The organism is Arthrobacter crystallopoietes, from assembly GCF_002849715.1.
GTDB lineage: Bacteria > Actinomycetota > Actinomycetes > Actinomycetales > Micrococcaceae > Crystallibacter > Crystallibacter crystallopoietes.
In genome coordinates this window covers 57,056-113,908 of sequence record NZ_CP018865.1, presented here as the reverse complement: position 1 = coordinate 113,908, position 56,853 = coordinate 57,056, and the positions used below count along the sequence as shown (strand labels likewise).

Annotated in this window: 54 protein-coding genes and 2 pseudogenes (1 of these 56 running past the window's edge); 13 read left to right on the top strand and 43 right to left on the bottom strand. The window is 62.9% G+C overall.

The window, feature by feature from the left end; genetic code table 11:
* Positions 1–469: 469 nt before the first annotated feature.
* On the bottom strand, positions 470–1,426 hold the full coding sequence (locus AC20117_RS22555) for a flavin reductase (protein WP_074703627.1): 957 nt from the start codon (positions 1,424–1,426) through the stop codon (positions 470–472).
* Between the two features lie 167 nt (positions 1,427–1,593).
* Entirely contained in the window at positions 1,594–3,078 is a 1,485-nt protein-coding gene (locus AC20117_RS22550; RefSeq protein WP_074703626.1) for a nicotinate phosphoribosyltransferase, read from the bottom strand.
* Between the two features lie 675 nt (positions 3,079–3,753).
* On the opposite strand from AC20117_RS22550, the gene AC20117_RS23485 reads away from it, so the two are divergent.
* Positions 3,754–3,972, top strand: coding sequence for a hypothetical protein (locus tag AC20117_RS23485; protein ID WP_139186853.1), 219 nt, complete (start codon positions 3,754–3,756; stop codon positions 3,970–3,972).
* Between the two features lie 523 nt (positions 3,973–4,495).
* Here the strand turns inward: AC20117_RS23485 and AC20117_RS22545 are convergent.
* From AC20117_RS22545 to AC20117_RS22435, 25 genes are all read right to left on the bottom strand, one after another.
* A complete protein-coding gene (locus AC20117_RS22545; protein WP_074703625.1) occupies positions 4,496–4,684 on the bottom strand; it encodes a tautomerase family protein in 189 nt (62 codons plus the stop codon).
* Positions 4,685–4,757: 73 nt separating this feature from the next.
* Positions 4,758–4,946: a tautomerase family protein gene (locus AC20117_RS22540; protein ID WP_074703624.1), complete on the bottom strand. Its 189-nt coding sequence runs from the start codon at positions 4,944–4,946 to the stop codon at positions 4,758–4,760.
* 84 nt (positions 4,947–5,030) lie between these two features.
* Positions 5,031–6,329: a metal-dependent hydrolase family protein gene (locus tag AC20117_RS22535; protein WP_236777687.1), complete on the bottom strand. Its 1,299-nt coding sequence runs from the start codon at positions 6,327–6,329 to the stop codon at positions 5,031–5,033.
* Positions 6,329–6,478, bottom strand: a complete 150-nt coding sequence (locus tag AC20117_RS23480) for a hypothetical protein (protein WP_158300511.1) — start codon at positions 6,476–6,478, stop codon at positions 6,329–6,331. Before AC20117_RS23480 ends, AC20117_RS22535 begins: the two co-directional genes overlap by 1 nt.
* Positions 6,479–6,492: 14 nt before the next feature.
* Positions 6,493–7,485 carry a ribose-phosphate diphosphokinase gene (locus AC20117_RS22530; RefSeq protein WP_074703622.1) on the bottom strand — a complete coding sequence of 331 codons (993 nt, stop codon included), beginning with the start codon at positions 7,483–7,485 and terminating at the stop codon, positions 6,493–6,495.
* A gap of 184 nt (positions 7,486–7,669) precedes the next feature.
* Positions 7,670–8,605: a ribokinase gene (locus AC20117_RS22525; RefSeq protein ID WP_074703621.1), complete on the bottom strand. Its 936-nt coding sequence runs from the start codon at positions 8,603–8,605 to the stop codon at positions 7,670–7,672.
* Positions 8,602–9,630: a LacI family DNA-binding transcriptional regulator gene (locus AC20117_RS22520; RefSeq protein ID WP_211482358.1), complete on the bottom strand. Its 1,029-nt coding sequence runs from the start codon at positions 9,628–9,630 to the stop codon at positions 8,602–8,604. Before AC20117_RS22520 ends, AC20117_RS22525 begins: the two co-directional genes overlap by 4 nt.
* A gap of 10 nt (positions 9,631–9,640) precedes the next feature.
* Positions 9,641–10,444, bottom strand: coding sequence for a glutamine amidotransferase (locus AC20117_RS22515; protein WP_074703620.1), 804 nt, complete (start codon positions 10,442–10,444; stop codon positions 9,641–9,643).
* A gap of 15 nt (positions 10,445–10,459) precedes the next feature.
* Complete coding sequence (locus AC20117_RS22510; RefSeq protein ID WP_211482357.1) at positions 10,460–11,134, bottom strand: HAD family hydrolase; 675 nt, start codon at positions 11,132–11,134, stop codon at positions 10,460–10,462.
* A 19-nt stretch (positions 11,135–11,153) separates the two neighbouring features.
* Positions 11,154–12,641: an aldehyde dehydrogenase gene (locus AC20117_RS22505; protein ID WP_074703619.1), complete on the bottom strand. Its 1,488-nt coding sequence runs from the start codon at positions 12,639–12,641 to the stop codon at positions 11,154–11,156.
* A 137-nt stretch (positions 12,642–12,778) separates the two neighbouring features.
* Positions 12,779–13,120 carry an NIPSNAP family protein gene (locus AC20117_RS22500; RefSeq protein WP_074703618.1) on the bottom strand — a complete coding sequence of 114 codons (342 nt, stop codon included), beginning with the start codon at positions 13,118–13,120 and terminating at the stop codon, positions 12,779–12,781.
* Positions 13,121–13,246: 126 nt separating this feature from the next.
* Positions 13,247–14,341, bottom strand: a complete 1,095-nt coding sequence (locus tag AC20117_RS22495) for an LLM class flavin-dependent oxidoreductase (protein WP_074703617.1) — start codon at positions 14,339–14,341, stop codon at positions 13,247–13,249.
* Positions 14,342–15,374: 1,033 nt separating this feature from the next.
* The gene (locus tag AC20117_RS23475; RefSeq protein ID WP_158300510.1) at positions 15,375–15,548 is read right to left on the bottom strand and encodes a hypothetical protein; all 174 of its coding nucleotides are present in this window, start codon (positions 15,546–15,548) and stop codon (positions 15,375–15,377) included.
* A gap of 420 nt (positions 15,549–15,968) precedes the next feature.
* Positions 15,969–16,955: a nucleoside hydrolase gene (locus AC20117_RS22490; RefSeq protein ID WP_074703616.1), complete on the bottom strand. Its 987-nt coding sequence runs from the start codon at positions 16,953–16,955 to the stop codon at positions 15,969–15,971.
* A 1,102-nt stretch (positions 16,956–18,057) separates the two neighbouring features.
* Positions 18,058–18,492 (bottom strand): DUF4913 domain-containing protein, encoded by a 435-nt coding sequence (locus AC20117_RS22485; RefSeq protein WP_074703615.1) that lies wholly within the window; start codon positions 18,490–18,492, stop codon positions 18,058–18,060.
* An 11-nt stretch (positions 18,493–18,503) separates the two neighbouring features.
* On the bottom strand, positions 18,504–20,273 hold the full coding sequence (locus AC20117_RS22480) for a type IV secretory system conjugative DNA transfer family protein (RefSeq protein WP_074703614.1): 1,770 nt from the start codon (positions 20,271–20,273) through the stop codon (positions 18,504–18,506).
* Positions 20,270–21,892: a helicase HerA domain-containing protein gene (locus tag AC20117_RS22475; RefSeq protein WP_074703613.1), complete on the bottom strand. Its 1,623-nt coding sequence runs from the start codon at positions 21,890–21,892 to the stop codon at positions 20,270–20,272. The genes AC20117_RS22480 and AC20117_RS22475 overlap by 4 nt, the downstream gene beginning before the upstream one ends.
* Positions 21,892–23,400, bottom strand: a complete 1,509-nt coding sequence (locus tag AC20117_RS22470; protein ID WP_074703612.1) for an SCO6880 family protein — start codon at positions 23,398–23,400, stop codon at positions 21,892–21,894. Before AC20117_RS22470 ends, AC20117_RS22475 begins: the two co-directional genes overlap by 1 nt.
* Positions 23,387–24,676, bottom strand: a complete 1,290-nt coding sequence (locus tag AC20117_RS22465; protein ID WP_236777685.1) for a TrbL/VirB6 family protein — start codon at positions 24,674–24,676, stop codon at positions 23,387–23,389. The genes AC20117_RS22470 and AC20117_RS22465 overlap by 14 nt, the downstream gene beginning before the upstream one ends.
* A gap of 1 nt (position 24,677) precedes the next feature.
* Positions 24,678–25,418 (bottom strand): DUF8175 domain-containg protein, encoded by a 741-nt coding sequence (locus AC20117_RS22460; RefSeq protein WP_074703611.1) that lies wholly within the window; start codon positions 25,416–25,418, stop codon positions 24,678–24,680.
* A gap of 25 nt (positions 25,419–25,443) precedes the next feature.
* Positions 25,444–25,716: a TrbC/VirB2 family protein gene (locus tag AC20117_RS22455; protein WP_074703610.1), complete on the bottom strand. Its 273-nt coding sequence runs from the start codon at positions 25,714–25,716 to the stop codon at positions 25,444–25,446.
* A gap of 19 nt (positions 25,717–25,735) precedes the next feature.
* Entirely contained in the window at positions 25,736–26,356 is a 621-nt protein-coding gene (locus AC20117_RS22450; protein WP_074703609.1) for a DUF6668 family protein, read from the bottom strand.
* 107 nt (positions 26,357–26,463) lie between these two features.
* Entirely contained in the window at positions 26,464–27,891 is a 1,428-nt protein-coding gene (locus tag AC20117_RS22445) for a MinD/ParA family ATP-binding protein (protein WP_074703608.1), read from the bottom strand.
* Positions 27,892–27,937: 46 nt separating this feature from the next.
* Positions 27,938–28,450 (bottom strand): hypothetical protein, encoded by a 513-nt coding sequence (locus AC20117_RS22440; RefSeq protein ID WP_074703607.1) that lies wholly within the window; start codon positions 28,448–28,450, stop codon positions 27,938–27,940.
* On the bottom strand, positions 28,447–29,499 hold the full coding sequence (locus AC20117_RS22435; RefSeq protein ID WP_074703606.1) for a CHAP domain-containing protein: 1,053 nt from the start codon (positions 29,497–29,499) through the stop codon (positions 28,447–28,449). Before AC20117_RS22435 ends, AC20117_RS22440 begins: the two co-directional genes overlap by 4 nt.
* A gap of 147 nt (positions 29,500–29,646) precedes the next feature.
* Between AC20117_RS22435 and AC20117_RS22430 the strand changes: the two genes are divergently transcribed.
* A complete protein-coding gene (locus AC20117_RS22430) occupies positions 29,647–29,973 on the top strand; it encodes an ArsR/SmtB family transcription factor (RefSeq protein WP_074703605.1) in 327 nt (108 codons plus the stop codon).
* Positions 29,974–30,244: 271 nt separating this feature from the next.
* Here AC20117_RS22430 and AC20117_RS22425 read toward each other — a convergent pair whose 3' ends face one another.
* The 3 genes from AC20117_RS22425 to AC20117_RS22415 all read right to left on the bottom strand — a co-directional run bounded on the left by AC20117_RS22425 (position 30,245) and on the right by AC20117_RS22415 (position 32,475).
* Positions 30,245–30,700 (bottom strand): hypothetical protein, encoded by a 456-nt coding sequence (locus AC20117_RS22425; RefSeq protein WP_074703604.1) that lies wholly within the window; start codon positions 30,698–30,700, stop codon positions 30,245–30,247.
* 150 nt (positions 30,701–30,850) lie between these two features.
* Positions 30,851–31,480: a phosphatase PAP2 family protein gene (locus tag AC20117_RS22420; protein WP_074703603.1), complete on the bottom strand. Its 630-nt coding sequence runs from the start codon at positions 31,478–31,480 to the stop codon at positions 30,851–30,853.
* Entirely contained in the window at positions 31,477–32,475 is a 999-nt protein-coding gene (locus tag AC20117_RS22415; RefSeq protein ID WP_074703602.1) for a hypothetical protein, read from the bottom strand. Before AC20117_RS22415 ends, AC20117_RS22420 begins: the two co-directional genes overlap by 4 nt.
* Before the next feature lie 588 nt (positions 32,476–33,063).
* Between AC20117_RS22415 and AC20117_RS22410 the strand changes: the two genes are divergently transcribed.
* The 7 genes from AC20117_RS22410 to AC20117_RS22365 all read left to right on the top strand — a co-directional run bounded on the left by AC20117_RS22410 (position 33,064) and on the right by AC20117_RS22365 (position 40,836).
* Entirely contained in the window at positions 33,064–33,450 is a 387-nt protein-coding gene (locus AC20117_RS22410; RefSeq protein WP_236777681.1) for a hypothetical protein, read from the top strand.
* 159 nt (positions 33,451–33,609) lie between these two features.
* Positions 33,610–35,499 carry a hypothetical protein gene (locus tag AC20117_RS22405; protein ID WP_083340050.1) on the top strand — a complete coding sequence of 630 codons (1,890 nt, stop codon included), beginning with the start codon at positions 33,610–33,612 and terminating at the stop codon, positions 35,497–35,499.
* A gap of 1,097 nt (positions 35,500–36,596) precedes the next feature.
* The gene (locus AC20117_RS23470) at positions 36,597–36,818 is read left to right on the top strand and encodes a hypothetical protein (protein WP_139186852.1); all 222 of its coding nucleotides are present in this window, start codon (positions 36,597–36,599) and stop codon (positions 36,816–36,818) included.
* A gap of 483 nt (positions 36,819–37,301) precedes the next feature.
* Positions 37,302–38,225, top strand: coding sequence for a ParA family protein (locus AC20117_RS22380; protein WP_205834790.1), 924 nt, complete (start codon positions 37,302–37,304; stop codon positions 38,223–38,225).
* Positions 38,222–38,602, top strand: coding sequence for a ParB family protein (locus AC20117_RS22375; RefSeq protein ID WP_074703598.1), 381 nt, complete (start codon positions 38,222–38,224; stop codon positions 38,600–38,602). Before AC20117_RS22380 ends, AC20117_RS22375 begins: the two co-directional genes overlap by 4 nt.
* Positions 38,603–39,146: 544 nt before the next feature.
* Positions 39,147–40,349 carry an IS110 family RNA-guided transposase gene (locus AC20117_RS22370; RefSeq protein ID WP_170838002.1) on the top strand — a complete coding sequence of 401 codons (1,203 nt, stop codon included), beginning with the start codon at positions 39,147–39,149 and terminating at the stop codon, positions 40,347–40,349.
* A 133-nt stretch (positions 40,350–40,482) separates the two neighbouring features.
* Positions 40,483–40,836: a helix-turn-helix transcriptional regulator gene (locus tag AC20117_RS22365; protein WP_024475961.1), complete on the top strand. Its 354-nt coding sequence runs from the start codon at positions 40,483–40,485 to the stop codon at positions 40,834–40,836.
* Here AC20117_RS22365 and AC20117_RS22360 read toward each other — a convergent pair.
* Positions 40,833–41,135: a P-II family nitrogen regulator gene (locus tag AC20117_RS22360; RefSeq protein ID WP_019481131.1), complete on the bottom strand. Its 303-nt coding sequence runs from the start codon at positions 41,133–41,135 to the stop codon at positions 40,833–40,835. The genes AC20117_RS22365 and AC20117_RS22360 overlap by 4 nt on opposite strands.
* Positions 41,136–41,139: 4 nt before the next feature.
* Complete coding sequence (locus AC20117_RS22355) at positions 41,140–42,084, bottom strand: sodium-dependent bicarbonate transport family permease (RefSeq protein WP_019481130.1); 945 nt, start codon at positions 42,082–42,084, stop codon at positions 41,140–41,142.
* Positions 42,085–42,343: 259 nt separating this feature from the next.
* Here AC20117_RS22355 and AC20117_RS22350 point away from each other — a divergent pair, with 259 nt between their 5' ends.
* Positions 42,344–43,219, top strand: coding sequence for a DUF6671 family protein (locus tag AC20117_RS22350; RefSeq protein WP_019481129.1), 876 nt, complete (start codon positions 42,344–42,346; stop codon positions 43,217–43,219).
* A gap of 255 nt (positions 43,220–43,474) precedes the next feature.
* On the opposite strand, the pseudogene AC20117_RS22345 reads toward AC20117_RS22350, so the two are convergent.
* Positions 43,475–43,792: pseudogene (locus AC20117_RS22345) on the bottom strand (MFS transporter); the annotation flags it as partial.
* 57 nt (positions 43,793–43,849) lie between these two features.
* Here AC20117_RS22345 and AC20117_RS22340 point away from each other — a divergent pair.
* Positions 43,850–45,004, top strand: a complete 1,155-nt coding sequence (locus AC20117_RS22340) for a calcium/sodium antiporter (protein ID WP_074703596.1) — start codon at positions 43,850–43,852, stop codon at positions 45,002–45,004.
* 246 nt (positions 45,005–45,250) lie between these two features.
* On the top strand, positions 45,251–46,621 hold the full coding sequence (gene nhaA / locus AC20117_RS22335; RefSeq protein ID WP_074703595.1) for a Na+/H+ antiporter NhaA: 1,371 nt from the start codon (positions 45,251–45,253) through the stop codon (positions 46,619–46,621).
* Positions 46,622–46,838: 217 nt separating this feature from the next.
* On the opposite strand, the gene AC20117_RS22330 is transcribed toward nhaA, so the two are convergent.
* From AC20117_RS22330 to AC20117_RS22295, 8 genes and pseudogenes are all read right to left on the bottom strand, one after another.
* On the bottom strand, positions 46,839–47,873 hold the full coding sequence (locus AC20117_RS22330; protein ID WP_074703594.1) for a CNNM domain-containing protein: 1,035 nt from the start codon (positions 47,871–47,873) through the stop codon (positions 46,839–46,841).
* A complete protein-coding gene (locus AC20117_RS22325; protein WP_074703593.1) occupies positions 47,870–49,288 on the bottom strand; it encodes a hemolysin family protein in 1,419 nt (472 codons plus the stop codon). The genes AC20117_RS22330 and AC20117_RS22325 overlap by 4 nt, the downstream gene beginning before the upstream one ends.
* A gap of 641 nt (positions 49,289–49,929) precedes the next feature.
* On the bottom strand, positions 49,930–51,012 hold the full coding sequence (locus tag AC20117_RS22320; RefSeq protein WP_074703592.1) for a TerC family protein: 1,083 nt from the start codon (positions 51,010–51,012) through the stop codon (positions 49,930–49,932).
* Positions 51,013–51,178: 166 nt separating this feature from the next.
* Positions 51,179–51,595 (bottom strand): hypothetical protein, encoded by a 417-nt coding sequence (locus AC20117_RS22315; protein ID WP_236777679.1) that lies wholly within the window; start codon positions 51,593–51,595, stop codon positions 51,179–51,181.
* Positions 51,596–51,680: 85 nt separating this feature from the next.
* Complete coding sequence (gene trxA, locus AC20117_RS22310) at positions 51,681–52,052, bottom strand: thioredoxin (RefSeq protein WP_074703591.1); 372 nt, start codon at positions 52,050–52,052, stop codon at positions 51,681–51,683.
* Positions 52,053–52,091: 39 nt separating this feature from the next.
* A complete protein-coding gene (locus AC20117_RS22305; RefSeq protein WP_074703590.1) occupies positions 52,092–52,976 on the bottom strand; it encodes a sulfite exporter TauE/SafE family protein in 885 nt (294 codons plus the stop codon).
* A gap of 40 nt (positions 52,977–53,016) precedes the next feature.
* Positions 53,017–53,314 (bottom strand): annotated as a pseudogene (locus tag AC20117_RS22300) (rhodanese-like domain-containing protein).
* Between the two features lie 74 nt (positions 53,315–53,388).
* Positions 53,389–53,925: a rhodanese-like domain-containing protein gene (locus tag AC20117_RS22295; protein WP_083340055.1), complete on the bottom strand. Its 537-nt coding sequence runs from the start codon at positions 53,923–53,925 to the stop codon at positions 53,389–53,391.
* Between the two features lie 186 nt (positions 53,926–54,111).
* Here AC20117_RS22295 and AC20117_RS22290 point away from each other — a divergent pair, with 186 nt between their 5' ends.
* Complete coding sequence (locus AC20117_RS22290; RefSeq protein WP_074700760.1) at positions 54,112–54,369, top strand: metal-sensitive transcriptional regulator; 258 nt, start codon at positions 54,112–54,114, stop codon at positions 54,367–54,369.
* A gap of 99 nt (positions 54,370–54,468) precedes the next feature.
* Here AC20117_RS22290 and AC20117_RS22285 read toward each other — a convergent pair whose 3' ends face one another.
* Both AC20117_RS22285 and AC20117_RS22280 read right to left on the bottom strand, forming a co-directional pair.
* Complete coding sequence (locus tag AC20117_RS22285; RefSeq protein ID WP_074703588.1) at positions 54,469–55,743, bottom strand: MFS transporter; 1,275 nt, start codon at positions 55,741–55,743, stop codon at positions 54,469–54,471.
* A gap of 88 nt (positions 55,744–55,831) precedes the next feature.
* Positions 55,832–56,853, bottom strand: partial view of an MBL fold metallo-hydrolase gene (locus AC20117_RS22280; RefSeq protein ID WP_074703587.1) — the 3' portion only. It continues 388 nt past the right edge of the window; 1,022 of the gene's 1,410 nt are visible here — the last part of the coding sequence; its start codon lies off the right edge, out of view; it ends in the stop codon at positions 55,832–55,834.

Genomic DNA, 56,853 nt, shown 5'->3' with positions numbered 1-56,853 from the left:
TAAAGCTGGCTTCAGCGGCAGTTGCAGGGCCCGTGTTGTCCTAGGACTCGGGCACAGGGCCGCGTTGGTGGCGCATGTCCTGACACCGGGACCTGGCAGTTGCCGACCTTGCCTTGCGTGTCCGAGTACTGCCGGGCAACACACGGAGGCGGTGCTGTCCTTCCTGACCCCGGTGTCGTCGGCGACTCATGCCCCGGGTTCGACCGCCTCCATCGACAGGCGGCCAAGCGCGAAGGCAGACCGGCTCGACCTTCCGTGGCGGAGGAGGAGACGAATTGCTGCAGCTGTTGGTGGTCCATTCCCAGCCGCCCGGCCATCGGCGCATCGACTTGCTCAGGCCCTCCCGCTTCAGCCTTACAGCTACAGGCGCCCTCCTCGACACATTCCGTCGGCCCGGCATCAGCCCCGTCCTCGCCTCCATGTCCGCGGACCAGCGCCGCGGGCGCGGATTCCCGCGTGTGGGATCCATTCAGAGCTCCTTGAGTGCGGCACCATCGTAGAACTGCCCGGACATGTAAACGTAAAGCATCGGGTCGAGGTCCGAGACCTCCAGGTGGGTGACCCGTGCGATGAACACCGTGTGTGTCTTAGCCTGGAAGCGCTCCTTGATCTCTGCCTCGATCGACGCGGCTGAACCGCGGATGAGCGGGGACCCAGCCGGTCCCGTATGCCAATCGAGTCCGGCGAACTTGTCATCTGCTTTGGAAGCGAACTTGTCGACGGCGGCGCGTTGGGTATTGGCGATGATGTTGATGCCGAGGTGTTCGGACTCGAACAGCGCAGGATAGGTGGAGGACGTCTTCTGTACGCACACGAGGACGAGGGGCGGATCCAATGACACGGGCGTGTAGGCGCTGAGTGTCAGCCCGCGCGGCCGGCCTTCGGAATCGGTGGTTGTCACCACGGTCACTCCGGTCACGAACTTGCGGTTGAACTCTTTGAGTGCCTCGATGCTGGGCCCCTCTTCGGGTTCGCCGGAGCCGGCCTGCGCGCGGGCCGGTTCGAATGCGGACCGCAACCTGGGCGCCCCCAGGTCGGACAGCATGTCTTCACTGAGGTCCCAGGTGACACGCTCACGGATGATCCGTCCTTCACGCAGGACTCCTTGGACGGCGCCACAGGTCTGCAAACTGCGTCCGGTCGCGGGAACATCGCCGAGGGGGTTCAGGAATGTGCCGGTTGCGGACCAGAAAATCGCAAAGTCGTCGTCGTCTACGACGATCTTATCGACGGTCGTCCGCAGGTCGGGGATCGCGGCCCGCATTTCGCGGACCTCCACTTTCAGCTCAGCGAGGCCCGAGGTGTGTCCTGAATCCGCGTTTTCGAGCGCATAGTCCGGATGAACGATGTCATCCAGGGCGTCCGCGTTGCCATGATTCCAGGCAGCGTCCCAGACGGAGCACACAAGTTCCTTGAAGTCCGACATTTTCCACTCCTTACTCTGTCCCAGAGAAGGCGGTGGACACGATGTTTCTCGATTTGTGGACACGCCGTTTCTCCATTTGTAGGTGTCGTTGCTGGTAAGTCTCCTGCCACGACCTCCGAACATTACTGGTTGTTTGGAGGTCGGGCAGGAGACTTGCCCCCAGCGGGCTAGGCCGAGACGCCGGTGAGGGCCCTCTCTTCTTCGGTCTGCTCACTGGTGGTCAGCATTGGTGCGATCACTTCGTTGTAATAGGACTCGGGCACCTCTGCTTCGCTGTTGGCGATGAGTTCGGTAAAGTCCCACTTCTTGAGCAGGTGGCCGTTGCGGAATACCGGCTTGAGCAGATTCTCCTCTGGAGAAACCGAGTCGCGCCGAACGGTTTGGTACTCGCCGTCCACTTTGACCAACGCCAGGCGCCCTGCCTTCGAGACCTTGAAGCCGGCACCTGTGGGCGTCTTGGCGATGTCGCGCCATTCTCCATTGATCCGGACTGCGTTGGCCTTCTGGCCGAAGTTCATCGTGTCCCGATCGCAGTGCTGTAGCAGGCCGCCGCCCATCCCGAAGAGGACGTTCTCGGCCGAGAAACCGCGGCGCTCCATCTCGGTTAAGATGCTCCGCAGGCTCTCGAACGTTATGCCGTCGCCCTGAACCACGCGAATGCAGGGAGGCAAGACCTTGAACCCCTTGGAGTTTGTCTCGAAGCCGAAGGCGTCCATCAGCCACTGGGTCGTATCAGCGGTCACCTGTACCGGGTCGCCCGAGTCCGGCCGCGCTGCCACCATGCCCGGGAAGTTCCGGATCTCCTCGCGGAGGTCTCCGCCGATGATGTTCTTGACGCAGTTCTCGTGGTCGTAGGTGTCGGTGAGCAGCAGCACGACCCCCTTGTCGCGGTGCACGTTGAGCATGTTGCGCAGTGCGTCGACCTCGTGGTCCCGGCCCCAGGCCGTGAAGCTGGCGTGCTCAGAGTTCGGGCCGGAGTTCGATGGTGCGACGGCGTTGTAGTACTTCTTTGCCCCGATGATGCCCGGCGTGGTGTCGCTCTGGCTGAAGTTCACCAGGTGCGCCAGCCCGCCCAGCGCCGCGGACTGCTGTGAGCTGACCCCGCGTGCGCCGTAATCGTGCAGCATGTGGCGCAGCAGTTCGGGATGATCGGAGGTGCGATCTAGTGCTGTCCTGATGATCTGCTTGGCCAGCCAACTGATCGTGCCGACTGTCGTCGGATACCACACCGCGCGGAGAAGCGCGGTCTCGAAGAAACTGGTGGCCCAGTAGTACTTGGGGTCCGTGTTGGTCAGCTGGACCAACACGTTGCGTGCGGGAAGCACAGTGCCTTCAGCGACGGCCTCGATCTCGACCGGAAGGTATCCTCCGTGGTCATTGAGGATGCCGAGCCAGTTTTCCCGGTTGAAGTGCATACCCTGCTCGCGGATCGCGTGCTCCGCGTAATCGATGTCCTCAAGGGTGATCGGGCGCATCAGGTACTCCCGCAGGAAGGCCTGTAGCCCGACAAACATCGTGACCGGGTACTCGCCGCCACGGGACTCAATGTAGCTCGAGATGTACTCGGTGCCGGGAGGATACAGCGGGTAGTGGCAGTGCTTGTAACTGTCGGTGTTGTAGATGAGGTTGTCGAATTCTCCACTAAGAGCCATGCGAACAGCCTTCCTTGTTGAGGGGATTGTGTTGGAACCGGGCTCCCACCCCGGTGTTAATGCAGAGCTCCTGCACCTTGCTCGCCCGACTCGCCCAAGCGTCCGCAAACAACGGATTCCGCCTGGGCCGTTAGCGGCTGCATCGGCTCCACAGTGTGCTCTAAGACACAAATCATTATCGATTCAAGTTTAGATGTCAATAGTTTGACTGGAGGCAGTTTTTACCGCGATTTCACAACGAATTTACATACCGAAACGTGGGTAGAAACGATTCGAAATTTCTATTTCATGGGTTGGTAGCCGCGGGAGGACGCCAGTAAGCAAGGGTTCCGGGCGCGCGGGAGACGCCGGTCCCCTACCCCGGAGCGACCGGCGGTCCGAGGCGGCCCTTGGAGCTCCTGGCGCAGGCGCTGCCGCGCCTTGGCGGCCGCCTGGTTCGACTAGGTGACCAGATGGAACCTGTCGACGGAGGCCGCAGTCCAGGGCAGCCATAACGCCTTGCGGAGCGCCGCCGATGGGTTGATCACAACCGTCTCGACCCCTCGGGCCTCCAAGTAAGCGGGCCGACTAAGAGCCGTTTCCCACGCCCTCGGCTGTCGCGGCCGTCCACGATGCCAAGCACGCGGTCCGTGTTCAAGTCCACGGTCGTGGTCATCAACGGCTCGATCCGCATCCATGGGTACGACTCGTCGGCGGACAGAACAGGGAGCGGTACTCGTCGATCCCGAGCGCTTTGGGGCCAGTGCATCCACGTCCGGCAGCGTTGCTGCCGGACGTGCAGGAGCTGACCGGGCCAGCCGCCACGAGACCCCCGTCCCGTGCGCGGCGGTCGCCGCAGCCGCGGCCCAAGCCGACCACGGCATCGACGAGCACGCACGGCAGCCGCGCCGTTGAACGCGCGCGGAGAGGGGCACCTGGTCATGGCCTCGGTGAACGACCCGCGGCCTCAGGCCGGCTCGTCCCAGAACCACCGTTACTTGCGGCAGAAGACCGCGGCGGGACCGGAGACCGGGATGTCGTGAAGAGGCCCGAAGCGTCGGTCCTTGGCCCGTGCCGAGACGACGCCCGCAGGACGGGACGGAAGCCGTTCGGACTCCGCAACTGCCTGAGGGAACGCCCCAGTGCCGTAAGGACGCGGGTATCCTGACAGGTTGAAGATCAACGCTGGCAGTATCCGGGATGCCCCGCCGCAGACTCGGTCAAAGGCTCGTGGCTCCTGACAGTGACGGATGCTTAGACACCACCCGTCCAGCAGAACCGCGAGTCCCAGCTGCGGTACACGCCAAATTCCCAACGGGCTGCAGGAAGTCCATTCCAGGACCGGTCCTACGCGCTGGCCGTCGAATGTTATGGTCGGCCAAGTCGCAGGACTTGCTGGTGGATCATTCCCGGCGGCTAGTCCAATATCCGGCTTCTGTCAGCCCAGGAGTTTTCCGCCGTGCCCCCATCGTGACGGCGCAACACCGTGCAGGATGACTGCGGTGTCGTTTGCCGCATCCTCACCGACCACGGAGGCAACCGCCTGTGTTAGGGCATCGACCATCTGTGGTCTGAACGTCTCGTCGTCAAAACGGGTATCAAAGAATGTCGCTTCAATATGAGGCATGATTCGTAATCTCCTTGTTCTTGTAGTTCGGGGCGGTGATTGATCAGGCGATCCGTGCCGTCAGTGGCTTCTGTCAGCCCAGGAGTTTTCCGCCGTACCCCCATCGTGACGGCGCAACACCGTGCAGGATGACTGTGGTGTCGTTTCCCGCATTCTCACCGAGCACGGAGACAACCGCCTGTGTTAGGGCTTCCACCATCTGTGGTCTGAACGTCTCATCGTCAAAACGGGTATCAAAGAATGTCGCTTCAATATGAGCCATGATTCGTAATCTCCTTGTTTTTGTAGTTCGGGGCGGTGGTTCATCGAGCGTTTCCGTGCCGCCCCGACGGGTGTTGGTATTGGATCAGGGCCTGGCAGGGCGAGTGGCAACCTCGGAGTGAAGGTCGAGAATCTCCGAAGTGGCGCGCAGAAACGCGCTGAGGTCGCGTCCAGCCCGCACGACGTGTCTGATGTTGGACTGCTGACCCAGGCGGCTGACATCGCTGAGGACGTTTCCGTCCACGATGACGACATCTCCTACGGCACCTGCCCGCAGTGCGCCAAGATCTGGTCGGCCTAGCAACGAGGCTGCGGTCGTAGTAGCAGTGGCGAGAGCTTCGTCGGCCGACATGCCATGCTCCACGTAAAGTTCGAGTTCCCGTGCGTGCGCACCGAACGGGCACAGGGTCCCCGAGGAGTCCGTACCCATGACCACCTTGACCCCGGCCTCACGCGCCAGTGCGAACGACTTGAGGGTGCGGTCGTGGGCCTCCCGGAGGTCGGCCACCCCCTGAGCGCTCAGACCGCGGCCCGTTCCCTCGCGCTGGCACCAGTCATTGAAGGACATAGTGGGCACAAGGAAGGTTCCCCGCTCGGCCATCTCGGCTGCGGTGTCTTCATCCAGATACGAGCCGTGCTCTATGGAATCGACGCCTGCCGCGAGGCTGCGCCGGATGCCTTCCGTGGACAGTGCATGGGCCGCGACCCGGAGATCCAAATCGTGCGCGGTCTCGACGATGGCAGTCAGCTCCGCGACACTGTAATTGGGCCAATGTGGCTGTTCGCCTTTCGACATTCCTCCACTGGCCATGACCTTGATGAAGTCCGCGCCTTCTTTGGCCTGGAGGCGCACCAGCTTGCGGCACTCTTCCACACCGTCCGCAGTGTCCCACTGCTCCCGCAGGGTGTACGGCGGGTAGAACAGATCACCATGACCGTTGGTCATGGTGATCCACCACGGCGCGACCAGGAGCCGTGGTCCAACGACCAGACCAGCATCGATGAAATCGCGCAGCTCGATCTCACCGACACCCCGATGTCCCATGACCCGCAGTGTCGTGAATCCGGCGGCGAGGGCCCGATGGGCATTCCGCTGTCCGTGCAGCAGCTTTCCGGGCTTGCTCACCTGGCCACGGAACATGTCGCTCGGAAGCACGTTGTGGTGATCCGAGTTCGTCGTCAGATGAACGTGGGCATCGATCAGTCCTGGGATGACAGTGCACCCGGTCGCGTCGAGGCGAGGAGTCCCCGGCGGTACGATGCCTTCTCCGGCTGGACCTGCGTGGACCACAACCCCGGCCCGGATGTAGACCAGCCCGTGCTGATGATGCTCGTGCGGCCCTGACCAGACCAGCCCGCCTTCGACGGCAATATCACCGGCCATCACACCGAGCCCGCCTTCACGGCCGCTGCGCCTCGGTGAGCCCGGCGGATGTCCTTGGTCCACGCCGCCGCTATGCCGTACCGCCGCGCGGACCCCGACTCGACGAGTTCACCGCCGGTCAGCATCCGAAAGGTCTCCAGATCTGTCATTTCTGCAATCCTCCTCAGAAGGTATGGTTCTTGCCACCGAAGACCGCACTCACCGAGTCATCGGTGAAGATCCGGCGGATCGAATCCGCGAGCAGCGGCGCACAGGACAACACATCGATATTGGAGGGGGCGCCGGCGCGCAGAGGGATGGTGTCCGTAACGACGACCCGCTCGAACGGTGACGTCGCGAGGTTTTCGAATGCGCGGCCGCTGAAAACGCCATGGGTTGCCGCGGCGAACACTCGTCGTGCACCTGCGCGGTTGAGTGCTTCGCCTGCTGCGCATAGCGTCCCCGCAGTGTCGATGATGTCGTCGATGACTATCGCGGTCTTCCCGCGGACGTCACCGATAACCGTATTGATCTCGGCTACCTGCTGTTGCGGGCGTTCCTTATCCAGAATCGCCAGGCCGGCACCGATCTGGCTGGCAAACTGCTTGTTAAGCTTCACACGGCCCGCATCCGGGGCAACGATGACGAGATCATCGTCCAGGCCAGCGAAATAGTCACCGAGGATCCCCAGGGCCGTCATATGGTCGACCGGGATGCTGAAGAAGCCCTGCAGCTGGCCGGCATGCAGGTCCATCGTCAACACGCGGTCCACCCCCGTCACTTCCAGAGCACGCGCCACCATTCGCGCCGAGATGGGCTCCCGCGGAGCGGACTTCTTGTCCTGGCGCGAGTACCCATACCAAGGTGTCACCGCGATCACGCGGTGAGCACTCGCACCAACGGCAGCATCAACCATCACCATCAATTCGATAAGTGCATCGTTCGCGTTCATGCCGGTCTCGGGGTTTGCGCACATGGGTTGGATGATGAACACGTCCGCACCACGGATCGATTCGTCGAACCTGCTGTACACCTCCCCGCTGGAGAAGGTCTTGAGAGTCACTTTGCCGAGCTCGATATCCAGCAGGTCGGCAATGGCACCTGCCAGACGCTGGTTCGACCGGCCGGAGAAGACCATGAGCCGCTTGTGGGACCCCAACTCTAGTGAGGCGCTCATGCCTTGACCACTCCCCGGAGTCCTGCACATCCGTCCAACCGGGCCGTTCCGTCCGTGGACCGATCAGCGACTTGCCGGGCCGTCTGCAGCCCCACTTTCGCACCATTCCTGCACAAATACATGGTAGAAACCTTTCTAATCCTTGTTCCGACACTTCAACGTGTTGAAGAGGAGAGGCGGCGCTTTATCCGTGTGCGGCCAGTGCGGCTTCGATCTCCGATGATCGGGGCATGCCTGTGCGCGCTCCGGTCGACTCGACCGACAACGTCGCGGCCGCCACGCCGCGGCGGGCCGCGCTAATAACGGGTTCCCCCGCTGCCAGGCTGGCGGCGAACACACCGTTGAAGGTGTCGCCGGCGCCCGTCGTGTCTGCTACTCGGCGTGCGGAACCAGCCGGCACCCGGGTGCTGGACCCGTCAGGATCACACACCAGTACGCCGTCCCCGCCCATGGTCACGACAACAGGCGCCCTGGAATGGGCTGCGACCTTCGCCGCCATGACCTCGGCCGGCGGATTGCCGGACTCTCCGAGCAGGCGGTAGAAGTCTCGCAGTTCACTTGAGTTCGGCGTGATGATCGGCGCCAGATCGAGGAGTTCGCGCAGGCTGGGTTCAACTGGCGCCGGATTCAGCACACACAGGCACCCCTGCTTTGTTGCGGCCTCGACGGCCGCAGTGACTGCCGCAGCCGAGATCTCCGTGCTGACCAGAACACAGCCAGCCCACCCACGCGCTCGTGCCATTGCGGCACTGACATCCTGGGGTGTCATCGACGTGTTGGCACCTGCCGCTACTGCGATCTGATTCTCACCGGAGGAATCTACGACGATAACTGCCGCCCCGGTAGCGCATCCGGGCTTGACCGCGACATCGGTGAGGTCGATCCCTTCGGCGCGCAGCTCGGCCAGTGCACCAGTCCCGAGATCGTCATCTCCGACGGCGCCGACGTACCGGACGTCCGCGCCGGAGCGCACCGCTGCAACAGCCGAATTGCCGCCCTTCCCGCCGCCGTGACGCCGCAGGTCGGACCCCACAACGGTTTCGCCAGGCCCGGGCAGCCTGGGCGCTGCGACCACCAGGTCGACATTCAGCGCCCCGATGACCAAGAGCCGGCCCTTCATACCGCGTCCCCCGGAGTGCAGACCGACTCTCTCAGCTGCAAGGTCGTCGGCAATTCGGTGATTGTGTCCGCCTGGGAGCCGTCCAGCAGATCGAACAGGAGGGACGCGGCCTGCAACCCCATCTCGTGCGCCGGCTGGCGCACGGTGGTCAGCCGCGGCGTGAGGAATACCGAGAGCGGCAGGTCATCGAACCCGATGATGCTTACATCGGCGGGCACCTGCAACCCCATCTCACGGCAACATTCCATCGCTCCGACAGCCAGCAGGTCATTGGCACAGATCAAAGCTGTGGGGCGAGGGTCCGCGGAGAGAAGCTGGGCCGCCAACTTCTGTCCGGACTCATGTTCGTAGTCCCCGGCAAGGACCGGGATCGAGTCCGGGTCGATACCCGCTCCGGCGAAGGCCTCGCGATAACCGGCCAGGCGTTCTCTCGCCGTCCACAGGGCGGGTGGACCGCTGATCACCGCGACCCGGCGGTGTCCCTGGGCCAGGACGTGGGCAGCGACCTCGCGTGCCCCTTTGCGGGCAGTGGAGACGACTGCAGGAAGCCCTGATCCAGGGATCTGTTCGTCGACCAGTACGACGGGTCCGGACCGGGCGATCTCATAGATGGCGGCAGGAATTGAACCGGTCCCGGACAGGTAGATGACCCCGTCGACGCGTTGGCTGCGCAACAGCTCGGCCTGCCTCTCCTCGGGCAGCTCCGCGGCTGTGGGTACCACCAGGGCGACCAGGACGTCCCTGGACGAGGCCGCCTCCTGCACCCCTTTGGTGACCATGGCGAAGAACTGGTTGGTCAGGTCTGGTACGACCATCCCGATCGTCGACGGGCCGCGACGCTTGAGTTTGCGTGCCGACTCGTTGGGCGCATACTCCAGGAGCCGCACGGCGTCGAGAACACGCCTTCGACGCGCGGGCGCGACCGGTCCGGTGTCGTTGAGCACATAACTGACTGTGCTCAACGACACTTGGGCGTGCGCTGCGACGTCCTTCATCGTGGGGCGCCGCTGATTCAACTGTGTCACGTTACTCCGTCTAAACCCTCGATGCCTGTTCCGCAAGCGCCCGTGCTGCCGGCACCTGTGCGGCCCAGGACAGCATGGACGTCCACATCCCGGCATAGTGCGGCCAATCCAGAAACTCCCGGGGTGCCCAATGCGGAGCCAGGTCGGAAGCGAATGCTGCCGTCCGGCCTCGACCGTACTCACCGACCACCAGCATCGGATCCTCACCTACCCGTGCAACGACAGTGGCGTCCGGCTTTGCAATGAGCCGGTTGTAGCCAAGCAGCTGCGGCCACTCGGACGGTGTCCCCCCGAGGACCGGGTGCTCCGGCTCGCAGACTTCCACCTCAACCCCCTCCGACCTCTCGACGCGGTCGTCGTACGGCAACATCGTCACCGGCAAAGGGCCGGCGAGCGGACTCATCCCATATCGGCCCTTGCCGTCGATCCCTGTGAAGGAAAGGTATCCTCCGATCATAACCAGTCCGCCACCCCGCTGTACGAAGTCCGCCACCAGCCCGAGCCGGTTCGGCGACGCCTCCGACCGCAGGAAGGTCTCGTCCGGCAGCAGGAAGGAGTTGGAACCGATGTCCGAGATCACGACCACATCGAACTCGTCGAGTTCCTCAGCGGACCGGGGGAACTTTAATGTGATCTCGTGACCGCGGACATAGGTGACTTCGTAACCTGCGTCTTCCAGGCACCCGAGGAAAACCCCCGCACCCTCCTCATATTCCGTCGAGTGAAACTGGTCGAAGCCTTTCATATGGATCGTGTGCTTGATCCACGACTCTCCTACGAACAGAACCTTAATCGACGATCCAGACGTGCTCATCTACCTTCAACTCCCTTACGTTACATACTCTCTGTTCGACTTAGCGATCAGTTGGCGACCTAGCGAGTACGCCTCGCGGATGTCGGTCCCCACGTACCGCGTCGCTGCCAGCGCCTCCAGTTCTGGAGTCGGGTTTACCGCGACCGTGTGCGGCAACGAAGCGAAAAGGCCAAGGTCACTCGAAGAGTCCCCGTAGGCCACGCACTGCTGCGCACTCAAATTCCGAGTCGCGAGAGCTGACTCGGTGATCGCAACCTTCGTCTCCGCCAGCAAGGTGGCGGACTCCGACAGCGGGAGGCCTAGCTCCACTGCCGAGCCATAGGTCTCGTGGGCACCCCAGCGTTCGAGCAGGCGAACGAAGAACGCTGGTGACTGCGAGATTACGATCACCGCTTCGCCCCGAGAACGGATATCCGCGAACGTTTCCACGATGCCGGCCATCCACGGTGCGTTGTGAAATGCCTCGTCGATGTCAGCAGCGCTTGCGTCTTTGCACATATCGAGAAGCCGCAACCAGAACTCGGTATCGGTGATTTTCCCCTCGAACCAGAGTTCCTCGATCTCCTGTCCCCCTTCGAGGTGGCCCAGGCTGCGGGCCAACTCGATGGTGGCAGTACTCCGGAGGAGGGTGCCGTCCATGTCAAAGACATGGAGACATCGGGCGGCGCCCTCCTCGCTGGAGTTGCTCACTGTGGATTCCGATCTGGACTTAGGCAGGTGCATGACGGGGCTTCTCGTCGAAGACCATTGTCTTGTTCTCCAGGTACGGGAGCAGACCTGCGACGCCGCCCTCACGGCCGATGCCGGATTGTTTGAATCCACCGAACCCGATCCCGAAGTCCGCCCGGTTGCCGTTCTGACCGACCGTCCCGGCGCGCAGACGCCTGCCCACCTCTCGCGCCCGGTCGGCATCGTGAGTGAAAACAGCCGCGTTGAGCCCGAACACCGTATCATTTGCGATCCGGATCGCATCCTCCTCGTCCGCCGCCGGGATGACCGACATCACGGGCCCGAAGATCTCCTCCTGAGCGATTTTCGAGGAGTTGTCGACGTTCCCGAACACAGTCGGCTCGACGAACCAGCCCCGGTCGAGGTCTTTGGGCCGCCTGCCTCCGGTAGCGAGTGTTGCACCTTCGGCTCTACCTATAGCGACGTAGCCTTCGACCCGCTCACGCTGTCGCTGGGTGGCCAACGGCCCCATCCCGACGCCGGCATCGAACGGATTCCCGATCTTGACTCGGGAGAAGCGGTCCGCAAGCGCCTCGACCATGTCGTCGTGCCGATGGCGCGGTATGACGACACGGGACAGCGATGCACAGATCTGCCCGGAGACGAAACATCCGGCGCTGGCCAGGTTTTCAGCCGCCTCGGCGACGTCCATGTCCTCGAGGATGACAGCTGCGGACTTGCCTCCCAGCTCAAGCGAGTATCGGCCGATCCGGTCGCCCATAATCCCTGCGATGGTTTTTCCGACCGCCGTTGAACCGGTGAAGGAGATCTTGTCCACGCGATGATCGCGCACGAGCGTCTCGGACGCCTCTCGATCGGCGGCGAGCACATTGACGACACCGTCGGGCAGCCCGACCTGCTCCGCGATCTCCGCCATCACGTACGCAGCACCGGGAGCCTCGGGCGACGCCTTGATGATCACAGTGCATCCGGCGAGGAGCGCCGGGGCGAGCTTGTACGCGATTAGCGGCATCGGCGTATTCCAGGGGATGATCGCTCCGACAACTCCCACGGGCTCCCCGACGAGCATGCCGAAGCCTTCGCCCGAGCTGGTCGGCGCTGCCTGTTCGAAGGGGAACCGATCAGCGAGATCCGCATAAAAGGAAAAGGCTGCCGGGACTTCCTTCATGACGGTCGGCACCAGGTTGGCGAGGATCCCCGACTCACGGGGCCACAATTGGACCAGATCGTCGGTCCGCTCGGCCACAGCCTGAGCGATCGCTCGCAGGTACTCGGCGCGCTGGCCCGGCGACATCCGTGGCCATGGACCCTCGTCGAACGCCCGACGGGCTGCCTCCACAGCCCGTGCGATATCGGCTGCTCTGGCTTCGGCGACGGTGAAGTAGAGTTCCTCCGTTGCTGCTTCGATCACGTCGATCGTGGCCGTTGACGACGGGTCGACCCATTTTCCGCCAATATAGAACTTCCCCGAATTCGCAATGGGGGCTTTACGCAATTGCTCAGTCATGGGTAGTGCTCACCTCCGTCTGCTTGTGGTAGCAGTGCTTGTAGTTGTCTTGGTTACCGATCGAGCTGTTAGGGAATCGCATATCTGTTGCCCGTTCCAGATTTAACTAGGGCTTGGAATGGCCACGGATCGTGAGATCAATCCGAGACCGCCAGCATTTGGTCGAAGGGTGTGGAATCGATGATCCGTCTGCGAATGGATTGGTAGAGGGGACCGCTCACTTCACGGCTGGCCAACGCTGATGCCCAGTGAGGATCAGCAAGAAATGCCCCCCACTTGCGCTCCAGTTCGGCCAGGTCGGAAAACCGCATCGTGTAGACGAACTCGTTGTAGGAGTTGTCACCGATGCTGGTGCAACCCATCTGTGAGATCTCCATCCCGTGCTTGCCGAAGAGTGGAATGACGGCTGTGTGGAACAGGTCAACGACGTCTCCGAGCCGCCCCGGCATCGGAACGTACTCGCGTATCTCATATATCAATTGCTGATCTCCTCGTGCTGTCCAGAAGGCCACCCACCGCGGCCGAGAAAATGGCGTCCACCTCTTCCAACCGCTCAGGAAGGGCAGAGGCCGGTCGAGCGAGCTGGTTCTATTTCCGAACTGGTTCTAATCGGCGAAGGCGGGAAGAACCTCCGCAGCCATCATTTCCATGTTCTTGATGACCGCGTCGGTGGGCATGCCGTTCGCTACCAGGCACGCGAGGTGGTCCACTCCCATTGCCTCGTAGGTCTTGAACCGCTCGATCATGCGATCAGGGGTGGTTAGGACCGGATCAGCGTACTTTTCGAGCAGATTGTCCTTCGGGAAGGAATGTTCTGTGGGCCGCATCTTCCCGCGGGTAACAAAGTCACGGCTCTCGCCCACGTCACGGGTGGCGAGGCGCTCCTCGCGCGTCTCGACCGTGCCTTCACCCTTCACGAGAGCGATGTAGTGGTTGTACTCGTTCACAATATCGTCGAAGTACTCCAGCGCCTCCTCCTCTGTGCGGCCGACCCAGGTGTGGCGGAGCACCATGACCTCACCCCGAGGCAGCCCGGTCTTAGCGATCTCGTCGTTGTAGCTCTCGAGCAGCTCCTCCAGGTCGCCGTAGGGCTCGAAGTTCCCGTAGTTCGGCGCTGTGATCAGGTTCAGGCCCTGTTGGGCGACCTTGCGTACCCCGTCCGTGCTCTGCGACGCGACCCAAATGTCGGGATGCGGCTTGGTCGTCGGCTTCGGAACCAACGTGGTCGGCGGGAACGAGAAGAACTGGCCGTCATGGGATACGTCATCCTCCGTAAACAGTCGGCGGATGATCCCTAGTGCTTCCTCGTAGAGCGGACGCTGGTTTTCCGGCTTCACGCCGAGGCGGTCGAGCTGAAACCGGCTGCCACCGCGAGCGACACCGATGCCAATCCGACCGGGCGCGAGATGATCCAGCAGGCTCATCTCCGAGGCAACCAACAGCGGATTGTACGCCGGCAGAACGACCACGCCCGGCACAATCCTCAACCGCTTGGTGCGCGTTGCGGCGACTGCTGCGAACATCATTGCCGAGGGGTTGCTCACGTAGTTCTGAAACTGGTTCTCATTGATCGTGATTCCCTCGAACCCCAGTTCCTCGGCGGCGTCGACGATCCGGATCATCCCGTCCAAGACCTCCGACCAAGGTCGAGTCATGTCCGGATAGAAGAACGGGGTCGTCACCCAGAATTTCAGTGCCATCTTGTGCTCCTCGGCTGTGTTCGCTTCTTTAGAACGGGCTGTACAGATTGCCAAGCGCTCGACTGCTGGCCGCACAAGGCAGCCCCGGGCCGAGCGCTCACGACGCTGATCGCGTCAAGACCGGCGTAGACGTTTTCGGCGCCACAGTGCTCAGCACGCCGGTGCGAGTTGCACCCTTCCACAGGCAGGGCCCCAAATCAGATCCGTTGGGACCACCGAACCTGATCGAGTATAAACGCTTCTCTAAAGGCTTCACTGAACGCACGTTCCTTGACGTCGGTGTAGGGTTTCCCCGCCAATTTGCAGGGCCACCGTGTGCCTCTTGCACACAAAGTGATCCTATTCATAAGCGGTGTTATTGCGCAACCCTCGGAAGGTTTCTATTTTATGCCGCAGTCTGCCGATCTTAGGTCGGCGCCGCACCATCTCTGACCAAATAAGCCTTGAAACGACGGGAAGTGCCGCCAGCGAGACCGGGCCGACTCCGAAATAGAAACGATTCTAGTAAGGAGTGTCGTAGCCCCAGTTCCGCCTGCAGGGGACGGGTGGCAGCGTGCGCACTCCGGACAGGCCCTCATGGAAAGGACGCGGACTACCTCGGCCGAGACCGGATCAGCACCGGACCGGGCCGCGGGCCGGCATCACCGGGCCGGACAGCACAGGTGCGCGAGGTTACCGGGCTGGTGCGGGACACTACGGAAAACCGGTCCATGACCACTCCCGCCGCTGTTCTTTATCAGTGCCTTGCGTGTCTCTAAGCACGGCCTGGCCCCGGGGGCCCGAACTGCTCTACCTTGGGGGCGCTTCGAGGTTGACACCCCTGGCCGCCGGCGACTCCCGCCTACGGAGAGCGCGATGCTCAGGAGATGGTGTGGTTTGGTTACCGCCCTGAATACCACCCTGGACGTCCGGGAATGCCGCTTTCCTGTTGGCCCTGGTCACCGCGGGCTTGGAGAGGGACGTACTGGGCATCGGCTACGATGCCTTTAGCGACGTCGAGCGCGAGGCCCGTCACAGCCCCCCACCCGCGCCCCTACTTCAAGAACAGCGTCCTGGAGATCTTCACCAGGGCAATGCGCACTAGGTTCGGCAACGTCATGCGGACATACTTGCGTACCTCACCCCGGGCTTCGCGCGCGTCGACTTCCAGGAGGTCATCCGCAACAACCCCAGCCCGAATGAGTACGGCCGCGCGCGGCTGGGTCATTTTCCGTGCGCCCCTCTTGCGGAACTCAGCGTGGCTTCGGTGCTGGTATCCCAGACTCCTTCCTGTAAGGGCATCATCGCCTCACGATCCTCTGGAAAGGGGGAAAAAGTCAGCCCTGGGACTCCTCGGATCCGGCTGGCCTCGATCTCGGCGAGGATCTATGCTCCTGCGTAACCGACTACACCGCTGGTTCGCCGGGCGAGCGTGAGCTCCCCGAATCACGATGGGGGATCGGGAACGCGCAGCATCATGACGGGGCCGGCCTGCCGGTGTCTAGGAACGGACTTGCTTGGCCCACTGCTTGCCCGGCGGCCGTCGCGGTGGGGCGCTGGCAGTGGGGCTCTCCAGCACAAGGCATACAGACCGCTCCTCCGGAGCAGGACCGATCTTTCCTCGGCGTGCTGTTGATCCTTCCGCAATTCAAACAGCAGCGACATCGAACCTGCGTGCTTCACTTCCCCCGAGAATGTCGAAGAAGTTGGTGAGTACCTCGGACGCGCGGGCTGCGCTGACCACGTCGATGACTGGGATTGGACCCGACGGGTCGTGTACGGCGTCCTCTCCGGACATGTCGCGTCGATCGACGAGGGTTTGTCCCCGCGCGGCGCCGGGTGACAACACCACTTGCACCGGCCAGCGCTCGATGGTGAACGCTTCGGGCGCAACCATGACACATAGGGCGCCGGCGTCGCCGATGGCATCGTAAACAACCACCGACCCGTTCGAAGGATCCTTGACCTTGAAGTCGAGCAGGCGACCGGCGGTCTGGCGGATGGGATTGGACGAGGCACACAGCTCCGCGATCTGCTCCGCACTGGTCCTCATCCCCCAGAGAACGTCCCAGCCATACATGGTCAGCGGGATCCCGCTGGTCAGCACGATGTCTGCCGCCTCCGGGTCATGCCAGAAATTGAACTCTGCGACTGGCGTCGCATTGCCGATCGTGGCTGATCCACCCATAAAGATAATCCGCTTGATCTGGTCGGAGACCTCCGGATACATTCGCAGCAGCAGCGCGAGGTTGGTCATCGGTCCCAGGGCAAAAATAGTCAGCGGCTCGTCGGCGTCCAGCAGGCACTGCCGCATCAAATCAACAGCATGGATCGGCTTGACGCTCCTGTCGCTGACAGGCAGATCCACATCTCCAAGTCCGTACTTGCCATGAATCCAGGACGCGTCCCGGGGCGGCTCGATAAGGGGGCGTCGAGCGCCGAGTGCCACAGGGATGGGCGGAGCGTCAACCAAATCGAGAATTTTCAGGGTGTTGCCGACGACATTCTCCAGATTGGTGTTTCCCGCAATGCAAGTGATCGCGCGAACATCGATGTCAGGATGTTGCACCGCGAACATGATAGCCAGGGCGTCGTCCCGGCCGGTGTCGACGTCGAGCAGTATCTGATGTCTCATGGTGTGCGAATCCCCTATTGATCATGCTGCCGGGCTCGGCAAAGGTGCCTGTAGATTGCTTCCGTCGTGGGCGGCGCACAGCCGGCCGGATGAGGTGACAAGAACCGGGAGAAATGTTCCGAAGTTTCCGAATGTGAGTCCGTACTAGGCCTCACTTGGAGGCACGTTCCTCGATGTCCGGTATCGGTTTTCCTGCCATCCGATGACTCGGCAAAGCCGCCGGGCGCCTCTTGCCCACGAAGTGATACTAGTCATAGTCAAATCTATCGCGCAACCCTTGGAAGGTTTCTAATATGTCCCCTCAGAAGCGCTAATCCTGCCTTGCCCGCGCCGCTCGTCACTTAGTTTGCAGCGGTAACGCCAGGTTAATTGCACGCCCTACGAACCGGACGCTCCGAATAGAAGCGATTCTGTTCCAAGCTGCACCCAGCCCTGCATACATCACGGGTGCGGCATGGAATACTATGTAGTTCCTAGTGATTTAGGGCACTTCTACTCGAGAACGTTAGGCGCTTCCCTATAAGTCCAAGGTCACCGTCTTTGGCTCCTTGCCTCTCCGCCGAGGCGATGCGGGATTGTGCGGTGTGTATGTGAAAGGACCAGAATATGTCCAGCACAGTCCCGCGGCAGAGCCGCCATGGCCGAGGGCAGAATATGGGTTGGAGGGCGATTTTCAAAGGCTGGCTGACAGGGACTGAGACAGTCGAACGGTCCGCCGGCAGGGCGGAATCAAACACTGGCATCAGCCGTGGAATTTCAACCATGCTCCCGAGCGGGAGTCTCTTCAGCACCATCTATGCCGGACGTCGCATTCCCTGCCCGGACCGGCTGGACACGCCTACATCGGAAAACAGTTCGAAACGAACTTCCTGATCCGTTCCTCAGCGGAGTGGGACGATGCATTAAGGGGCTTTCCTGCGATCTCCACTAGTAGTCCCGTCCTGCGTCTCCCGTTGCCCCTCTCGGAAGCGCCGGGGAGCCCAGATAGGGATGCTGACGCCAAAGTGCGGCGACCAGCCGGCGCCGGTGATCATGCATAAGTCCACGTCCTCCGGGCAGGCGACGACACCTCCGTCCAGCAGGAACCCGGGCACCGTCACCTTTACCGGACTCGCACATCGGGGAACCAGCCGTTTGGGGCTTTTTGGGGTTCCATGTGTTCGGGGTCGCGGTGCTTTTGCATGTCGCATTTGTAGAACGGCCCGCGTGGGTCGAGGAGCACGCTCATGTGGTGGTCTGCGTGGTCTTTGAACCAGACACTGATACCGGTGGCGCCGTCGAGTCTAAGGTGTTCCCAGGCCCGCCACAGCGCTTCCACACGGGAGACAGCTTCCGGGTGGAAATACCATTCGAGGCACCATTTGGCTGCGCGGCCGTCGACATCGCGGACATAGGTAGGGAGTAGCTGCTCGTGCAGGAACTCTTCGGCTGAGCCGTACACCAGCTCCGGGGGCTTCTGCTCCTGACCTGAGTCAGCGCCAGTTTCCTCTACGTCCGAGCTGGGAGCTTCGCTGAATCGGCCGATGTCGATAGTCATGCCCTACTCCCCTACCCGGTCACCCACGGATTCGCGTTCGCCGCCGCTGCCACCGGCGCTGGTTCTTCCTCCGGCTGCGGGCTGTACTTCGTGATGGATGCCTCCACGGCTTCCTTGTGTTGGCCGGTATACCAGGGCATGGTCCGGACCAGCGTGGCTGGTGCACCGGATGCGAGGATGACGGCGCGGCCACGGTCCAGCTCCGCAAGGTTGGAAACGTCGAAGATGCGTTCCTTGCCTTCCTGGCGGGAGCGGCTGGACCCGTTTTTGCCGGAGGACATTGAGACGTTGATGTAGCTGTAGTCCCCGATCAGGTCCGAGAGTGCGCGGAGGAAGCCTTCTTCGGCCACGCCGCCGCCGTAAACCTTGACGTTCGCGGCGGACCAGATTTTGCGCATGTTCGCCTCACCCCACAGCTCCACGCCCTGGGACCAGGACTGCAGGATGCCCATGACGATCAGGCCCTTGGAGCCGTAGTGGCTGAACTGGTCCGGCAGCCCGGCCCAGCGGACGACGTTGGCCAACTCGTCCAGCGCGAACAGCGCGGGCTGGGGCAGGCGGCCGCCGCTGCGCTCGGCCCGTTCCTCCATCGCTTCAGCGATGGCCACCGTCAGCGCCGTGGTGAGCGGAGCAGCGGAGCCTGCGCCTTCCTTGGAGAGGATGTAGATCGTCTCCCGGGAGGCAGCGAAGGCATGCGGGTTGAACCGGGGTCGGGTATCCGTGGCGACGGTTGCGCCGCCTGTTGGGGCGACCCAGCGCAGCGTGTTCCGGCTTTTGAGGCACTGGATCATCTTTTCGGCGGTGCCGAAGATCCCGTCGCGCTGCTTGTCGGCCAGCTTCAGCGTGGACTCCAGACCCTTGTACTGCAACTCGTAGTCATGCTCCCTGAGGATTTCGATGGGTTCCTGGCTGACCTGTTCGGTCACCCACAGGTACACCTGCGTGATGGGCAACCCGCCGAGGGCGGCCGCGAGGAAATAGGAGGAGAGGATATCTTCTGCCTTGGGGTCAAAGTAGGCATCCGGCTTCGACCCCGGGAAGCGGGAGCCGGCCGAGAAGTGCTGGGTCAATTTGTACGCTTTTTCCTCGTCGGTGACGTAGGAGAGCGGGTTCCACCACCAGTGCGGTTCTTCCTGTGCAATCTTCTGCGGATCGAACACCCACACGTCAGCGGTGGCCTCGCGGACGCCACGGGTGCCGTCCACGACGTCGCGCTTGTTCGAGGTCGACACCACAGCCCCTGGTGCGTCCAGGATTGCTGGCATCACGCGGGATGTTGATTTACCTGTTCGTGGTCCCCAGATATCGAGGCTGAGGTCTTCCCAGGACTGAATGAACTTCCGGCCGGTGGAGACGACCTTGCCCACGGTGATTCCGGGAGTGCCCTTCACCCCCAGCCGCAAGGCGGTGGCTTTCGCTCCCTTTTCGGAGAACGCGGCCAGCGACTTCCCGCGGCCCAGGTAACGGGCGGCCTTATCCACGCGGGCACGCTTGGACGCGCCCTGCTGCCAGGCCACCAGCACGATAACGGCCAGAACGAGGACCACGCCGGCCATGAGGGACACGGCGAGAGTGGCTTGGCTGGGCCAGGGCACACGGCCCTTGGCCAGGCCGGCGATCAGGTCAATGGGGTGGGCAGGCGGGGCCTGAATGCCGGCCATCCAGGAGCCCACGTGCGCGGCCGCGTAGGTGCCGCCGCCAAAGACGGCAATGAAGCCTAGGGCGAGCCAGACCAGCAGGGCATCGCCGAGGCCCATTCCTTTACGGTTCGGAGCACTCATCGTGGTCCTCCTTCGTCGGGCATCCGGGGAGCAGCCGGTTCCATGGGTGCTTCCGCGGGCATCTCTATTCGCTCTTTGTTCCATCGGGTGTCGGTGTCGTTCAATCCCCCGGCCTGTTCAATGATGGTCAGGGCGATCCGGACGGGGATGCCCGGGCGGCCGCCGACCTTGATCAGGAACTTCCCCCGGCCCGGAGGCTCGACATCGAGACCGCGTGAGTCCCAGACGGGCGGGTCCTGCCACGAGATGAGCTTCTGCTGCTCCTGCCGCGATAACGGTATCGCGGAGGTCAGCAGCCGCATTTCCGACGCCGGCAGACCGCCGCAGATCACCATGCCCGAGCGTTCCACGAAACCGCGGGCCTTCATCCGGTCCTCTTCCGCCGGCAGCGCCAGCAGGTCGGACATGGTGTGGGAAATCATGATCTGCCCGACGCCGACGGACCGGTTCAACCGGGTCAGGGCGTCCACCCGGTCGACCATGCCCTTGCCGGAACGCAGCGCCCGCCACAGCTCGTCCAGCACCACGAAGTAGTTCCGGCGCGGCTCCAGGCCCGCGTCCGCGAGGGCGTTGGCGACGTTCACGGTGCCGAATCCGTAAGACCAGCACGCGAGCAGCACGGCCGCCTGCAGGTCGGTCTCGGTCTCATCGATGCTGGAGACGTCAAAGACCACGGCCCGGTCACGCTTCATCGGGTTGGTGGTCTGCCGGGAGAAGATTTCGCCCAGCTTCCCTCCCCCGGTCAGGCCCAGCAGGGTCGCTTCCAACGCCCGGGTCTCCCGCAGGTAGATCTTCATGTCGCCCCGGTCCAGTGCAACCTGACGCAGCTCATCCGGCGCGCAGACAATCACATCCAGGAGGTCCTGCAGCACCGGGATGCCCTCGAACCGCTCGTCGAGGACCCGCAGCGCCCGGTCCAGGATGGTCTGTTCCTGATCAGTGGGCGGGCTGTTGCGGCTGATCGTGATCAGCGAGACGACCATGTTCAGCCGGCGGCCGTGCGCGTCGGCACGGACCCGGGCGGCGGCTTCGTGGTGGCCGTGGTCCTCGAGGAGCCCGGCCGCCTCGACAGCCTGGCCGGGATCGAGGATGTTCAGGTACCCGACGCCGCGGCCGAGCCTGATCACCTGCCCGCCAAGGGCCTGGACGGCTTTGACGTGCTCACCCTTCAAATCCCCGAGGACCAGCGGGTGGATGCCTTGAGCGGACAGCCCTAAGAACATGCGGCGGACCAGCGTGGACTTGCCGAGCCCGGGTTTCCCGAGGATGAAGGCGGAAGGGTTGGAGATCAGCCGGGCGCGCTGGAACCAGCTGATCGGGTCGCAGCAGACCGTGGCCCGGGTTTCTTCATGGCGGCCCAGCGGGACGCCGATCATGGGCGAGGACGCGCCGGAGGAAAACGGCCACAGCCCGCAGACCTGGACCGTCGTCCCCCTGTACTCACGCACCGAGGGGACGAGCTGTGCCATGCCTCCGCCACGTCCGGACCAGCCGCGGGTGCCCGGCCCGGCCCCGCGGGAAGGACGGGTCGACCCGGTGCCTTTAGCCGCTTGTTTTGCTTGCATCACTTTCTCTACTGTCTTTGCTGTCTTTACTGGCAGAAATCTGATGCGGGCCATTACAGCGCATCCCTAATCTCGGAGGGCAGCATGCTGTGTTTGGGCAGGACCAGGCCCAGGGGCAGGGAGGCTGCGAAGGCGGTGTCCTGCGCGCCGTAGGCGCGGCGCAACAGCACCCGGGCAGGACCGGACGTCTGCTCAATGGCGGCCACGGCATCAGGGAGGCGTTCCCTGTCGGTCACCGTGGCCGTGACGATCATCCCGAAGTTCACCAGCCCGGCGCCCCGGGCTTCTTCCTGGGCGGTCTGCTCGGCGGACCGGAAATCGACCAGGGCCCGGGCACTGGGCCGGTTCCCGGAGGTGATGCGGACGTTCGCGTTGTTCTGGTCGCGCTCCACTATGACGGGGGCCAGGGCGGAATCCATCGGCCGGTACAGCAGCGACACCCGCTTACGATCAATGTCCCCGTGCGGGGCCAGCAACCGGGACAGGACCGAGGAGTTCACGGACCCGCGCGGGGCCCCGGTCATGGTCCAGGAGGCCGAGAACCCGCTGTCGTGCCGGTAGTTCTCCCAGTTCGCCTGGGTCGCGGTGGGACCGGCCTCGCCCCAGGTCAGGGATACCGGGGTACCGGCGGCGTGGGCTTGGTCGATGATCAGGGCGGCGGGGGGATCGTAGGCAACACGAACGGCTTCGCAGAGTTCCTGTGCCGGCATCGGGCGGGCGATGCCGGCTCCGGTGGACTGCAGGCGGGCCGACAGTCCCGGGATCCGGGAGGCGAGGTCCCGGGCCACGTCTTCGGGTGTGCGCTTCTTCGACCCTGCCCGCAGGCACGCGTTGAAGGTCAGGGATACCCAGGCGCGGACGGTGGCCGATCCTTCCGGATAGGTTTCCACGACTTCGCGCAGAATCGCCTGCGCGAAGTCCGGTGCGTTCGGGTCGATGTTCAGGTGGACTTCGTTGCGCAGCCGGTACCCGGAGTCCGGGGCGGTTTCCACCGTGACGGCTGCGGCGTCCAGCCCGGCCTCATCGGCCAGGCCGGCGAGCCAGCCGCCCCAGTTGGCCACCCAGGTGTCGACCTGTTCCGGGTCCACCAGTGAGGCTCCGTCGGGTTCGGTGGAGAAGACCACGGTGAAGTGGCCGGTAGCGGGCACGTGCAGCAGGGCGAACGGGCGGTTGTAGGAGTCGGTGAACTCGTAGAGCCTCGACTGCGCGGCCAGACCGGGCACCTGGTACATGCCCCACTCAGTCATCCCAAGGGGGCCGGAGCGGTAGAGGTTCGTTCCGGCCGATCGTGCGAGGCAGAAGCTCATCCGGGTGGCGAAGCGGTCGACTATGGATTGCCCGTGTTTGTCTTTGACTGTCAGCAGCAGGACCAGCAGTCCGGCTGCTGTCAGGACGCCCAGACCGGCGAAGAGCCCCCAGATGGCGAAGCTGATGATGCCCAGCAGAAGTCCGGCCATGACGATGCCGGTGCCGATGGCGCCGAGGTTGGCCAGGCCTGCGGAGCGCGGGACCCGCCAGTTTCCGTAGGACGGTTCCTTGTATTCGGTGTTAATTGCTGCCACTGGGGCCCTCCCCGGTTGAGTCCTGCGCGGTTTTTTGTGCGGCTTCGCCGGCTTTCGTTGCCAGCTTGATTCCGGTACTTGCTGCCAGCCCTACCGGTCCGGCGGCTGCCCCGGACGAACCTCCTCCGGCTGCGGAGGCGGCCGTCGGCGCTGCCGCGCCCTTCGACCAGTTCTGCGCCGCACCGCCGGGAGTCGGCTTGGCGTTCGTTGCGGTGCCGCCGCTCTGCCCGGTCTTGCTGGCTCCGGTGTTGACCTTGCCCGCGGTGCCGGATCCAGGGGGCTGGCTTGGCGGAGTCGGTGATGCGCTGCCGCGTCCGCTGCCGCTGCGTCCCAGGTTGATTGCTCCCGTGGCCAGTGCACCGACCGCAGCTCCCGCGGCGGCGCCTGAACCTCCATTTGACCCGGCAGCAACAGCGCCGACCAGAGGAGTGACGAAGCGCATCAGAGCAGGGAGGGCGAGGACGGCGAGGATCATGAGGGAGATCCCGGTAATGGAACCGAGCAGGGCGTCCTCCCCGATATTGGATTCCATGAGCACGAAGGCTGCCCCGTAGACCATTGAAGCGGCGGGTTTGTAGAGGATGAAGGCAAGGGTCCATCCCACGGCCTTCTGGAACCATTGCCTGCCCATCTCCATGTTGGTGAAGGCAGCCGTTGTGGGGAGAATGCCGGCAAGGATGACGAGCATGCCGCCGCGGACAATCATGAGCACTATCTGGACCAAGGAAGTCAGCAGGCTGATCAGGCCGAGAACAATCAGCAGGAATATCGCGTCCCCGTCCTGGATGACTGCGATCTCCCTTATGGCGGTGGCGAATCCTTCGCCGTCCGTTGCCGTATCGATGATTGTCCTGGAAAAGGCATCCGCGGCTTCCACGAGGATGGCGATGACGGCAAGGCCCATGCCGGAGACCAGGGTGAGCGTGAGCAAGGACCGGAGCAGGTCCTTCAGTGGTGCGCCGCGTTGTTCCCAGACCATGCGGGTGCCGCCGATGATCACCGACAGGACAGCCAGGGACAAGGTCCAGAGGGCTAAGCCGTTCTCCAGGAAGGCAACAGTGACGCTGGGGGACACACCGTCGGGGGTTGTTAGGTTCGGTGTGGGCATATCGACCCAAAATGTGGCCAGCGTGGTCACGATTTTGCTCAAGGCTTCAATGATGGCCTGGCCCAGGTATTCGATGCCGTTGTTTCCGACGTCGGTGATGGCGTCCTCTGCTGCGGATTTACCGGAGCAGATGAGGTCATACCAGCTGCACTGTTCATCGTCCGCCATGTCAGACTCCGGCCCAGGGAATGTAGGAACCCATATCCGGGATCTGCCGGAAGGGGTTCCCGCCGGCAGCAGGAGGCTCCAGCTTCCAGTCGCCCTTTTCCCAGACCAGTGACGCCGAGAGTGATCCAAGCGCACCGGTTTCGGTCTTTACCGCGAGGTCGACTACCGCTGTCCGGGGCGAGTAGCTGCGGATGATGAAGCCTTGGATCTGCATTTTCGGTGCGCTTCCACCTCCAATTTCGTTGCCTGCTTTTATTGCCTGGAGGGCAGCGTCTCTGGCCGGGCTGTCAGCGGTGAGGTCCTGGTAGACCAGCGTTGCGTCACCATAGAACGATGTTGCCCAGATATTGGCTGCGGAATAGAGTGCGCCGGCCGGCGAGTGGGCGAAGCAGGACTTGAGCCCGTTTGAGTCCGTTGTTCCCGGTCCAACAGTGGAAGGGTCGGACGGCACAGCCATTCCGTGTTGGAGAACCCATGTCGTTTTCGGGGCCACACCCAAGGCGGTGCTGTCGCTTTCGGGAAGGCCGCAGATGCTCTCCTCAAGACCGGAGGCCGGGGCGGAGCTGCCGGTTGCATCCGGTGCCGCAGGGTTGCCCTGTGGCTGGGCTTCAGTACTTCCCCTCGGCACGAAGAAGATCACGATTCCGGCGGCAACTATCGCCAGGATCAGGGCGGCCGAGGTGATGAACCCGGGGCGGGTAAAGGGATTTTGTTCGGTGTTCTCTTGCCTGGATCCGCTCATGATGATCCTCCTTCCGGTAACTGCTTTAGACGAATGCGCGGACGATGCCTGAAGCGCCGGTGATGATGATGCAGCCGGCGAGGACCCAGCCGAGCTTGCCGATGGATTCTCCGCCTTCGCCCCGGCGCAGCTGGATGACCATGCCGATGCCGACGATGATCACGCCCAGGACACCGAGGACGAGGCCGATACCGGACGCCCAGTCCAGGACGGTCAACAGGCCCTCCGCCTGTGGAGGAACTACGGGTGTCGGGTCCGGGATGAAGCTGAGGGGAAGGAGAAGAGCGCTGTTCTGCATGGTGGGACCTTTCGTGAGACTAAAGCTGTTGCGGGGTGGTTGGTGGCTGGTTGGTCAGGGATATGAGATCTGTGGCGAAGCGCTGATACTCGCGGCCCGGCAAGCCTGCCGTCACGTCCCCGTGCCGCCAGGCTTCGACCCATGGCAGGATCCAGAGGCGGGGGGCTCCTCCGCCCACGAGAAAGGCGAACTCTTTCAGGGCTTTGGGCAGTTTCCCGGGCGCATCTGCAAGAACAGCCAGGCCCAGCAGATCAACGGCGGGAGCCGCGCCGGAAGCCCACTGGATGAGGGCGCTTTGCACGGCTTTCAAGCCCCGCATATTCGAACGGCAGACCAGGAGTACGGCCGGTTTCCGTTGAGCGTCGTCGAGTACGGGCCAGCAGTGACCGGTGGCGCGTGCGCCGTCGAGGAGGTCGGCGATGGTGCTTTCGCCGGCTCCGCCGTGAGCGCCGGTGATCCACAGCGTTGCAGGTCCGGTCATGGTGCGGCGGGGCAGGCGATCCGCTGTGTCGGGTTCGACCATGCCCCTTAGCGGGGCATTGATGACTGCCGCCGGCGGCATGTACGTATCCGGTGCTTGTTCCGACGCGTTGTCGGGCCCGGCTTCACTGGTGACCCAGGGGTTCGGGGACTGTTGCATGGTTTCCTCCTTCCGTTCGGAAGATCGGTGGAGCGTGTGCGTGGCCCGTGAGTGGGCCACGAAGACTCATTGATGTGCCGGGGTGTTTCGGTCTGTTCCGGTCACGGTCAGAGGCCGCGGGCGACCGCGGCAGCCGCCCGGAGCCACGCCCTGCGCGTTGCCGGCTGGAGAGCGCCGAAACGGATCTGGCCGGACTTCAATGCCGGATCGAAAGGCACAACGACGACATCGCGGACGTAGGGACGGAACTTATCGGCTGTTTCCTGCGAGAGGCGGGCTTCGCCTTTCTGCCGCTCGGAGACGATCACGACGGCATTGGCCGCGAGTGAGGCAGAACGTTCGCTTTTCAGATCCAGGCCCTGCAGTGTCAGGAGGGCAGCCTCGACGCGGTCTTCTTCGTTGGTGGTGGGAACCACCAGCTGGTCCGCGTGGTCGATCATGCGGTTCCACTCTGCGCTGCGGTGGTTGTTGCCTGAATCCATCAGGATCAGCCGGTAGTACTTGGAGACAACCCGGTGCAGGATGTCTACTTCTTCGGCGGTGACTTCGTGGGTGCCGTCCACATCCTCATCGGAGCGCAGCACGTCGTACTTATCGGTGCTCTGGTGGTGAACGAAGGCGTTGATATCCGCGGACTGGGCCGTGGGCGACAGCAGGGCGTCAGCGGCAGCGATGACATCCAGGGCGCTGCGGGTGTGGTCGCCCTGTTCTGTCCGCCAGCCAAGGGTTCCCGTGGTCGGGTTGTTGTCCCACGCCACGACGCTGCCGCCGTTGCGGCCGAACACGGCCGCCAGATCGGCGACGGTCGGTGTCTTGTTCGATCCGCCTTTCTGATTGACCACGGCAATGGTGCGGGTACCGGCGAAGTGCTTGGAGGCCAGCCGGATATCCTCGCGTTCGCCCAGTTCATCCGCTGACGGTGCCAGCGAGAAACCCAGGTTGTTCAGCATTCCCCTGATGCCCCGGGTGGCCGGTTCAACGGTGCCCGGCGCGGCAAGGAAGCTACCTGCCTCCCTCAGCGGGCGGCGCTTGGCCGGTTGCGGCGAACATACAGGGCCGGAAGACACCGGGCCGGAAGCCGCGGGGCCGGGCGGCCAGGGCCTGGCGTCCGACTGGGCGTCCTCCTTCCCAAGAGCGGCGGCAGCTGTGTCGGGCTGGGCGGGTACTGTCTCCTGTTCGGTGGCCGGGACCGTGTCGGCCACGGCCGGCGCCGCCTCCTGGGGGGTGGTTTCCGGAGTTGGTGTCCGGCGGCGGGCGGGGCGGGTTTCGTAGGAGACTGATTCGATTGTCTTATCCGGGTGCACGATCAGTTCACCGTGTCCTTCGGGGTCCTCGATCCGGACCCTGACGGGGCGCTGCAGGGTCCGGGCCTCTCCCACGACGAGGTCCAGGGCGTTGTTGCGAAGGTCCTGCAGCGATTCCCCGGAGGGAACGATGCGGGAGTTTCCGGCGACGACGACCTCGGCGGTTCCGTTGTCGCGGACGATGGCACTGATGTTGGGAAAGGCCAGGACCTCGGTCGGTGTAGTACCCATGAGCTTCTTTTTCCTTTACGTGTGCGGGACGGGGCAGGTGCGGCGGTTAGGGCGTTGGTGGGGTGAGCCGGTTGACCTTCCACGGGGCCTGGCTGCCGGTGCGGAGCAGCTGCAGCGTGTAGGTGCCTGCGTTGGTGGGGACGGCGGCGGTGACGCCGTAGCCGTTGGTTTCATCGACGCTCAGCGTGGCGGGGCCGGTGACGCGGGTGGCCGGGACGTTGGCCGGGTCGACGGCTGAGTAGTCGGCGGTGGCCTGCGGGGTGAGCCAGCGGGCAAGATCATTGGCCCACTGCTGTTCCTCAATGGCGGGGCGGGTGAAGTTGGCCATGGCATTCTCTGCGACGTCCATGGCCTTGTCCTTGCTGGCCTGGTCCCAGGTGATGCCGGTGGTGGCCGGGGCTGTGCCGCCGGGTGCCTGCGGGCCGCTGCCGGCGCTGAGCGAGACGGGCGCGGACGGTCCGGCGGTGGTTGGTCCTGCCGGTGCCGGCGTGGTGTCCGCTGCCGGTGCGCATCCAGTGCAGAGCAGGGCAGCCGCGATGAGGGCCAGGGGCTTTTTCACTTGTTCTCCTCATGAACGGGCAGGTACAGGAAAGCCGACGGGGCAGTGCTGCTGACAGTCCGGGTGTAGTAGTTGTGGTCATCCGGCGGCGGGTTGCCGTTGTAGCCCTCTTCGATGAAGGTGCCGTCGTCGTTGACTTCCTTGACCACGGCGACGTGGCCGAAGGTCGGGTCCGCTCCCCCGACACCGGGCGCGTACCAAACGACCGCGCCGACACGGGGAACGGAACCGGTTGGCCAGCCTTTGGCGTGCCAGCCGGCCTTCCACGTCACCGCGGAGCCCAGCCGCTTCCCGTCGGGGCGGAACGTGCCGTTGAGGTACTTGAAGGGCGCGGTGGTGGAACCCATTTGCTGGTTCACCCGCCACAACGCGAAGTCCACACACTCGCGGTAGTACATGTTCAGCGGGGACGTGCTGGCATCATTGGCTCCGACCTGCTGCCAGGTCGGAGCGTCCTTCCACGGGTAGTCGTCCCCGGCACCGGGTTGCCCCGGAACGGCGCAGCCGCTGCCTTCCAGGGAGGACTTTCCGTCCGAGAGTGCCTCGACGAGTTTGACGGCCTCGGGCCAGTACTTTTCGTAGTGGTACGGGTCGGCGTTGCGCTGCACCTTGTTGCCCGCGATAGTGGGCTCCAGCAGTTCCCAGCCGTCGACAGCCTGCAGCGCCCTGATGAAGTTGGTGGCACTGGTAGCCGGGTCCATGCGGTCCGCGTACGAGCCCCACGCACCGTTGTCGCGCTGCTGGAACAAGCCACGGGAGTCAGGACCGGGTCCGTCGCCGTAGTCCAGGACACGCAGACCCGACTCGCCCAACGCGACCATCACACTGATCATTTGCCCTTTAACCGGCAGGTTCAACGTTTTACCAGCGTTCACGATGGCCGCAGCATTCTTCAACTGCTCCTCGGTGTAGCCATCAACGTTAGTGTCGCCGCCGGCGGCCGAAACCGGAGTGCAGGCCGCAGCTGCCGGCCGTGACCCTCCCAGCAGTACTAAAGAGAAGACCAGGCCCAGAAACACTGCCGGCACTAACGCAATAGCGCCGATCATGAGACCTTTCGGCTTCACGTCTGGTCCCCCCATTTCTGCGTTCGCGTGGGCTCCAAGCTCTAAAAGCAACACTTTAATGATGATGGTAGCATCACTTAAAAGATGTTGTAAGTTCATCGGGCTGCGAAGGTAGGCGAGAATTATGAAGTGCCCCGCATCTACAAGCCGATTCCCGGACTGCCCCCAGAGGTTGGAAACGCCTTGAGCGTTTTCAACGCCAACACTCTGCGGGCTGCCATCATCCGGGACCTTGCCCGGCATCCCGAAGGTGACACCACCGGAAACATCGCTAAACGGCTCGGCGTGGATTACCGGCAGGTCTACGTCCACATCAAGACGCTGGAAGCCGAGGCCCTTGTCTCCGCCGAGGGGGAAGCCGGCGACCGCAGCGGGCAGCGCATCCAATACTCCATAGATCTTGCCAGGCTGCGCGAGCAGGGCCACGTGTATATGAGATATCTCTTGGGGGAATGAACGCCCCTGTACGGCGCAGTCTCTGGATGTAGGGCATGTATCGGAGCTGGGTTCGCCGGAGAGGGGGATGTCGGCGGTGGAGGTTTGGGTGCCGCTGGCGTGAGCTTTGATCCCTCTGGAGTTCGCCAGTACCAGGCAGGCCTTGTTATCCACCGGTGACCAGGACGCCTGCGCCAACTACGCCGCCCAGTGTACTTAGTCAGGCCGGGGAGGGCGATGGGGCATGTCATGCTCCAGAGTCTACTGAAAAAATTTCAGTAATGAAACTTTTTCAGTCGGTCGTGCCCTGCGTCTTCGGGCGCGGCGGAAGGTTACGCAGGGCTTCAGTTACCGCACGCAGGGCGTCCACATTAACTTCGCCCAGCACACGGGCCGCAAAGTGCTCAACTTCAGCGATACGGTATGCCTCGATCAGGCGAAGCTCAGCCTCGACTCTTTCCGGGATGGGTCCGCTGCGCTGAAGGAGATAGTTCTCATCTACGTCAAAGAAGTACGCCAAGGCTTTGAGCAGTTCCGGATCCCAACGGTTGTCCGGAGAACCTGCCAACAGACGATGCCATCGGGTCTTCGTCAGCGTGAAGCCCCGTTCAGCGAGACCTTGGCGAATCTCTTCATAAGTGAAGCTGCCCGCGTCCTTGGCATGGACAATGTCCAAAAGGAGCTGAATCTTGGAGGCTAGGACCTCCCTATCAGTCCGCGGATCCACGGGCCTTTCGCTCTCGCTCATACTTCCTGCTTTCGTGTGCAACAAGCGGTTCGTGCCTGATCAGTTTCTGTCAATGGCAACGAGTCCACTCCCCCAATTTGTGCACCATAGTCATTGAATTCCTCGTCTGCCGAAGTTCGGCTGGTCTGGGAATCGTAGATAACTATTGTGTCAGCTTAGGATAAGGCCGCATGAGACGCCGAAAACAATGACGCCTGTTATAAAACCTACGCTGACTTGGGAAGTTGTGTGATCTCCGAGGTAGACACGGGACCAGCAGACCAAGGGCGCTGCCACAACGAACGGCAAACCCCACCAACCAAAAATCAGGACAGAGGCCGTTGCCGTGCCGCCAAGTGTTAGGGCATGACCGGACATCTTCCAGATGGGGCTGATCACGATCAGCGTCAGGATTCCGCACAGAATGCCGGCAATAAGTGCCCAGACCTGGGTCGACGCGCCAATGGTTGCCAAGATTGCACAGCCGATCAGTGCAGATCCGAGAGTCCAGAGCATAACGGGTCGTCTCTGCTTCTTGTCCCCCACGTGGTGATCTGTCAAAGTGCCCCTCTTGGCCAGCACAACTACGGCCAGTAACGGCACCAGGCAGATCGTAAGAGCCGCGATCATTCCTGGAACGAGCGAAACATGCCAAGCCGTATCCCCGCCTTTCACCGAGGCGAGGATGAGCAGGAGTGATAGCACGAGAGGCGGCTGCGCCACTTCCGTAGCCACCCTAGCCACGCGGGCAATCGCCTTCACGGATTGGTGTGCGGGTGGAGTCTGGGATGTTGCGGTCATGACTTTGCTTTCGTTTGAAGCTCTGAATGCAAGGAACAAGGGTCGCCATCGAACCGTGACTGCACGGAGGTCAAGACTCGGTCGGCCAACCATGGCGTCGGTTTCCTGGCAGGCGCTATCCGATGATCGCTAGCGCGAATCATGAATTCATAAAGCCTGCCGGATGGATCTTTCGTCGTAAAACTCTCCCCCACCTTGTGCAACCAAGTCGTGGGGCCAAACTGCCAATAAGACCTCGACAACATGAGGGTCAAAACGAGCAGTGCCGTTCGGTCCGGAAGTTGAAAATGGCGACCAGCCTTGACCATGGGTGGAATTCCAAGCCCGAAGGATGTCAGCAGCACACCTGTGTAGAAGAGCGGCGAAAAAAGCATGTAAAGAATACTCGTAAGTTCGTGACCAGCGCTGACGAACTCCAGCGACAAGAACAATATTTCATCAGTGCACGCGAGCACGATTAAGGTCATGCCAGTGGCCACCACTGCGGCACTTACCCGAACAGGGCGGCTATCCTGGCGGTGCAAACAGACTGTTAGAACCGACATTGCAAGAAGGCCCAAAAGTCCCATGTACACCACGGCGTAGACAAAGACAGCAGGCTGGTTGAGGTTTTCCGGAAGGTACTCCGAGGTTGTAGGGACGAACCGTTGGAAGGTGAAAGGAATAGCAATGGCTAATGCCATAAACCCCACTGCAGCAGGCCGGTGACTCAACTGCCGTCGGTAACCGTCACCTTCAGAGTATGCGGAGAAAATTCCCTCCCGTACGAGCCAGACAGCCACGGTAACGCATAAATTGCGCACAAGGTGCAGGACGTTGTGTCCGCCCATGGCCGCATCAATAGTTGCCTCGGGTACGACTACCCCAGTTGTGAACAACCCGAAGACGCCGACCCCCGTTGCGGCCAGGAATGCTGTAGAGGAGCGCCACCGCATCACAAAATACAAACGCACGGCAAACACTGTGGCCAATATCCAGAAGGCTGCGGCGGTCACAGCCCAAAAACCCTTTCGGCTTTGGAAATGGACTTCTTAGGCGCCGATTGGAGAATCTGAGCCAACCCGAAAGCCAAGTTTTCTGCTGCTGCTTCGGATTCATCCAGGGGCACGTCGACTGCTCGGCACATCCAACTGACCCCGCGTCGTTTGCCGATCCCTGAAAAAAAACCCGGCAGATAGCATGCCGTCGAAGGGCTTGCCTTTGTGTCCCAGAAGGATATGGCTCAGTTCATGGAGAACAACGTGCCGGCTCCATGACTTCACCCCGGGCAAATAGCGCACAATGCCATGCGTAGGCGTATCGATCCAGTGACCAGTAACGCCCTCTCCCAGGGTTTCTGATGAACCTTCCTCAAACACAAGCGGCTTTCCGTATTTTTCTTCGACGGCTGCAACAAGGTGGCTCAAATTTGGGTACTGGGGTAAATCCAATGACTCGAGGACTTCCATTGTCAGCGAGGACCGCTCCATAGGGTCCGTTCCCATAGTTTAGTTAGCCCTCCCATCGTCACTGAAAAAATTTCAGTAGTGTGTAGTATGAAAACAGCGCCCGTCAGGTGGGCCCTGCAAGGGGCCACCCTACCAATGAAGAGTGACGACTGCTCGCTCAACGGAAATCTTGAAGGAGAACCAACAAAGATGACCCAGCCTGCAGCCGTGAGCACCTCAGGGAGTTTAAAAAAACGTGGCGACACGCCTACCGCCATCGCACGTTTCGTTAATCAAAAACGATTAGATGACACTATGGCAATCCAAAAGCTCAGTCAGGGTGGACGCCCTTCAAAGGGCCCGCGGCACACATTTGTGGTCAAACTCGATATTGCGCGTGCCGAAAAGCTTCGCGCGATCATGGAACTCCTCGACACAAACGCGGTGGAATATCTGACTCCGCTCGTTGCCGAACACGTGGATTCGATCAATCTTGATGAGCTGAGGAACCAGGAGGAGTTGCCGATCCAGCGCAGCGCATAGAAAAAGGCCCGTCCTTTCGGACGGGCCCTCTCAAAGTTTCCTACTCAATACCGACCGAAGCCGCCAAGTTTCACCGGTAATGAGCAACTTATAAATCGGGGTATTTTCATGCCCTGATCCATATGGAGTGATTCCATCATACACACACACTTTTTTCCAGTGGGTCATGTCGGCCTGTCCGCCACAGACGGCGTGTCGGGCACCAACAAGCTCCCAAAGTCCCAGGAAGATCAGGAACAGGCGGAAGCTGAATGGCTTGCCTTGGCCAGCCTGCTTGCTTCGCAACCTAGGGTTCGCCTGTCCAAAGATGGCGGGAAAACCTATCGGGACAGCGGTGAACGCGACCTCACGGATGCCCTGCCCTCGCTCCCTGCGGCTGTTCGCACCTGCGGCACTGATGGGCTGGTCCGGACGATCTGCCTTGACCTGGACACCAGCCGCGGCGGGCAGGACAAGGTCGAGTCGGACTACAAAGCGCTGTGCCACTGGTTTTCCAGCAGCGACGTCCGCTGGATCGAGGACCAGTCCCCCAGCGGCGGCCGCCACCTCTACCTCCCGCTGAATTTCGGTGTCGCCTTCACCGACGCCAAGGAATTCGTACAGGCTGCCGCGAAACGCTTCTCCAGCATCGACCCCGGCCCGCACGAGAACGCCAAGACCGGTGCCATCCGCGTTCCCGGCAGTGTCTGGAAGAAGGGCGGGTATCAGCGGCTCACGATGAGCCTGAACATCGCCTATGACATTGCCCGCCGGAACCGCAACAACTGGACCGGATGGAGCCAGCTGCGGCAAAGCTTGGCCGAAGAACTGGCCGCTGTGCGGCAGCGGCGTGAACAGCCGTTGGAGCTGCTGGAGCCGGCCGAAGCCCTGCCCCTAGCTGGCGGGCCCCGTGCACTTCCTGCCCTGAAGGAGTACACCGCACGCAGCGGAAACTACGACACCACCCGTTACAGCACTCCCTCGGAAGCACGCCAGGGCGTCATGGCCTCGGCCGTCGCGGCCGGCTGGTCCCTTACCGATGTACAGCGGCGCATGAACCAGAACATCTGGGCCGGCATGGTCGGGTTTTACTCCCGCTACTCCCCCAGCAACAGGCGCAAAGCACTGCAGCGGGACTGGCGCAGCGCGGTCAAGCACGTTGAAAGCTTCCGCAAAAAACCAAACACCAACGGCACAGAAAATGACAGTGGGTATAAAAGCTACACAAGCCCGCCTAATACACACCCCCCTGTACTTACCCTGCTCCACCAGCCCGGCTCCCCCGCTGAGTACCAGTACCTGCTGACCTGGCGGAACGCGCTACGTGCCTACGAAGAATCCGTAATCGGATCCAGGTCGGGACTGGGCTACAGGATGCTGCTGCGGGCGATTGGCGAAGCAGCCCATAAGCGAGGCAGCCGGTTCATAGAATTCGGGGTCAGGTCGTTGGCCATCGCAACTGGCACGCACGAAACGACCGTGGCCCGCCAACTTCGGGAACTGTCCAGGACGGAGCGCCCGATGATTAGGCTCGCGCAGGAAGGTCGTGGACTCCGTGGAGATCTCTATGAACTGGTCATCCCGGATAAGTACCGGACACGGGCTGAAGCCACAGCATGGCGCCCGGGAAAGATCCACGCGCTCAGGCCGGTGTTCCGTGAACTGGGCGTGGTCTCCGCGTTCGTCTACGAAGCCATCGAACGCGCAGACGGCGAGCTCATCAGCGCGGACATCGCACGGACGAGTGGTCTCTCCCCCAAAGCAGTGACACACGCCCTGGAACTGATGGCCGCCTGGAACATGATCAGCCGCGTTGCTGGACGTTGGCACATTGTTAAAGAGACCAGCTTGCGGACCCTCGCTGAGTACTTCGGGGTCCTGGAAGCCATCGGCCGGCAAATGCAACGCTACCGCTTCGAACGAGCCCAATGGCTGCAGTGGCTCCTGAAACGAGCGCTATCCGGCGAAGCCGTCCTGGCAGGCCCCCACGACGATTACCCGTACTGGCAATACGGGCCCCCAGAGGACGAACAAACGATCGGCGCCCTGCTGTACGCAGAAGCTTCATAGGGGACGAGAGCAGCGGCTGGAGTTATCCATTGGTCCCGGAAAGGAAGATCGGGACCGAGAGTGGCTGTAAGCGCCAGCATTCGATACTTGCAAAACTTTCAATACAAGTAATTCCAGTAAGGCAACTAAATACAGTGAAGGAAGTTATGCAACTAGGTCCGTATCCCCCAGCCAAGAATGCAGGGCTGCAACCCCTAGTGACCGATGGCTGCTGGAATACGACCGGCCGCGTTGCTGGACGTTGGCACATCGTTATGGAGACCAGCTTGCGGACCCTCGCTGAGTACTTCGGGGTCCTGGAAGCCATTGGCCCCGGAAAGGAAGATCGGGACCGAGAGTGGCTGTAAGCGCCAGCATTCGATACTTGCAAAACTTTCAATACAAGTAATTCCAGTAAGGCAACTAAATACAGTGAAGGAAGTTATGCAACTAGGTCCGTATCCCCCAGCCAAGAATGCAGGGCTGCAACCCCTAGTGACCGATGGCTGCTGGAATACGACCGGCCGCGTTGCTGGACGTTGGCACATCGTTATGGAGACCAGCTTGCGGACCCTCGCTGAGTACTTCGGGGTCCTGGAAGCCATTGGCCCCGGAAAGGAAGATCGGGACCGAGAGTGGCTGTAAGCGCCAGCATTCGATACTTGCAAAACTTTCAATACAAGTAATTCCAGTAAGGCAACTAAATACAGTGAAGGAAGTTATGCAACTAGGTCCGTATCCCCCAGCCAAGAATGCAGGGCTGCAACCCCTAGTGACCGATGGCTGCTGGAATACGACCGGCCGCGTTGCTGGACGTTGGCACATCGTTATGGAGACCAGCTTGCGGACCCTCGCTGAGTACTTCGGGGTCCTGGAAGCCATTGGCCCCGGAAAGGAAGATCGGGACCGAGAGTGGCTGTAAGCGCCAGCATTCGATACTTGCAAAACTTTCAATACAAGTAATTCCAGTAAGGCAACTAAATACAGTGAAGGAAGTTATGCAACTAGGCCCGTATCCCCCAGCCAAGAATGCAGGGCTGCAACCCCTAGTGACCGATGGCTGCTGGAATACGACCGGCCGTGTCGCTGGACGTTGGCACATCGTTATGGAGACCAGCTTGCGGACCCTCGCTGAGTACTTCGGGGTCCTGGAAGCCATCGGCCGGCAAATGCAACGCTACCGCTTCGAACGAGCCCAATGGCTGCAGTGGCTCCTGAAACGAGCGCTATCCGGCGAAGCCGTCCTGGCAGGCCCCCACGACGATTACCCGTACTGGCAATACGGGCCCCCAGAGGACGAACAAACGATCGGCGCCCTGCTGTACGCAGAAGCTTCATAGGGGACGAGAGCAGCGGCTGGAGTTATCCATTGGTCCCGGAAAGGAAGATCGGGACCGAGAGTGGCTGTAAGCGCCAGCATTCGATACTTGCAAAACTTTCAATACAAGTAATTCCAGTAAGGCTACTAAATACAGTGAAGGAGGTTATGCAACTAGGCCCGTATCCCCCAGCCAAGCAGGGCTGCAACCCCTAGGGGCACTGTCAATGGTGCAAAGCCGTCACACCGGCTATCGCATCTCTCGAAGCGGGGGAGCGATGGGCAGTAGGTGGGGCACTAAACGTGAATCGTCGCACTGGTCCACCTCGATCCCAGATGCGGGAAGAGTCTTCAATGCTGACGGAAATTACTGCCAATACAAGTGTTTCCAGTAAACCCAGTAATCAATGTAAAAAAAGTAGCGACACTAAAGCCAGCATCCCAAGGTTAGCCAGCAGCCCCCAGTACGCTGGCAGAAACAACGCTTGGATCGAAAGGGAACCCCTTGAACCAGATCGACCGCGCGGCCCTTAGCCGCGTAATAGCAGTCATCAACGGCAAAGGTGGAGTTTTCAAGACGACACTTACTGCCAATATCGGGGGACTGCTGGCGCAATCCGGCTACCGTGTACTCCTAGTCGACCTCGATCCCCAAGGGAATCTAGCTGAAGACCTCGGTTACACCAGCAAAGAACACAACGACGATGGTAAAGCCCTAGCAGCAGCTATCGCCTTCGATGGACCGGTAACCCCCGTTGAATCTGGACGTGAGAACCTGGACGTGCTACCTGGCGGCCCTTATCTCGATTCTGCTGCCGCAAGTCTCGCCTCACGGACGCAGAAAGACCCTGATGGAGCCCAATTGGCCCTAGCTAGGGTCTTGGCGCCGATCGCTGGTGACTACGACATGGTCATCATCGATTGCCCACCAGGAAACGAACCACTGCAATCTGCAGCAGTGGCAGCGGCCCGCTACGCATTGATTCCAGTAAAGACTGACCTTTCCAGTCTCAAAGGCATGACCGCAGTCGCCAAACGTCTGGATGGAGTGGTCAAGTTGAACCCCATGCTCGACCTGCTCGGAGTTGTCTTGGTCGGAACTGCCAAGAGTGCCAGTAAGGTTCAGCGCGTAGCGCGTGAACACGTCACGCAACTCTTCGGCGTGGACACCGTGCTATTCCCCATGACGGTTCGCCATGCCGAATCCACGGCCCAGGTCACTCGCCAAAAGGGGCTGTTGGCTCACGAAGTCGAGAAGCAAGTCAACAGTGCACCCAAATGGTTCGAAGTACTCAAGGGACAAGCTGATGCAAGCGAGGCAGGGCCCCGCTCAGCAGCCAACGTTGCAGGTGACCTTCATGCAGTCACACAAGAAGTAATCGCGAGAATCGTGGCCATTGAAAGCGAAAAGGAAGAGCAGAACGTATGAGCGATGCAATTGAATCCGATCGTAAGGTCGCCGGCCTCGCGCCGCGTAGGAGCGCATCGAAGACCGATACCGCACCTTCTGAGCCAGCCCCGCTGGGCCGGCTGCTGCGCAAGGTCCGGGATGACGAAGCCCGCGCCGGCCAGGAGCCCGAAGAGCCCATGGTGAATGTAACGATTTCTATCCCCAAATCACTGAGGACTCGCGCCCGCGCCGCATTCAAAGCAACCAGCTATCTTGAGAACGACCACTCCTGGTCGCATATGGTTTCAAAGGCGCTTGAGTCCGAAACCTCGCGTCGAGAAGCGACGCACAACGGGGGGGAAGCATATGACGGCGGCGACCAGCGGTTAGCCCCCGGTCGCAAACTCCAAGACTGAAGTTGGTAATACTTTTCTTACTAGCTTCACCAGCAATACTTGTAAATCAAGGAAAGCAGTAAAGCGCTAGTAGCTCCGGAACGAAGCCCTGCCGGCCCGATCTGGTTATGCGCTAACAATTCGGCCCCTTGCCTGATGGCAAGGGGCCGAATGTGTATAAAAAGACAAGTTCGTCTGAAGGTCAGCCTGGCGTGGCCACCCGCGTCCATCAGCAGGTGGGTGACGGCAGAGAGCCTCTCGCTCGTATCGGGAAGTGGTCCTCGCTGCGCTCGGCTGTAGAAGCATTTTTCTTTTTTTGCTGCTGTCCTTATGTTGTTGCCGGGTAGTTTTCCGTGGCCGTTGTAGGGTCGTGGCTACCCAGGAGAGGTGGGTATGGCTTTTGCTGCTGTGCCGAACATTTTCTGTGATGGCTTCGAAGGATTGGCCGCCCGCCACCCCGCGATGACCCGACCGCTGATTGAGAGACGCGACATGATCGCCGGATAAGGACACGACGGCGCGGTTATCTGCTGGCTCTTCTCATCCAACAGACTGGAGGCTGTTCTTGGTGCAATTATGGGCCGGTATCGATGCCGGCAAAGCCCATCACCACTGCGTTGTGATCGATGGCGAGGGAAACAGGCTGCTCTCGCAGAAGGTTCCCAACGACGAAGCGGCGCTCATCCAACTTTTGGGCACGGTCCTGGACTTGTCGGACGGTGGTCCTTTGGTGTGGGCGATGGACTTGAATCATGGCGGACCGGCGCTGCTCATCGCGTTGCTTGTCGGTCATGGTCAGAACCTTCTCTATATTCCTGGGCGGACGGTGCACCACGCCTCGAAGATTTATAGGGGTGACGGCAAGACAGATGCCAAGGATGCCGCTGTGATCGCCGACCAGGCCCGGATGCGGACTGACCTGCAGCCTTTGCGCGCCGGTGACGAGATCAGCGTCGGGTTGCGACTCCTAACGGCCCGGCGGGCTGACAAGTCGGCGGATCGGGTGAGGTCGATTAATCGACTCAAAGCTCAGCTCCTGGAGTATTTCCCCGCGCTGGAGCGGACCTTCGATTACAGCCGGTCCAAAGCCGCGCTGATGTTGCTGACCAAGTACCGGACTCCGGATGGGATCCGCCGTGCCGGCCAGGCGCGAATCCAGGCGTGGTTGAAGAAACACGGTGCTCGTTCCTCGGCAGCGGTTGCTGCGGCTGCGGTAGAAGCCGCGAAGTCCCAGCAGACCGTCGTTCCTGCCCAACGCATCGGGGAGGTGATTGTCGCAGCCCTCGCCCGCGAAGTGGCAAGTTTGAACGAGGAACTGGAAGAACTGGATGCGCTGATCAGCGAGAAGGTTACTGAACACCGGCATACCGAGGTGCTGTTGAGCATGCCCGGCTTTGGCCCTGTCCTTGCCGCCGAATTCCTTGGTGCCACCGGCGGAGATATGACGGTTTTTCAGTCTGCGGACCGGTTCGCCGGTGTTGTTGGATTGGCGCCGGCGCCGAGGGACTCCGGAAGGATCAGCGGCAACCACCATCGGCCAAGACGATACGATCGCCGGCTGCTCCGCGTCTTCTTCCTCTCCGGGCTCTCGGCGCTTAAATCCTGCCCGGCCTCACGTGCCTATTACGACCGAAAACGGGTGGAAGGGAAATCTCACATCCAGGCCATGCTCTCGCTCGCCCGACGGCGGCTCAATGTCCTCTGGGCCATGCTCCGCGACGGCACTACTTACACCTTGGTATCGCTGGCACCACCACTTACAGCCTGATCTAGCCGTCTACGACCGGCGGCTTGGTAACGAGACGATTCCTGCGCCTGGCGATCATAAGCGTTGTGGGTGCTTGCTGTGGATTGGGACCGGCGGCGCTTTCGTCGTGCCCAGATCCGCTATTGTCCAAGGGGTGGCGACTGAAGATTTTGAAGCAAAGGAAAGCGAAGTGTCAGGCAGCGGCATCGGGTGGACGTTCCTGACTAACCACGCCCACGTACTGTTGACCATTGCCCGTGATCCGCAGATACGGCTACGTGACCTGGCTGCCACGGTGGGGGTCACGGAGCGTGCCGCCCAGAAGATTGCTGCTGACCTTGTCGAGGCCGGCTACATCACCAGGACACGGGCAGGCAGGCGGAACATCTATTCTGTGGTGTTCGGCCGCCCGTTCCGGCACCCTGTTGATGCCGGCCATCAGCTTGACGAACTCCTTGCTGTGCTCGTGCCTGAAAAGGGGCAGCCCGCGGAGGGCACGAAGGCCTAGAACTTGGCCGGCCGCAGGACCTCGACGTCGCTCAGAAACAGGATCATGGCGTAGTCCTCGTAGTAGTGCTCGCGAAGGTGTGCAGCAAGGCCTTCCGCTATCACGGCGTCGCAGACCACCTCGATACGGATATTGCTGTTCGCTTCCCAGCCTGCTCCGCGGACGCCCCGGCTGCCTTTCCCGCGCGCGTCGGTGATGGTGTATCCGTGGGCGTGGTGTTGCTCGATGTCGCGGACGAGGGTTGATTCGAGGACGGCCTCGGTGACGATGGTCAGGAGCTTGCGTCGGTGGCTTTCCATGGCTTTATCCCCTCGCGAAGGTATGGATCCAGATGGACAGGGCGTGGTAGAGCGGGATCCCCACCACCACGTTGAACGGGAAGGTGATCCCTAGGGATGCCGCCAGCGACAACGTGGGGTTGGCTTCCGGTACGGAAATGCGCATGGCCGCCGGCGCCGCGATGTAGGAGGCACTTGCCGCCAGTGTTGCCAGAATAGCTGTTCCGCCCACCGACAGTCCTAATGCCCAGCCCAGCCCTGCACCTATGACGGCTGAGAACAGCGGCATGATGATGGCAAAAGCCGCTAGGAACACGCCGTATTTGCGCAGGCCTCCGAGCTGCGTTGCTGTCAGCAGCCCCATTTCCAGCAGGAATAAGGCAAGGATCCCTTTGAACATGTCCACAAACAGGGGTTCGATGGAGGACAGGCCGTCGGGTCCGGCGATCCAGCCGATGAACAGGCCACCCAGGAGCAGGACAATGCCTTTTCCGAGGAAGACCTCGTGAGCGACCGTTTTCCACCTGGTCTCCTTGGAGACTCCCCGCGCCAAAACTATGCCCACGATGATGGCTGGTACTTCCAGCATCACCAGAAGCAGCGGCATGTGCTCTTCGAAGACGACCTGTCGAGTGCCCAGGTAGGCGATGGCTACGGCGAAGGTACCTACACTGACGGAGCCATAGTGGGCGGCAATGGAGGCTGCGTCGGCACGTTTGAAGCGTCCGAGGTAGCGCAGCACCGGGAAGGCCAGAAGGGAAAGGAAGAATCCCATCGCCACTACGGCCAGGATCTGGGGTAGCAGTTCGCCAAAGGGCTGCTTGGCGAGTTCCACACCGCCCTTAAGGCCAATGGCCAGCAGCAGCACGATGGTGACGAACTCATAGATTGCCGCCGGAAGGCGCAGCTCCGACCGGAGCAGCCCGGCCAGCGCCCCAAGAATGAAGAAAAGGATGATGGGGTCTACCACATTAGGACTCTCTGATTATTTCCCGACGGAGTGAACAAGAGCAGTAATGAACCCTGCCGGGTCCCCTGGACTCACTGGCCGCAGATGCAAGCTCGTGCTGCCAGCATTTCACAAATCGCCGCATACATACGCATTGCTATTCATGAAACGTAATTCGTCTATTAGGATGTCTTCGAAGGTTTGGGGGACTGTCCCGGCCTCGGCACCTGGGATGAGGTGCCGGCCACTTCAGCCTCTGCTGCTCCATGAAAGGTGAGTTGTGACCAAGGCCGAATCTGATGATCCAATCCCGCATGCAATCTATGCCGGTGAACGCGTCGCTCTGCTGACCCAACATGGGAAGGAGCGGGTGCTAGGACCCGCGCTGGAGCATGCACTTGGGTGCCGGGTTGAACATGTCACGGGTTACGACACGGACTTGCTCGGTACTTTCACACGTGACATTTCCCGCGCAGGAACACAATCGGAAACTGCCCGTAAGAAGGCATCGGTGGGCATGGAATTATCGGGCCTGTTGCTGGGTATCGCCAGCGAGGGTTCCTTTGGGCCGGATCCCTACATCGGCATGTTCCCGTGGAACATCGAACTAATCGTTTGGATGGACAACGAGCGCAATCTCGAGGTGGTGGGAATAGGCGAAGGGAAAACAAACTTCAATCACCTGCTCACCGGCGAGTGGGCGGCAGCCCAGGCGTTCGCCCGTGAAGTGCAGTTTCCTGGACACCATCTGGTCGTTCGCCCTGACGGCAAGGACGGAACGTACATCTGCAAGGGAATCGCGAGCTGGCAGGACCTGGAGCGCGCCTTTTCGAGAGCGTTGACTCGATCTTCAAACGGCTTGGTCTTAATCGAGACCGACATGCGTGCCAGCGCAAACCCAACACGCATGGAAGTAATCGGCCTCGCGGCCGAAGACCTTGCCCATAAGCTTCGCTCCTTGTGCCCAGCCTGCGGCACTCCAGGGTTCTGGCGAGTCGGCCGGGTACCGGGGCTCCAGTGCAGTGCATGCGGTACGCCGACCAGCGAGACGCGTGCTGAGACGTTTGGATGCCTCAAATGCCCTTACCACGACACCCGCGACATAGCCGATACAACGTCCGCACCCCCAAGTATTTGTGACTACTGCAACCCCTGACGTTTGCCCCTCCTTCTGCGCCGCCGCCCTACGTGTCAGGTCGGAAACCCTACAGGAGATCGCTTGATCCAGAGGGGGGGATCCCCACCCGTGATTCCAAAGCCCCATTGGTGGATCACCTCATTGTGACCGGGGCCCTAACCGACCCGCAGGAATCCGTTGACAACATCATTGAGATTCCTGACGGATCATACGTGCCCGCTCCGTACCGTCAACCGGACTCCGTCCGGCTGCGGACCCGGGATTTTCGTCCGGCATGGCGAGTCCGCGTTTTTCGGGGCCGATCAGGTCGATTTTCATGACGACCGTGGTTGACCAGGTGAGGCCCTGGTTGATGCCGAGCAGGACGTTTGCCGCGACTACCCATCCCCAGTCCGGGGCCAGGATGAGCATCGCGGGGACCGGTACGGCGAAGAGCCAGCCGGTCAGGAGGACGGGTTTGCGTCCGAGGCGGTCGACGAGGATCCCGGCGGCGTAGTTGCTGGTTGCCTTGGTGATTCCGAACGCGGCGATATAGGTGAAGATGACCGTGTAACAGGTCAGGCCGAAGTCCTCGGCGGCCAGCAGGGGCAGGACGGTCTGCTGCTGGCCGGTCGCAGGACTTGGGCTGTGCTCCGTACACTCTTACCCATGGATGCACTTGACGTGGGACGGATCGTGGCTGGGCTGGTGTTGCTGGTGCTGGGTGGGGAATTCCTGGTGCGGGGGGCTTCAGCGCTGGCCCGTCGCGTGGGGATTTCCTCGCTGGTGGTCGGGCTCACCGTGGTCTCGGCAGCCACATCAGCACCGGAGCTCGCCGTGACCATCGGCGCTGTCCTGCGCGACGAACCCGGGCTCGCTGTGGGCAACGTTGTCGGCAGCAACATCGTCAACGTCCTGCTCATCCTCGGACTTTCCGCACTGGTTGTTCCGCTTGCTGTGAAGCAGCGGTTGGTGCGCTTTGACCTGCCCCTGATGGTCGCCCTGTCAGTCGGGGTGCTCCTCGTGTCCCTGGACGGGAGGATCAGTGCCGTGGATGGGTTGGTTCTCTTCTGCGTCGTGGTGGTGCACACTGTGATGACCGTCGTTATCGGCCGCCGCGACGCGAAGATCCCCACGACGCCGGACCCGGCCGGGGGTTCGCCTACCGCCGATTCAGCTACCGCCGATTCGGCCGGAGAGAAAGAGGCGGCGCCTGCGGACTCTTTCGCCAAATCGCTCCTGCTCGTGCTGCTGGGGATCGCCTTACTGGTGGCCGGTGCCACACTGCTTGTGGAAGGCGCGGTGAGCATTGCCGCCACACTGGGCGTGAGCAGTCTCGTGGTCGGTCTGACTGTAGTGGCAGTCGGGACGTCGCTGCCCGAACTGGCGACATCCATCATTGCGGTGCGCCGCGGTGAACGAGACCTGGCCGTGGGTAACGTGGTCGGCAGCAACATATTCAACATTGGGGTGGTGCTCGGACTGCCCGCCCTGATCTCTCTTGAGGGCATTCCCGTATCCGCTGCTGCGGTGGCCTTCGATATACCGGTGATGCTGGCAGCCGCGGTGGCACTGCTGCCCGTCGCGTTCACCGGCTTCGCGATCGCGCGTTGGGAGGGCATCCTGTTCGTGGGGCTGTACCTGGCCTACACCGGATATGTCGTTCTGACCGCTACCGCACACGATGCCCTGGAAGGGTTCACCGCAGCCATGGCCTGGTTCGTACTACCATTGATCGCAGCCACCCTCATCTCCTTCACAGCCTACGAAATCGGGCTCCACAAGGGCCGCCGGAACCCGGACCAGACCCGAACCTCGCCCTAGTCCGGGGTCTTCGGTTCGGGCCGGAATCGACGAGGCGGACACATTACCGGCACAGCGGCAGCGACCGTGTGGGGGCGCTCGCTCCCGGGCCCGCTCCGGTTGCTGGCCATTGCCAGCCGGAGGTGAACCGGACAAGGGGTGGCTGTCGGTCGAGGCGGTCCGTGCGTAGACTGTCGATCTGGTAAAGCTAAGGAAATCTAGTCGGCATGAGCACATTCGACGAACCCGGAGACCAAGGAGCCGCCCATGTCCAGCCACGACGACCCCACCACTGGCCCGGAGGATCACAGCCACGATAGCCTCCACCGTGGCAGCTACCGCGAGGTGCTCCGTGTCGGGGAGATCCTGCGTAAAGAGACCGTCGGGGGCATACTGCTGGTCGTTGCAGCACTGGCCGCCATCGTGTGGGCGAACTCTCCTGCCGCGGATAGTTACTTCGCCTTGCGTGACTACGAGATCGGTTACGAGCCCTGGAACCTGCGGCTCAGCCTCAGCAAATGGGCGGCCGACGGGTTGCTGGCCATCTTCTTCTTCCTCGTGGGTCTGGAGCTGAAGCGGGAGTTCGTGGCCGGTGACCTGCGCCAGTTCAGCAAGGCCGTGGTCCCGGTCGCCGCAGCCGTCGGTGGGGTTGCTGTTCCGGCGCTCGTCTACGTTGCATTCAACGCTGTGAACCCGGAGACGGTCAGCGGGTGGGCTATTCCCACAGCCACCGATATCGCTTTCGCCGTGGCGGTGCTGGCCATCATCGGCTCCCACCTACCTCCCGCGTTGCGGTTGTTCCTGCTGACTCTTGCGGTGGTGGATGACCTGTTGGCTATAACAATCATCGCCGTCTTCTATACCGATGACGTAGCGCTCACGCCCTTGCTGCTCGCATTGGTCCCGCTGGCAGTCTTCGCCTTCTTCACGCATCGCTTCTCCCGGTTCTTCAGCCGGCACGCCTGGGCATTCTGGATCATCCTGCTGCCCCTGGGACTGGTGGTCTGGGTGCTGGTTCACGAGGCCGGCGTCCATGCCACCGTTGCCGGCGTTTTGCTCGGTTTCGCAGTCCCGGTGATGCGCAGCAAGGCCAGCGGCGGACCTGAGGCCGGCCCGGGTTTGGCTGAGGAATTCGAACACCGCTTCCGCCCCATCTCTGCCGGGTTCGCAGTGCCAGTGTTCGCCTTCTTTTCTGCCGGTGTGGCAGTGGGTGGCTGGGAAGGACTCACCACAGCCCTGACCGCCCCCGTCGCTGTGGGTATCATCGCCGGGCTCATCATGGGCAAACCGATCGGGATCGTCGGTGCCACCTGGCTCACCACCAAGATCACCCGCCGGCGCCTGGACCCGTCCTTCCAATGGATCGACCTGGTGGGCGTGTCCTTGCTGGCAGGGATTGGCTTCACCGTCTCCCTGCTCATCGCCGAGCTGAGTTTCGCTGCAGGCAGTGTCGACACCGACTACGCCAAGGTCGCGGTCCTCACCGGCTCTGTGGCAGCGGCTCTGCTGGCCGGAGCGTTGCTGCAGGCCCGCAACCGCCACTACCGGGCTATCGAGAATCTCGAGTCCATCGACACCGACCACGACGGCGTCCCCGACATCTACCAGAACGATGAAGCCAGGGACGGGCGCCCGTAGGAGCGGCACTCAACACCTGATCCTCGACCGGAACGATCCCTGCACTCTCGGTTCCGGACCGCCCCCAGGGTTTTCGCGATTCCCGGATTCGATAGGTCTCAGGCCGTAGAGTGCCGCGATTAAGTGTGGCTGATCGCTGGCCTCAGGGGGCTCAAGCCCGCCCTTCTCGCAGTTTTCGACCGTTCCCGGAGTTGTTGCTCCTCCGGCGCTCCGCCCGTCATTGACCGGTGTGCTTCTCCTGGGTGAGTTCTCGGGGAAGGACCCGGCACAGGACGTCGGAGAGGGTAACCACCCCGACGAAACGCCCGTGGTGCATGACGGCGGCGAGTTGCTCCCCGGCTGCCCGGATCTGGGCAAGGGCCTCGTAGACCGGTGTTCCGGCGTCGAGCGTGAACGCGGGGCGGGTCAGCTCACTAACCGGCCTTTCCAGCGATTCGAGCAGTGTGTCGCGGACGTGAACGACTCCGGGGATGCCCCCGTCCAGGTCCTCCACGAGGATGCGTAGGTGGCCCGAGCGGGCGGCGGCTTCCTGCACATGGGAGGCCGTGGCTGTGGCCGGCACCATGGTCGGCGCGCCGCCCGGTGCGATCAGCGCTTGGATAGTGAGCTTCTCGAGCTCAAGGACACCGGAGAGCTGGGTGCGGAAGGAGGCGTCGAGGGCACCGACGGACGCGGAGTGCTCAACGAGGTGTCGGATCGTGTCGACGTCCTGGCCGCCGACGACCGCACGGTCCAACGGAGTTACTCCGCTGGCTGCGACCAGCCGGTTGGCGATCTCGTTGACCCAGCTCAGCAACGGTCGCACCAACCAGATGAAGCCGCGCGCGGGCACACCGATGAGCTTGGCCGAGGTTTCCGGGTGCGCGATCGCCCAGGACTTGGGCGCCATCTCGCCCACGACTAGATGCAGGAATGTCACGAACAGCAGCGAGAGGGCGAAAGCGGCGCCGCCGGCAAACTGCTCCGGAGTCCCCCAGGACGCGAGCACGGGGCCCAGCCATGCGTCGATGGCCGGTTTGGTAACCGCGCCGAGGGCGAAAGTGGCTGCGGTGATACCCAGTTGCGCACCGGCGAGCATGATCGTCAGCTCGTTGATGCCGCGCAGCGCCGCACGGGCGGACCGGTTCGTCGCAGCTTCGGCCTCGAGCCGGTGGCGGCGGGCACCGAGCAGTGAGAACTCGATAATGACAAAGAACGCGCTCAGTACGATGAGCAGCACGGTCACGGCGGTCACGATCAGCGGATCACTCATCGATCCTCCTCGGTCTCGGCCTCGGTGCCGATCGCGGTCTCATCCGTGCAGCCTGCGCCGTCAGCGGCGGTCCGGACAAGCCGCACGAGCAGTTCGCTGGGGACGTGCCGGGAAAGTTCCAGCACTTCAACCTCGAGCACACGGTGGACAGGTCGATCCAACACCAGATCACGAGGGTCGTCGGGCAGCTCGACCCGCAGCACCTCGCCGGTGACCGGCAGTTCACCGCGGTGGGCAATGAGCAGACCCGAGATGGTCTCGTAGTCACCGGCCGGCAACTCGTAGCCGACGGCGCGTTCGACTTCGTCGACGTGGATATCACCGCTCATCCGCCAGGTGTTCTCCTGCTCGGGCGTGATGACAGCGGGCGGGTCGTCGTCATGCTCGTCAGTGAGTTCCCCGACCAGTTCCTCGGACAGGTCCTCGACCGTCAGGACACCCGCGAAGCCACCGTATTCGTCGATGATGCAGGCAAGCTCGTTGCGCGACCGCGTGAGCTTGGCCAGCGCGTCAGGCAGCGACATGAGCGTTGGCAGTACGAGCGGGGGCACCATGATGGAAGACACCGGGGCCTCCTCGGGCGCGCGGCTGCGGAGTAGGTCCGTGAGCTGGACGACTCCGAGCGGCTCCTCCGTCTCGGAGATCACCGGGTAGCGGGTGTGCTCCTGCGCCATGAGAGCGCGCAGCTGGCCCATGGTCGTGTCCGGTGTAACGGTGCCGACCTGTGAGCGCGGGATCATGGCGTGTTCGACGGTCCGGTCGGGGAAGTCGAGGATGCGGTCAATGAGCACCGACAGCTCCTCGGGCAGGTCACCGCTCTCCCGGGAGTCAGCGACAATGCGTTCAAGATCTTCGGCTGTCACGCTCGTGTCAACGTCGTGCACCGGTTCGACACGCACGGCACGCAAGAGAGCGTTAGCCGCGTGGTCGAACACCGTGATCAGCCACCCGAACAGCGCGAGATAAATCGTCGTCGACCGGGCAAGAGCGCGGGCGAGAGGTTCGGCGTTGGCGATCGCCAGGTTCTTCGGGTACAGCTCACCGAAAATCATCTGCACAACAGCGGCCACGACGAGCGCGCTCACCGTGCCCACCGATATGCTCAGCGCCGCCGGCACCCCGGCACCACCCAGCAGTACACCCAGGGACTCGCCCACCAGCGGCTCGGCGACATAGCCGATGAGCAGTCCGGTGACAGTGATGCCCAACTGTGCGCCGGAGAGCATGAACGAGGTGCGGCGCGTGACTTTCAGCGCGCGTTGCGCAGCCTTGTCGCCGGCCGCGGCGCGCGCTCCGAGGCTGGCGCGGTCCACCGACATGTAGGCGAACTCCTGCGCCACGAAATAACCGTTGGCCGCGATGATTGCAAGAATCACGATAATCCCGAGAAGGAGCGTCAATACCGCTTCGATCATCGGGTATTTTCCCCTACCCCAGGGAGGCCTGACCGGCGCCTGCGGCCGTTCTCAGATATCGCGGAAGTGGAACAACTATCGCCGGGGTCGTCGGACGACCCGTCTCTGGCGGCTGATCGACCCATGCTACTGCTCTACACTCTCCAAAAATTGACGGGTACGCTCCATGCTAAACCATTCCTACCGAGGTGATCCCGGCAGGAACGAGAGCGCGGTCCCGGCGAGACAGCTGCGGGAGCGGCCGCAACCGAATCCTGATGCGCCATGCACCAACCCGTGGGTCGTTCCTCGACGGCGCAACGACCACCGGTGTGCAGACGCTGTTCTATGTTACGAAGGGAAGCCCGACAAGGTGCCCCGTACGGCGTGCGTGGAAGGGCTACTGCCCCTGAGCCGAAATAGGACGGCTATCTTCACTGCACAACGCGTGGGAAGGACTGGAGAATGCCGATAACGGCCCAATACGTCATCCTGCCAAGGGGAACGGCAGGATGACAGCGACGTACGTGCCGCACATACTCACAGGCATACGTTAGGCCCCCGGTCACGAGCTCTACTCAGGCGTTGTCTCGTGACCGGGGGACGCGGGTAGCGATCCTAACCCACGGTGGGCCACCCCTTTCACAGCTGCCGACGGGGTGCTATTTGGACATGTCTGCCGTGGACATTGTCTTCTCGCCGATTTCGGATTCCTCGTCCCGGCCCTCTGGGTCCGCGGTGATCACCGGTTCGCCCTGGACCAGTGAGCGGTCGTCCTTGTTCTCGTCGCCGCGGGTTTTGAGCAGACTCGCGGCGGTCGCTACGACGATGGTGGCGGCGATAAAGAGCAACGAGAACCAGATGGGGATCTCGGGCACCCAGAGCAGCGGTTCCCCGCCGTTGATGAAGGGGAGCTCGTTGACGTGCAGGGCGTGGAAGACGAGTTTGACGCCGATGAAGCCGAGGATGACGGCCAATCCCTGGGCGAGGTAGACCAGACGCTCGAGCAGTCCTCCGATGAGGAAGAACAACTGGCGCAGACCCATCAGCGCGAACGCGTTGGCGGTGAAAACGATGTAGGCCTCGTTGGTCAGGCCATAAATTGCCGGGATCGAATCGACGGCGAAGATGAGGTCCACGAAACCGATCGCGATGATTGTGAGCAGCATCGGCGTGACGAAGCGCTTCCCGCCCTTCACCACGGTGAGCTTGTCCTGGTGATACTCGTTGGTGACGGGCAGGACCCGGCGCACGAGTGTCATGAACTTGCCCTCGGCCGGGTTGGACTCGTGGCTGCCGAAGGCCTGCTTGTAGGCGAGGATGAGAAGCAGGGCGCCGAAGAGGTAGAAAACCCAGGAGAAGTTCTCGATCAGGGCCGCCCCGATCGCGATAAACCCGCCGCGCAGGACCAGGGCGATGATGATGCCGATCATCAGCACCTTCTGCTGGTACTTCTTAGGAACCGCGAATCCGGCCATCACGATGAGGAAGACGAACAGATTATCGATCGACAGCGCCTTCTCGGTGAGGTACCCGGCGAAGTACTCCCCGCCGAACGTCCATCCCGACACCGTGCCGATTCCCACACCGAACAGCAGTGCCAGCCCGATATAGAACGCCGACCAGCGCGCCGATTCCGCGATGGAGGGCTCGTGGGGTTTACGCACGTGGGCGAAAAACTCGTAGATGAAGAACAGGATCGTCACGGCGATCGTGATGAACCAGACCATAGGTGTGACCTGCATAGAGGTGCTCCAAGGGGTAGGCGTTGAACAGATACGCCAAGGTCTCCTCCGCCCGGTCGACACCGGAGCCAATCGACCCGAGACGCTTCAGTGCATCCGTATTGACGGGCCGATCACAGACGGGAGTACTCCCCTTGATGAGTAAATTCTAACCTATGCAAAACCGTCATCCTAACGGCTCGGCCAGGTCCGTGACCGCGAAGCGGGCCTGCAGGTTGACCGCCGAGGCCAGCCCCACCAGGAACGCCCCGGCGAGCAGCACGGGGAACAGCCCGGTGATGACGGCAGCGACCATCGCTGCGGTGCCGGCAATGGCCGCGGCCAGTCCGGCGGCCAGCGCGATGCGCCGCCCACGGGCCAGGGCCAGTTGGGAGAGCGGGATCGCCGTGGCAGCGGTGCCAAGGGTCAGGGCAGTGTTCACGGACCCGGCCCAGGCCTCGGAGCCGGAGAGGTCCACGGCCAGGATCGAGCCCAGGGCAAGGGTGGAGCCCGTGCCCAGCCCGGAGAAGACCTGGGCGCTCGACAGCGTCCACACGATGCGGCGCTGGGCGGCCCGGGCAGTTGACGTTGCAGCGTTGTTCACGGTCGGGGCCTTCCGGAAGCGAGGGGCGGACGGCGGCTGCCGCACGGATCGAGCCGGCCGCAGGGGGCCGGGGGCAGGCGGTGCTTTAGGCCCGATGCCCGGCCCGGTGGGCGGTCCCGGTCGAAAGTTGGGTCATGTCGAGGTTCTTGACGGCCGTGATGACCCCGTCGAGGCCGGCTGCCGGCAGTGCTCCGGGCTCGGAGAAAACGAGCGCTCCGTCGCGGAAGGCCATCAGCGTGGGGATCGAGCTGATGCCGGCCGCGGCAGCCAGCCCCTGCTCGGCTTCGGTGTCGACCTTGGCGAAGACGATGTCGGGGTGCTTTCGCGAGGCGGCCTCATAGACGGGTGCGAACATCCGGCAGGGGCCGCACCAGCCGGCCCAGAAGTCGACCAGGACGATGTCGTTCTCCCGGATGATCGGGGCGAAGTCGTGTTCGGTGATGTCAATGGTGGCCATGGATTTCTCCGTTTGATGGGTTGACGGGGCGGGCAGGGGTCAGCGGGCTTGGGCCGGCTCGGTCGGGGTGATGGTTTTGCGCAACGGGCAGGCGGGGATGGCGTAGCGGCAGGTGAGGGCGCCTGCGGCGAGTACTGCGGCGGTGATGGCGAGGATGAGGTTGGCCGGTTCGGGGAGTTCCTGGACGAGGACGAAGACGCCCATGGCCAGGACGAAGATGCCGAAGCCTTTGCGCAGGGCCGCTTCGGGGATGCGGCCGGCGAGTCGGGAGCCGGCGACGGAGCCGGCGATCGCGGCTGCGGTGACGGCGGCGACGAGGCCCCAGTCGAGGCTGACGGTGGTGAGGTAGCCGCCGAGTCCGGCGAAGGATTTCAGGGCGATGACGACCAGGGAGGTGCCGACGGCGACGGGCATGGCGAGGCCGCCGAGGAGGGCGAGGGCGGGGACGATGAGGAAGCCGCCGCCGGCGCCGACGAGCCCGGTGACCAGACCCACGACGAGGCCTTCGAGGACGACTTTGAGGACGGGCAGTTCGTTGTTGTGGGTGGCGGCGGTTTTGTTTTTGCGGCCGCGGATCATGGCGATGGAGGTGGCGACCATCATGAGGGCGAAGGCGATCATGAGGATGGTGCCGGGGATGTGCCCGCCGAGCAGGCCGCCGGCGAAGGCTCCGGCCATGCCTGCGGCGCCGAAGATCAGGCCGGTGCGCCATTTGACCCGTCCGTTGCGGGCGTGGGTGATGGCGCTGACGGCCGAGGTTGCGCCGACGACGAACAGGGAGGCGGCGATGGCTTCCTTGGGGTCGAGGCCTGCGACGTAGGTGAGGATGGGGACGGTGAGGATGGAGCCTCCGCCGCCGAGCAGGCCGAGGGAGAGTCCGATGACGACGGAGAGCAGCAGGGTGGCCGTGAGGGCGAGGCTCATGTGGTCTGTCCTTCTCTGGTTGGTTGGGCGTGCAGGGCGGTCAGCGGATGGGCAGGCCGGCGGCCTGCCAGGCGGTCATGCCGCCGGTCATGGTGTCGGCGGTATAGCCGGCGGTGTTGAGGGCGTCGGCGACGCGGGCGCTGCGGTTGCCGCTGCGGCAGACCACGATGACGGGGGCGGGCGCGGTCGAGTTCGGACAGGCGGGCGTTGAGCTCGCCCATGGGGATGTGCAGGGCTTCGGGGATCATGCCCTCGGCGGTTTCGAAGTCTTCGCGGACATCGAGGATCTGGTCGCGGCTGCGGCGGTCGTTGGTGTCCTGGATGGTGGTCTCGGCCATGGCGGGCTCCTTGGGGGCAGGCGGGTGGAGGGGTGGTTCCCGCCCGGGCGGGAACCGGTCTGGGGAGGGGCGGGTCAGGCGGAGGCTGCGGGCAGCTGGCGGATGGCGCTTTCGGCGGTGGGCTCGGCTGCGGTCTTGTTCCACGGCATCCTGGCCAGGGCCTTGCCCATGGCGCATGTGTTGGTGGCTGCGGAGAAGGTCAGGCCGGTGCCGATGGCGCCGGCGAGCAGGCGCAGCTTGGGGGAGATGAATTTGCCGGCCAGTAGGCCGCCGACGACGAGGGTGCCGGCTGCCATGCGGACCTGGCGTTCGAGGTCCCAGTGCTGGGCGCCGCGGACGACGTCGCCGCCGGCGGCGGCGAAGCCGGGTACGCCGCCGGCGAGTACGCGGGCCGAACCGATCCCGGCGGTGCCCAGGCGCTGGCGGGCCTGTTCGGCGCGGACCCCGGACTGGCAGACCAGGACCACCCGGGCGCCGAGGCGTTCGGCCAGTTCGTCGGTGTGCTCGGAGAGCAGCGGCAGCGGGACGTTGTAGGAGCCGCGGATGTGCAGGGTCTCGAACTCGGCAGCGGAACGGACGTCGAGGACGATCAGGTCTTCGTGCCGGTTCATCCAGTCGCGCAGGGTCTGCGGGTCGAGGGCGGTCACGGTGGAAGTCTCGGGAGCCAAGAGGGAGTTCCTTTCAAAGGTGGCGGATGTTTCGCCACAAGTCTGTCACATACCCACCGGGGTATGCAAAACACCCGTGGGGGTATAGGATGGTGGGAGACTTCCACCCCCTTTGCCAAGGAGAACATCATGCAGCTCGACAGCACCGAACTCACTCCGGTCATCAACCGGCTCAAGCGCGCGCAGGGCCAGCTTGCCGCGGTGACGCGGATGCTGGAGGAGGGCCGCGACTGCAAGGACGTGGTCACCCAGCTCGCCGCCGTGTCGAAGGCGCTGGACCGGGCCGGGTTCGCGATTATTTCCACCGGCCTGGAGCAGTGCCTGGCCAAGCAGGATAATTCCATGGACAAGAAGGAGCTCGAAAAGCTCTTCCTCTCCCTGGCCTGAGCCGGCGGCCGGCAGGCCGGCATGGGCGGCCCCGCGCAATGGATTGCGCGGGGCCGTTTTTTTGCGTGCGCGGGGGTTCGTGGTGTTGGTGTGCCGGGTCTACCCGGTGCGGGGCGGGAGCGTCTCGTACATCCTGGCTGCCACGACCGCGGCGGTGGCTGCGCTGAGGACCGCTGCTGCCCAGACGGCGGCATGCAGCCCCAGCAGGTCCGCGGTGATGCCGCCGAGGATCGCGCCGGCGGCGTAGCCGAGGTCGCGCCAGACCCGGTAGATCCCGACCGCCCGGCCGCGCCACGCCGGGTGGGCGACGTCGCCGACCACGGCGAGCAGGGTCGGGTAGACCATTGCCGTGCCCGCGCCCAGCAGTACCGTTCCGGCGGCCCAGCCGGCGAAGCCGTCGGAGGCGGCGATGACGGCGAGGGCGGCGGCCTGCAGTGCCATGCCCGCGGTGATCAGGTGCTTCCTGCCGATGCGGTCCGACAGCGCGCCGGTGGCCAGCTGGCCCGCTCCCCAGACGCCGGGGTAGAGCGCGAACAGCAGGCCGATCTGTGCCGCCGGCAGGCCGGCGGTGGCGAAGAGCAGCGGGAACAGCCCCCAGGCCAGGCCGAAGTTCAGGTTGTTGACCAGCCCGGCCAGGCTGGCCGAGGACAGCGCCGGTTCCCGCAGGCTGGCCTGGACCAGGATCTGCCGGCCGGTCAGGTCCTCATGCAGATGGTCGTGGATCCCGTCCGCACGCGGAACGTGGGTCCTGGATTCCAGGCGTGCGTGGCCGCGTGTTTCCCGCACGAAGACCCCGGAGAGCAGCAGCGCCAGCGCCGTATAGAAGAGTCCGAGCAGGAACGGGGCAGGGCGCAGACCGTACTGACCGGCGAGGTAGCCGGCCAGCAGGGAGGACACGGCGACGGCGCCGTAGCCGGCCGCCTCGTTCAGTCCCATGGCCAGGCCGCGCTGCCGCGCTCCCACGAGGTCGATTTTCATCACCACGGTGGTGGACCAGGTCAGGCCCTGGTTAATGCCCAGCAGCACGTTGGCGGCAATGACCCAGCCCCAGTCCGGGGCGAAGATCAGCATCAGCGGCACCGGCACCGCGAACAGCCAGCCGCCCAGCAGCACCGGTTTGCGCCCGTAACGGTCCGAGAGCATGCCGGCGAAATAGTTGGCGATCGCCTTCGTCACGCCGAAGGCGGCCACGTAGGTGAAGATGAAGGTGAACCCGGTCAGGCCGAATTCTTCGGTGGCCAGCAGCGGCAGGACGGTCTGCTGCTGGCCGACCATGCCGCCGACCAGCGCGTTCACGGCCACCAGCAGGCTGAACTGGGCCGCGTTGGCCCGCAGGCCAAGGGCAGGCACGGCGTTCCTGGCATGTCTGGCCATTCGGATGCCTCCACAAGGGTGAGGTGATCATAACGCCGAAACGGGCCCGCACGTTCGTGCGGACCCGTCCGGACTGGGCGTGCAGCGGTCAGCGGGCCGGGGCGCTCTCCCGGGTGTTCTGCCAGTTCTCCCAGGCGGCGTAGCTGCCGTCGAGTTCGACCACGTTGTAGCCCGCGCGGCGCAGGGTGCTCGCGGCGACGGAGTTGCGGACCCCGCTCTGGCAGTACGTCACGATGGGGCCGTCAGCCGGAAGCTGGTCCAGGTTCCAGAGCACCCGGCCGGCGCTGAGCTGCCCGGAACCGGGGATGTGCCCGGCGGCGTGTTCGCTCTTGTTCCGCACGTCCAGCACCAGGGCGGCGTCGAAACCGTCGAGTTCCTCGGGCCCGATCAGGGCCGGAACCACGATGGGCAGCCCGTCCAGGTCCGGGGTGTAGCCGGCAACATTGTCAATCCCGACCCGGATCAGGTGGTCCCACATGATGCGGGCTTCTTCCTGATTCGGCGCGAGCAGGACCAGCGGGCGATCGTCGGTCTCCGGATCGTAGGCCCAGGCGCCGAAGCTCGCGGCCTTGTTGCCGGCCGGGATATTCAGGGCGCCGGCCACGGTACCTTCATGGACCTGCGCGTTCGGGCGGGTGTCGACAAAGGTCGCCTTGTCTGCGGCCAGGTCCGCGGCGAGGGCCTGGTTGTCCAGCTCGGGCAGGGGTGCGCGTTCGCCCAGAACCTCCGGGCCGAGCCGGTTCTGGCGCTTCATCCGGCCAAAGTAGGCGTGCGCGTCGGGCTGGCCGTCGAGCAGTTCATCGATGAAGCCCTGCTCGTCGTTGGCTTCCAGGTACTTGCCCCACCACGCGTACAGCCGCTCATAGCCGACGGTCGTGGACGGGATGGCGCCTAGAGCCTTGCCGCAGGCGCTGCCGGAGCCGTGGCCCGGGTAGACCTGGACATGGTCCGGCAGGGCCAGGAACTTGGTCCGCAGGCTGGCGAAGAGCTGCTTAGCGCCCTCGAAGCGGGTGTCGATGCCCCCGGCGGCCTCGTCCAGCAGATCCGGGCGGCCCAGGTCGCCGGCGAAGACGAAGTCGCCGGAGAGCAGGTAGCCGGGCCGGTCGCTGA

What these genes read in the sequence shown, in the direction of transcription:
- AC20117_RS22555 (WP_074703627.1), bottom strand. Translation starts at nt 1,426, where the DNA reads ATGTCGGACTTCAAGGAACTTGTGTGCTCCGTCTGGGACGCTGCCTGG.
- AC20117_RS22550 (WP_074703626.1), bottom strand. Translation starts at nt 3,078, where the DNA reads ATGGCTCTTAGTGGAGAATTCGACAACCTCATCTACAACACCGACAGT.
- AC20117_RS23485 (WP_139186853.1), top strand. Translation starts at nt 3,754, where the DNA reads ATGGGTACGACTCGTCGGCGGACAGAACAGGGAGCGGTACTCGTCGAT.
- AC20117_RS22545 (WP_074703625.1), bottom strand. Translation starts at nt 4,684, where the DNA reads ATGCCTCATATTGAAGCGACATTCTTTGATACCCGTTTTGACGACGAG.
- AC20117_RS22540 (WP_074703624.1), bottom strand. Translation starts at nt 4,946, where the DNA reads ATGGCTCATATTGAAGCGACATTCTTTGATACCCGTTTTGACGATGAG.
- AC20117_RS22535 (WP_236777687.1), bottom strand. Translation starts at nt 6,329, where the DNA reads ATGGCCGGTGATATTGCCGTCGAAGGCGGGCTGGTCTGGTCAGGGCCG.
- AC20117_RS23480 (WP_158300511.1), bottom strand. Translation starts at nt 6,478, where the DNA reads ATGACAGATCTGGAGACCTTTCGGATGCTGACCGGCGGTGAACTCGTC.
- AC20117_RS22530 (WP_074703622.1), bottom strand. Translation starts at nt 7,485, where the DNA reads ATGAGCGCCTCACTAGAGTTGGGGTCCCACAAGCGGCTCATGGTCTTC.
- AC20117_RS22525 (WP_074703621.1), bottom strand. Translation starts at nt 8,605, where the DNA reads ATGAAGGGCCGGCTCTTGGTCATCGGGGCGCTGAATGTCGACCTGGTG.
- AC20117_RS22515 (WP_074703620.1), bottom strand. Translation starts at nt 10,444, where the DNA reads ATGAGCACGTCTGGATCGTCGATTAAGGTTCTGTTCGTAGGAGAGTCG.
- AC20117_RS22505 (WP_074703619.1), bottom strand. Translation starts at nt 12,641, where the DNA reads ATGACTGAGCAATTGCGTAAAGCCCCCATTGCGAATTCGGGGAAGTTC.
- AC20117_RS22495 (WP_074703617.1), bottom strand. Translation starts at nt 14,341, where the DNA reads ATGGCACTGAAATTCTGGGTGACGACCCCGTTCTTCTATCCGGACATG.
- AC20117_RS23475 (WP_158300510.1), bottom strand. Translation starts at nt 15,548, where the DNA reads ATGACCCAGCCGCGCGCGGCCGTACTCATTCGGGCTGGGGTTGTTGCG.
- AC20117_RS22490 (WP_074703616.1), bottom strand. Translation starts at nt 16,955, where the DNA reads ATGAGACATCAGATACTGCTCGACGTCGACACCGGCCGGGACGACGCC.
- AC20117_RS22485 (WP_074703615.1), bottom strand. Translation starts at nt 18,492, where the DNA reads ATGACTATCGACATCGGCCGATTCAGCGAAGCTCCCAGCTCGGACGTA.
- AC20117_RS22480 (WP_074703614.1), bottom strand. Translation starts at nt 20,273, where the DNA reads ATGAGTGCTCCGAACCGTAAAGGAATGGGCCTCGGCGATGCCCTGCTG.
- AC20117_RS22475 (WP_074703613.1), bottom strand. Translation starts at nt 21,892, where the DNA reads ATGGCCCGCATCAGATTTCTGCCAGTAAAGACAGCAAAGACAGTAGAG.
- AC20117_RS22465 (WP_236777685.1), bottom strand. Translation starts at nt 24,676, where the DNA reads ATGGCGGACGATGAACAGTGCAGCTGGTATGACCTCATCTGCTCCGGT.
- AC20117_RS22460 (WP_074703611.1), bottom strand. Translation starts at nt 25,418, where the DNA reads ATGAGCGGATCCAGGCAAGAGAACACCGAACAAAATCCCTTTACCCGC.
- AC20117_RS22455 (WP_074703610.1), bottom strand. Translation starts at nt 25,716, where the DNA reads ATGCAGAACAGCGCTCTTCTCCTTCCCCTCAGCTTCATCCCGGACCCG.
- AC20117_RS22450 (WP_074703609.1), bottom strand. Translation starts at nt 26,356, where the DNA reads ATGCAACAGTCCCCGAACCCCTGGGTCACCAGTGAAGCCGGGCCCGAC.
- AC20117_RS22445 (WP_074703608.1), bottom strand. Translation starts at nt 27,891, where the DNA reads ATGGGTACTACACCGACCGAGGTCCTGGCCTTTCCCAACATCAGTGCC.
- AC20117_RS22435 (WP_074703606.1), bottom strand. Translation starts at nt 29,499, where the DNA reads ATGATCGGCGCTATTGCGTTAGTGCCGGCAGTGTTTCTGGGCCTGGTC.
- AC20117_RS22425 (WP_074703604.1), bottom strand. Translation starts at nt 30,700, where the DNA reads ATGAGCGAGAGCGAAAGGCCCGTGGATCCGCGGACTGATAGGGAGGTC.
- AC20117_RS22420 (WP_074703603.1), bottom strand. Translation starts at nt 31,480, where the DNA reads ATGACCGCAACATCCCAGACTCCACCCGCACACCAATCCGTGAAGGCG.
- AC20117_RS22410 (WP_236777681.1), top strand. Translation starts at nt 33,064, where the DNA reads ATGAAGAGTGACGACTGCTCGCTCAACGGAAATCTTGAAGGAGAACCA.
- AC20117_RS22375 (WP_074703598.1), top strand. Translation starts at nt 38,222, where the DNA reads ATGAGCGATGCAATTGAATCCGATCGTAAGGTCGCCGGCCTCGCGCCG.
- AC20117_RS22360 (WP_019481131.1), bottom strand. Translation starts at nt 41,135, where the DNA reads ATGGAAAGCCACCGACGCAAGCTCCTGACCATCGTCACCGAGGCCGTC.
- AC20117_RS22340 (WP_074703596.1), top strand. Translation starts at nt 43,850, where the DNA reads ATGGATGCACTTGACGTGGGACGGATCGTGGCTGGGCTGGTGTTGCTG.
- nhaA (WP_074703595.1), top strand. Translation starts at nt 45,251, where the DNA reads ATGTCCAGCCACGACGACCCCACCACTGGCCCGGAGGATCACAGCCAC.
- AC20117_RS22330 (WP_074703594.1), bottom strand. Translation starts at nt 47,873, where the DNA reads ATGAGTGATCCGCTGATCGTGACCGCCGTGACCGTGCTGCTCATCGTA.
- AC20117_RS22325 (WP_074703593.1), bottom strand. Translation starts at nt 49,288, where the DNA reads ATGATCGAAGCGGTATTGACGCTCCTTCTCGGGATTATCGTGATTCTT.
- AC20117_RS22320 (WP_074703592.1), bottom strand. Translation starts at nt 51,012, where the DNA reads ATGCAGGTCACACCTATGGTCTGGTTCATCACGATCGCCGTGACGATC.
- trxA (WP_074703591.1), bottom strand. Translation starts at nt 52,052, where the DNA reads ATGGCCACCATTGACATCACCGAACACGACTTCGCCCCGATCATCCGG.
- AC20117_RS22305 (WP_074703590.1), bottom strand. Translation starts at nt 52,976, where the DNA reads ATGAGCCTCGCCCTCACGGCCACCCTGCTGCTCTCCGTCGTCATCGGA.
- AC20117_RS22295 (WP_083340055.1), bottom strand. Translation starts at nt 53,925, where the DNA reads ATGAACCGGCACGAAGACCTGATCGTCCTCGACGTCCGTTCCGCTGCC.
- AC20117_RS22290 (WP_074700760.1), top strand. Translation starts at nt 54,112, where the DNA reads ATGCAGCTCGACAGCACCGAACTCACTCCGGTCATCAACCGGCTCAAG.
- AC20117_RS22285 (WP_074703588.1), bottom strand. Translation starts at nt 55,743, where the DNA reads ATGGCCAGACATGCCAGGAACGCCGTGCCTGCCCTTGGCCTGCGGGCC.